This window comes from Klebsiella sp. BIGb0132 (assembly GCF_024810075.1).
Taxonomy (GTDB): domain Bacteria; phylum Pseudomonadota; class Gammaproteobacteria; order Enterobacterales; family Enterobacteriaceae; genus Klebsiella; species Klebsiella terrigena.
In genome coordinates, this window is the sequence record NZ_JANUDW010000004.1 from 171,788 (window position 1) to 228,335 (window position 56,548).

Annotated in this window: 53 protein-coding genes and 3 tRNA genes (2 of these 56 cut by a window edge); 36 read left to right on the forward strand and 20 right to left on the reverse strand. The window is 57.9% G+C overall.

The genetic code is table 11. From position 1 onward, the window contains the following. Together asd and rsgA are read right to left on the reverse strand one after the other, a co-directional pair. On the reverse strand, positions 1-320 hold the start of the coding sequence (gene asd / locus M2416_RS14105) for an archaetidylserine decarboxylase (protein ID WP_259225036.1). The gene continues 607 nt to the left of window position 1, outside the view; 320 of the gene's 927 nt are visible here — the first part of the coding sequence; the start codon lies at positions 318-320; its stop codon lies beyond the left edge, outside the window. A gap of 206 nt (positions 321-526) precedes the next feature. Next, positions 527-1,588: a small ribosomal subunit biogenesis GTPase RsgA gene (gene rsgA / locus M2416_RS14110; protein WP_041143703.1), complete on the reverse strand. Its 1,062-nt coding sequence runs from the start codon at positions 1,586-1,588 to the stop codon at positions 527-529. Between the two features lie 94 nt (positions 1,589-1,682). Here rsgA and orn point away from each other — a divergent pair, with 94 nt between their 5' ends. After that, a complete protein-coding gene (gene orn / locus M2416_RS14115) occupies positions 1,683-2,228 on the forward strand; it encodes an oligoribonuclease (protein WP_041143704.1) in 546 nt (181 codons plus the stop codon). A gap of 53 nt (positions 2,229-2,281) precedes the next feature. Here orn and M2416_RS14120 read toward each other — a convergent pair whose 3' ends face one another. Next, complete coding sequence (locus tag M2416_RS14120) at positions 2,282-3,013, reverse strand: transporter substrate-binding domain-containing protein (protein ID WP_041143705.1); 732 nt, start codon at positions 3,011-3,013, stop codon at positions 2,282-2,284. Positions 3,014-3,300: 287 nt separating this feature from the next. Here M2416_RS14120 and M2416_RS14125 point away from each other — a divergent pair. The 3 genes from M2416_RS14125 (at position 3,301) to M2416_RS14135 (ending at position 3,637) form a co-directional block, all read left to right on the forward strand. Next, positions 3,301-3,376, forward strand: a tRNA-Gly gene (locus M2416_RS14125). A gap of 86 nt (positions 3,377-3,462) precedes the next feature. Then, a tRNA-Gly gene (locus tag M2416_RS14130) sits at positions 3,463-3,538 on the forward strand. A gap of 23 nt (positions 3,539-3,561) precedes the next feature. After that, positions 3,562-3,637: transfer RNA gene (locus tag M2416_RS14135), tRNA-Gly, on the forward strand. A 271-nt stretch (positions 3,638-3,908) separates the two neighbouring features. On the opposite strand, the gene queG is transcribed toward M2416_RS14135, so the two are convergent. Next, positions 3,909-5,048: a tRNA epoxyqueuosine(34) reductase QueG gene (queG, locus tag M2416_RS14140; RefSeq protein WP_041143706.1), complete on the reverse strand. Its 1,140-nt coding sequence runs from the start codon at positions 5,046-5,048 to the stop codon at positions 3,909-3,911. A 13-nt stretch (positions 5,049-5,061) separates the two neighbouring features. Between queG and nnr the strand changes: the two genes are divergently transcribed. The 14 genes from nnr to rlmB all read left to right on the forward strand — a co-directional run bounded on the left by nnr (position 5,062) and on the right by rlmB (position 21,209). Then, on the forward strand, positions 5,062-6,573 hold the full coding sequence (nnr, locus tag M2416_RS14145; protein ID WP_259225051.1) for a bifunctional ADP-dependent NAD(P)H-hydrate dehydratase/NAD(P)H-hydrate epimerase: 1,512 nt from the start codon (positions 5,062-5,064) through the stop codon (positions 6,571-6,573). Beyond that, positions 6,566-7,024 (forward strand): tRNA (adenosine(37)-N6)-threonylcarbamoyltransferase complex ATPase subunit type 1 TsaE, encoded by a 459-nt coding sequence (gene tsaE, locus M2416_RS14150; protein ID WP_076947041.1) that lies wholly within the window; start codon positions 6,566-6,568, stop codon positions 7,022-7,024. Before nnr ends, tsaE begins: the two co-directional genes overlap by 8 nt. An 11-nt stretch (positions 7,025-7,035) precedes the next feature. Continuing rightward, positions 7,036-8,373, forward strand: a complete 1,338-nt coding sequence (amiB, locus tag M2416_RS14155; protein ID WP_259225062.1) for an N-acetylmuramoyl-L-alanine amidase AmiB — start codon at positions 7,036-7,038, stop codon at positions 8,371-8,373. A 10-nt stretch (positions 8,374-8,383) separates the two neighbouring features. Further along, complete coding sequence (gene mutL, locus M2416_RS14160) at positions 8,384-10,249, forward strand: DNA mismatch repair endonuclease MutL (protein ID WP_259225068.1); 1,866 nt, start codon at positions 8,384-8,386, stop codon at positions 10,247-10,249. Continuing rightward, positions 10,242-11,192, forward strand: a complete 951-nt coding sequence (gene miaA / locus M2416_RS14165; RefSeq protein ID WP_045853364.1) for a tRNA (adenosine(37)-N6)-dimethylallyltransferase MiaA — start codon at positions 10,242-10,244, stop codon at positions 11,190-11,192. Before mutL ends, miaA begins: the two co-directional genes overlap by 8 nt. 92 nt (positions 11,193-11,284) lie before the next feature. Continuing rightward, positions 11,285-11,593, forward strand: a complete 309-nt coding sequence (hfq, locus tag M2416_RS14170; protein WP_041143712.1) for an RNA chaperone Hfq — start codon at positions 11,285-11,287, stop codon at positions 11,591-11,593. Positions 11,594-11,789: 196 nt separating this feature from the next. Then, entirely contained in the window at positions 11,790-13,070 is a 1,281-nt protein-coding gene (gene hflX / locus M2416_RS14175; protein ID WP_259225106.1) for a ribosome rescue GTPase HflX, read from the forward strand. Between the two features lie 65 nt (positions 13,071-13,135). Then, positions 13,136-14,392, forward strand: coding sequence for an FtsH protease activity modulator HflK (gene hflK / locus M2416_RS14180; RefSeq protein WP_041143714.1), 1,257 nt, complete (start codon positions 13,136-13,138; stop codon positions 14,390-14,392). A gap of 2 nt (positions 14,393-14,394) precedes the next feature. Further along, positions 14,395-15,399, forward strand: coding sequence for a protease modulator HflC (gene hflC, locus M2416_RS14185; protein WP_041143715.1), 1,005 nt, complete (start codon positions 14,395-14,397; stop codon positions 15,397-15,399). Between the two features lie 220 nt (positions 15,400-15,619). Then, positions 15,620-15,817, forward strand: coding sequence for a DUF2065 domain-containing protein (locus M2416_RS14190; RefSeq protein WP_041143716.1), 198 nt, complete (start codon positions 15,620-15,622; stop codon positions 15,815-15,817). A gap of 102 nt (positions 15,818-15,919) precedes the next feature. Further along, on the forward strand, positions 15,920-17,218 hold the full coding sequence (purA, locus tag M2416_RS14195; protein ID WP_041143717.1) for an adenylosuccinate synthase: 1,299 nt from the start codon (positions 15,920-15,922) through the stop codon (positions 17,216-17,218). Positions 17,219-17,368: 150 nt separating this feature from the next. Beyond that, positions 17,369-17,791, forward strand: a complete 423-nt coding sequence (gene nsrR / locus M2416_RS14200) for a nitric oxide-sensing transcriptional repressor NsrR (RefSeq protein WP_076947037.1) — start codon at positions 17,369-17,371, stop codon at positions 17,789-17,791. Positions 17,792-17,952: 161 nt separating this feature from the next. Beyond that, positions 17,953-20,400 carry a ribonuclease R gene (rnr, locus tag M2416_RS14205; RefSeq protein WP_041143719.1) on the forward strand — a complete coding sequence of 816 codons (2,448 nt, stop codon included), beginning with the start codon at positions 17,953-17,955 and terminating at the stop codon, positions 20,398-20,400. 77 nt (positions 20,401-20,477) lie between these two features. After that, complete coding sequence (rlmB, locus tag M2416_RS14210) at positions 20,478-21,209, forward strand: 23S rRNA (guanosine(2251)-2'-O)-methyltransferase RlmB (protein WP_041143720.1); 732 nt, start codon at positions 20,478-20,480, stop codon at positions 21,207-21,209. A 28-nt stretch (positions 21,210-21,237) separates the two neighbouring features. Here the strand turns inward: rlmB and M2416_RS14215 are convergent, their stop codons facing one another. Then, the gene (locus tag M2416_RS14215) at positions 21,238-22,530 is read right to left on the reverse strand and encodes an MFS transporter (RefSeq protein ID WP_259225125.1); all 1,293 of its coding nucleotides are present in this window, start codon (positions 22,528-22,530) and stop codon (positions 21,238-21,240) included. 195 nt (positions 22,531-22,725) lie between these two features. Here M2416_RS14215 and M2416_RS14220 point away from each other — a divergent pair, with 195 nt between their 5' ends. Then, positions 22,726-24,363 (forward strand): isovaleryl-CoA dehydrogenase, encoded by a 1,638-nt coding sequence (locus tag M2416_RS14220; protein WP_259225130.1) that lies wholly within the window; start codon positions 22,726-22,728, stop codon positions 24,361-24,363. Here M2416_RS14220 and yjfN read toward each other — a convergent pair. Next, positions 24,354-24,629, reverse strand: coding sequence for a DUF1471 family protease activator YjfN (gene yjfN / locus M2416_RS14225; RefSeq protein WP_041147507.1), 276 nt, complete (start codon positions 24,627-24,629; stop codon positions 24,354-24,356). The genes M2416_RS14220 and yjfN overlap by 10 nt on opposite strands. A 138-nt stretch (positions 24,630-24,767) precedes the next feature. Then, positions 24,768-25,076: a biofilm peroxide resistance protein BsmA gene (gene bsmA / locus M2416_RS14230; RefSeq protein WP_041143723.1), complete on the reverse strand. Its 309-nt coding sequence runs from the start codon at positions 25,074-25,076 to the stop codon at positions 24,768-24,770. A gap of 209 nt (positions 25,077-25,285) precedes the next feature. On the opposite strand from bsmA, the gene yjfP reads away from it, so the two are divergent. Beyond that, positions 25,286-26,002 (forward strand): esterase, encoded by a 717-nt coding sequence (yjfP, locus tag M2416_RS14235; protein WP_259225133.1) that lies wholly within the window; start codon positions 25,286-25,288, stop codon positions 26,000-26,002. A 62-nt stretch (positions 26,003-26,064) separates the two neighbouring features. Here yjfP and M2416_RS14240 read toward each other — a convergent pair whose 3' ends face one another. Beyond that, on the reverse strand, positions 26,065-26,340 hold the full coding sequence (locus tag M2416_RS14240; protein ID WP_041143725.1) for a YdgH/BhsA/McbA family protein: 276 nt from the start codon (positions 26,338-26,340) through the stop codon (positions 26,065-26,067). A 340-nt stretch (positions 26,341-26,680) separates the two neighbouring features. On the opposite strand from M2416_RS14240, the gene rpsF reads away from it, so the two are divergent. From rpsF to rplI, 4 genes are read left to right on the forward strand one after another with little or no spacing between them, the layout of a single operon-like run. Beyond that, positions 26,681-27,076, forward strand: coding sequence for a 30S ribosomal protein S6 (gene rpsF / locus M2416_RS14245; RefSeq protein ID WP_004098001.1), 396 nt, complete (start codon positions 26,681-26,683; stop codon positions 27,074-27,076). A gap of 5 nt (positions 27,077-27,081) precedes the next feature. Then, positions 27,082-27,396 carry a primosomal replication protein N gene (priB, locus tag M2416_RS14250; RefSeq protein ID WP_041143726.1) on the forward strand — a complete coding sequence of 105 codons (315 nt, stop codon included), beginning with the start codon at positions 27,082-27,084 and terminating at the stop codon, positions 27,394-27,396. A gap of 4 nt (positions 27,397-27,400) precedes the next feature. Next, a complete protein-coding gene (gene rpsR, locus M2416_RS14255) occupies positions 27,401-27,628 on the forward strand; it encodes a 30S ribosomal protein S18 (protein ID WP_002210155.1) in 228 nt (75 codons plus the stop codon). A 39-nt stretch (positions 27,629-27,667) separates the two neighbouring features. Further along, complete coding sequence (gene rplI / locus M2416_RS14260; RefSeq protein ID WP_041143727.1) at positions 27,668-28,117, forward strand: 50S ribosomal protein L9; 450 nt, start codon at positions 27,668-27,670, stop codon at positions 28,115-28,117. An 86-nt stretch (positions 28,118-28,203) separates the two neighbouring features. On the opposite strand, the gene M2416_RS14265 is transcribed toward rplI, so the two are convergent. Then, positions 28,204-28,872 (reverse strand): LysM-like peptidoglycan-binding domain-containing protein, encoded by a 669-nt coding sequence (locus M2416_RS14265; protein WP_259225155.1) that lies wholly within the window; start codon positions 28,870-28,872, stop codon positions 28,204-28,206. A gap of 347 nt (positions 28,873-29,219) precedes the next feature. On the opposite strand from M2416_RS14265, the gene fklB reads away from it, so the two are divergent. Beyond that, the gene (gene fklB, locus M2416_RS14270) at positions 29,220-29,840 is read left to right on the forward strand and encodes an FKBP-type peptidyl-prolyl cis-trans isomerase (RefSeq protein ID WP_041143729.1); all 621 of its coding nucleotides are present in this window, start codon (positions 29,220-29,222) and stop codon (positions 29,838-29,840) included. A gap of 306 nt (positions 29,841-30,146) precedes the next feature. Further along, positions 30,147-31,550, forward strand: a complete 1,404-nt coding sequence (gene cycA, locus M2416_RS14275) for a D-serine/D-alanine/glycine transporter (protein WP_076947031.1) — start codon at positions 30,147-30,149, stop codon at positions 31,548-31,550. 213 nt (positions 31,551-31,763) lie between these two features. Here the strand turns inward: cycA and ytfE are convergent, their stop codons facing one another. The 4 genes from ytfE to M2416_RS14295 all read right to left on the reverse strand — a co-directional run bounded on the left by ytfE (position 31,764) and on the right by M2416_RS14295 (position 35,312). Continuing rightward, positions 31,764-32,426 (reverse strand): iron-sulfur cluster repair protein YtfE, encoded by a 663-nt coding sequence (ytfE, locus tag M2416_RS14280; RefSeq protein WP_076947030.1) that lies wholly within the window; start codon positions 32,424-32,426, stop codon positions 31,764-31,766. Between the two features lie 82 nt (positions 32,427-32,508). Further along, positions 32,509-33,483 (reverse strand): DMT family transporter, encoded by a 975-nt coding sequence (locus tag M2416_RS14285; RefSeq protein ID WP_259225483.1) that lies wholly within the window; start codon positions 33,481-33,483, stop codon positions 32,509-32,511. A gap of 75 nt (positions 33,484-33,558) precedes the next feature. Then, a complete protein-coding gene (locus M2416_RS14290) occupies positions 33,559-34,383 on the reverse strand; it encodes an AraC family transcriptional regulator (protein ID WP_259225172.1) in 825 nt (274 codons plus the stop codon). 80 nt (positions 34,384-34,463) lie between these two features. Beyond that, a complete protein-coding gene (locus M2416_RS14295; protein ID WP_259225175.1) occupies positions 34,464-35,312 on the reverse strand; it encodes an SDR family oxidoreductase in 849 nt (282 codons plus the stop codon). Between the two features lie 89 nt (positions 35,313-35,401). Here M2416_RS14295 and M2416_RS14300 point away from each other — a divergent pair, with 89 nt between their 5' ends. Next, positions 35,402-35,782 carry a winged helix-turn-helix transcriptional regulator gene (locus tag M2416_RS14300; RefSeq protein WP_041143735.1) on the forward strand — a complete coding sequence of 127 codons (381 nt, stop codon included), beginning with the start codon at positions 35,402-35,404 and terminating at the stop codon, positions 35,780-35,782. Between the two features lie 8 nt (positions 35,783-35,790). Here the strand turns inward: M2416_RS14300 and M2416_RS14305 are convergent, their stop codons facing one another. Continuing rightward, positions 35,791-37,734, reverse strand: coding sequence for a bifunctional 2',3'-cyclic-nucleotide 2'-phosphodiesterase/3'-nucleotidase (locus tag M2416_RS14305; protein WP_259225179.1), 1,944 nt, complete (start codon positions 37,732-37,734; stop codon positions 35,791-35,793). Positions 37,735-37,925: 191 nt separating this feature from the next. Here M2416_RS14305 and cysQ point away from each other — a divergent pair, with 191 nt between their 5' ends. Next, entirely contained in the window at positions 37,926-38,669 is a 744-nt protein-coding gene (gene cysQ / locus M2416_RS14310) for a 3'(2'),5'-bisphosphate nucleotidase CysQ (RefSeq protein ID WP_041143737.1), read from the forward strand. Here the strand turns inward: cysQ and M2416_RS14315 are convergent. Beyond that, the gene (locus M2416_RS14315; protein ID WP_259225180.1) at positions 38,659-39,216 is read right to left on the reverse strand and encodes a YtfJ family protein; all 558 of its coding nucleotides are present in this window, start codon (positions 39,214-39,216) and stop codon (positions 38,659-38,661) included. The genes cysQ and M2416_RS14315 overlap by 11 nt on opposite strands. Positions 39,217-39,534: 318 nt before the next feature. Between M2416_RS14315 and M2416_RS14320 the strand changes: the two genes are divergently transcribed. Further along, positions 39,535-39,741, forward strand: coding sequence for a DUF1107 domain-containing protein (locus M2416_RS14320; RefSeq protein ID WP_041143739.1), 207 nt, complete (start codon positions 39,535-39,537; stop codon positions 39,739-39,741). A gap of 75 nt (positions 39,742-39,816) precedes the next feature. On the opposite strand, the gene paeA is transcribed toward M2416_RS14320, so the two are convergent. Both paeA and msrA read right to left on the reverse strand, forming a co-directional pair. Next, entirely contained in the window at positions 39,817-41,160 is a 1,344-nt protein-coding gene (gene paeA / locus M2416_RS14325; RefSeq protein ID WP_123709884.1) for a polyamine export protein PaeA, read from the reverse strand. Between the two features lie 172 nt (positions 41,161-41,332). Then, positions 41,333-41,971, reverse strand: coding sequence for a peptide-methionine (S)-S-oxide reductase MsrA (msrA, locus tag M2416_RS14330; RefSeq protein WP_259225185.1), 639 nt, complete (start codon positions 41,969-41,971; stop codon positions 41,333-41,335). Between the two features lie 210 nt (positions 41,972-42,181). Here msrA and tamA point away from each other — a divergent pair, with 210 nt between their 5' ends. The 3 genes from tamA to M2416_RS14345 are packed head-to-tail and all read left to right on the forward strand — an operon-like array spanning position 42,182 to position 48,035. Continuing rightward, entirely contained in the window at positions 42,182-43,915 is a 1,734-nt protein-coding gene (gene tamA / locus M2416_RS14335; protein ID WP_259225186.1) for an autotransporter assembly complex protein TamA, read from the forward strand. Next, positions 43,912-47,688: an autotransporter assembly complex protein TamB gene (tamB, locus tag M2416_RS14340; RefSeq protein ID WP_259225189.1), complete on the forward strand. Its 3,777-nt coding sequence runs from the start codon at positions 43,912-43,914 to the stop codon at positions 47,686-47,688. The genes tamA and tamB overlap by 4 nt, the downstream gene beginning before the upstream one ends. 2 nt (positions 47,689-47,690) lie before the next feature. Further along, positions 47,691-48,035 carry a gamma-glutamylcyclotransferase family protein gene (locus M2416_RS14345; protein WP_041143744.1) on the forward strand — a complete coding sequence of 115 codons (345 nt, stop codon included), beginning with the start codon at positions 47,691-47,693 and terminating at the stop codon, positions 48,033-48,035. 47 nt (positions 48,036-48,082) lie between these two features. Here the strand turns inward: M2416_RS14345 and M2416_RS14350 are convergent, their stop codons facing one another. From M2416_RS14350 to ppa, 3 genes are all read right to left on the reverse strand, one after another. Beyond that, entirely contained in the window at positions 48,083-50,092 is a 2,010-nt protein-coding gene (locus M2416_RS14350; RefSeq protein WP_259225195.1) for a TonB-dependent receptor domain-containing protein, read from the reverse strand. 85 nt (positions 50,093-50,177) lie between these two features. Then, a complete protein-coding gene (yncE, locus tag M2416_RS14355; RefSeq protein WP_259237011.1) occupies positions 50,178-51,248 on the reverse strand; it encodes a 7-bladed beta-propeller protein YncE in 1,071 nt (356 codons plus the stop codon). Between the two features lie 236 nt (positions 51,249-51,484). Then, the gene (gene ppa, locus M2416_RS14360) at positions 51,485-52,015 is read right to left on the reverse strand and encodes an inorganic diphosphatase (protein ID WP_041143747.1); all 531 of its coding nucleotides are present in this window, start codon (positions 52,013-52,015) and stop codon (positions 51,485-51,487) included. A 401-nt stretch (positions 52,016-52,416) separates the two neighbouring features. Between ppa and ytfQ the strand changes: the two genes are divergently transcribed. From ytfQ to yjfF, 4 genes are all read left to right on the forward strand, one after another. Beyond that, complete coding sequence (ytfQ, locus tag M2416_RS14365; RefSeq protein ID WP_076947019.1) at positions 52,417-53,373, forward strand: galactofuranose ABC transporter, galactofuranose-binding protein YtfQ; 957 nt, start codon at positions 52,417-52,419, stop codon at positions 53,371-53,373. A 74-nt stretch (positions 53,374-53,447) separates the two neighbouring features. Next, a complete protein-coding gene (ytfR, locus tag M2416_RS14370) occupies positions 53,448-54,950 on the forward strand; it encodes a galactofuranose ABC transporter, ATP-binding protein YtfR (RefSeq protein ID WP_076947018.1) in 1,503 nt (500 codons plus the stop codon). A 9-nt stretch (positions 54,951-54,959) separates the two neighbouring features. Continuing rightward, entirely contained in the window at positions 54,960-55,985 is a 1,026-nt protein-coding gene (gene ytfT, locus M2416_RS14375; RefSeq protein WP_041143750.1) for a galactofuranose ABC transporter, ATP-binding protein YtfT, read from the forward strand. Further along, positions 55,972-56,548, forward strand: the 5' portion of a protein-coding gene (yjfF, locus tag M2416_RS14380; protein WP_041143751.1) for a galactofuranose ABC transporter, permease protein YjfF. 422 nt of this gene lie beyond the right edge of the window; only the first 577 of its 999 coding nucleotides appear in the window; its start codon is at positions 55,972-55,974; its stop codon lies off the right edge, out of view. Before ytfT ends, yjfF begins: the two co-directional genes overlap by 14 nt.

Sequence of the window (56,548 nt, forward strand, 5' to 3'; positions counted from 1 at the left end):
GCCTGCAGGATTTTATCGTCTTCGATAGCGCCCAGCTGGCTAATGGCGCCATCGGCAGGCATAACCAGCACGTTCGGGTCGGTGTTGAGCGGACGCGCTTCATCACGCAGTGGGCGCACAAAGAAATCGTTAAAGGTGCGGTAGCTGGCGGTATCGGGCTTCTGCGCCTCTTTCATATCGACCTTGTAGCACTTCACGAACAGGTCGATGACCAGCTTCGTCAGCCAACCCGCTCGTTTGCTCGCACCCCAGCCTGCGAGGCGGGTAAGCCACAGTTTAGGCAGAATGTATTGCAGCGAAAGTTTCAGATCGTTTAACAAGGTAGCCTCCAGGCCATTATTTATCGTTCCTGACCCCCGCAACGCGTCGGGGATCTGAAAAAAGGGTCGATTCTATACCTAAACTCATCCGGGCTGCATCGCGGCGGCCGGTCTGCGAATCCCCGGCAGCATTGCCGGGGAGACGTGCGTCGCCAGCGCAGAGGCAGGCTGAAGGATGAAGCGTATAGCGATGCTCAGCTTAAATGTCAGTCATCGGATGATGAAAAGCTTTTACGCGTTTTTACCTGCACTTCGTTCATGCTTTCCAGAATACGGTGGTAGTTTTCAAAACGACGCGCGTTGATGCTGCCGTTTTCAACCGCTTCGCGAATCGCGCAGCCCGGATCGGTATCATGCTTGCAGTCGCGGTATTTGCAACGGCCTAAATAATCGTGAAATTCGACAAAACCGTGGGTGATTTGTTCCGCATCAAGATGCCAGAGGCCAAATTCACGCACGCCGGGGGAGTCGATCACGTCGCCGCCGTGCGGGAAATGATAGAGGCGCGCGGCGGTGGTGGTGTGCTGGCCGAGGCCCGAGTTGTCAGAGACGTCGTTGGTCAGGATCAGATCGTCGCCGAGGCCCAGCAGCGCGTTCAGCAGGCTGGATTTCCCCACCCCTGACTGCCCGGCAAAGATGCTGATGCGGCCGGTGAGGGCCTCTTCAAGCGGCTTCAGGCCGTCCTGGGTCCGGCTCGATACCATCAGCACGGGATAGCCAATTTTGCGGTAGATATCCATCTGCTCGTTGACGAACGCTAAGGCGTCCTCGTCCAGCAGGTCAATCTTGTTAAGCACAATCAGCGGCTCGACGTCCAGCGCTTCGCTCGCCACCAGATAGCGGTCAATAATGTTTAACGACAGCTCCGGTAAAATCGCGGAAACGATGACTATCTGATCGATGTTGGCGGCGATGGGCTTCACGCCATCATAGAAATCCGGACGCGTCAGGACCGAGGTCCGCTCGTGCACGGCCTCAACGATACCTTTTACTCTAACGCCGTCAGCGGCGTCTTTGCCCGGGCGCCAGACCACGCGGTCGCCGGTGACCAGCGAACGGATTGTCCGGCGAATGTTGCAGCGGTGAACGCCACCGTCAACGGATTCAACGTCGGCATGCATGCCGAAGCGGCTAATGACGACGCCTTCGGAGGTCTCGCCAAACAGATTGTCATCGTAGTCGGCCTTCTCCGAAGTCGTTTTCAGGCGGCGCTGGTGGTTGGCCTTCACGCGGCGCTGTTGGCCTTTGGAGAGTTTATTTTTACTCAATCGAACTGGCTCCTGGTCGCCCTGTAGGGGCAAAACCTCTATGATACACGCTATTTTAGATGAATATAGTCACGCAAGAAGGGTGGAAAATAGCATGAGTGCAGATGAAAACAACCTGATTTGGATCGATCTTGAAATGACGGGGCTGGATCCGGAGCGCGATCGCATTATCGAAATCGCCACCCTGGTGACCGATGCAAACCTGAACATTCTGGCGGAAGGGCCGACCATTGCGGTACACCAGTCTGACGCACAGCTGGCGCTGATGGACGAGTGGAACGTGCGCACCCATACCGGCAGCGGGCTGGTGGAGCGCGTCAAGGCCAGCACCCAGGGCGATCGCGAGGCCGAACTGGCGACCATCGAATTCCTCAAGCAGTGGGTACCTGCGGGTAAATCACCGATTTGCGGCAACAGCATTGGTCAGGATCGCCGCTTTCTCTTTAAGTACATGCCCGAGCTGGAAGCGTACTTTCACTACCGCTACCTCGACGTCAGCACCCTGAAAGAGCTGGCGCGCCGCTGGAAGCCGGAAATCCTCGATGGCTTTAAAAAGCAGGGCACCCATCAGGCGATGGATGACATTCGCGAATCGGTGGCGGAGCTGTCCTACTACCGCGAGCACTTTATCAAGCTGTAACGTTAAGCTCTCATCGTGCCGCCGGGGTTACAGGGCTCCGGCGGCAGGCCCGGCTATTTAAACCACTTCAGCTCCATTTGCCCGAATTCAGGGGAGGCCTTGACGACCTCCAGCGCGGCATTCAGCGCGTTGAGCAGTTCCGGGTCATCCTGACGCACCGCGATCGCCAGCTGCTTACCATAATATTTGGCGTCGGTTGCCTGCTCGTCGATGATGGCGTAGTCAGGATTCTCCTGCAGCCACGTCTCGGCGCCGGCGCGATCGCTCATTACCCCGTTAACGCTACCCTCTTTCAGCGCGCTGAACGCGGCGGCATCGCTCTCGTAAGCGACGACGTTCACCTGTTTTTGCTTATCGTGCAGGTAGCGCTGATGAATGCTGCCTTTAGCGACGCCAATCTTTTGACCCTTCAGGTCAGCAAAACCCTGGGCGCTATTCTTAGCGCTGACAACCACGCCGGAGAGCTGCTGGCGATAGGGCTGAGTGAAGGCGACCCGCCTTTCGCGCATCGGGACGATCTCAATGCCGGCGATGATGGCGTCGAATTTCTTAAAGCGCAGCGCCGGGATGAGGGTATCGAAGCTTTGCGGCGTAAACGTGCACTCGGCCTGCATCTGTTTACAGAGCGCCCGGGCAAGATCGATATCAAAACCGGCCGGCTGATTTTTCGCGTTGACGGTTTCAAAGGGCGGATTGGCCGTCGTAGTGCCAAAATGCAGCGTCGTTGCCGATGCCGTTCCCATAGCTAGCGCGATCAGCAGCAGGACGGAGAGCGTCTTTTTCATTTTAATTTCCCTGTTTGTCATTGTTGTTGACCGTCTATGGGGTGATCATACCCGCAGAGCGGGGCGATTTTGCGCCTTTAACAAGGTCGGAAAAAGTTATTTTGCCTTATACGCTGCTTATTTATACAATTCAGGGCGCTATCTGGCGATAAAACGTCCATTCAGACAAAAATAGAAAAAAAGTGCTCGCAGGGGGGTTGCAGCTAAATCGAATTCTCGTATAATGCGCCTCCCGTGACGAAGCAGAAATGCAAATCACGACGCCATAGAAATATGGCAAGAAGTACGCGGGAATAGCTCAGTTGGTAGAGCACGACCTTGCCAAGGTCGGGGTCGCGAGTTCGAGTCTCGTTTCCCGCTCCAAAATTTGAAAGGCACTATCCTAATCACAGGATTTCGGCTTGCGGTAAAGCTACTCAGGTAGCGGCAGGTTGAAAGACGAAGATTAAGCGGGAATAGCTCAGTTGGTAGAGCACGACCTTGCCAAGGTCGGGGTCGCGAGTTCGAGTCTCGTTTCCCGCTCCAAATTTGATAGTTACCACACCCAAGCGGGAATAGCTCAGTTGGTAGAGCACGACCTTGCCAAGGTCGGGGTCGCGAGTTCGAGTCTCGTTTCCCGCTCCAAATTTCTTCCTCATACTCAATTTATCCACAGTGCAATAGCGCGCCGGGGATGCCTTCCGTTGAATACCGGAAAATACTGTGAACAGAGTTATCCACAGGTTAAATGCAAACGACGCGTTGCGGAAAAACTTCAACTTTTGAATAGTATCAATTCATCTCATTGAAATTTAACAATAAAATTTCATTTCAAAGTGTTAATACGATCACTTGACGTTCGTGTGCATGTTGAAACGCAATGTGTTTTTGTTTTTATTCACAGCCTGTGAATGAATCAGGCGTCTCGCGGAAGACCTTTTTCGACCACCCTGACCAGCCGCTGTTTCTTCGGCAGCTGCACCTCAACCGCGCCGGCGCTGCGCCGGGCGATTTGCTGATCTATTGCCCACTCGATATGCTCATCGAGAAGCGGATGCTCGCCCCGGCGGCTTTCCAGCGCCTTGAGATGCGCTTCATCCCACGGCGCATTTCCCAGCGCCACGGCAATATTGCGTAACCAGCGCAGATGGCCGATGCGGCGAATTGCCGATCCTTCGGTCACCTTCAGAAAATGACTTTCACTCCAGGCAAACAGCTCCACCAGCGGCGGCGCATGCAGCGCTTTGCGCGGGCTGAAATCCTCTTCATCGGTAAGCTGGGAAAAGCGGTTCCACGGGCAAATCAGCTGGCAGTCGTCGCAGCCGTATATGCGGTTGCCGATCAGCGGGCGGAACTCGATGGGGATCGCGCCTTCCAGCTCAATGGTCAAATAGGAGATACAGCGGCGGGCGTCGACGGTATAGGGCTCGACGATGGCGCCGGTCGGGCAGATCGTCATGCAGGCGACGCAGCGCCCGCACTCTTCGGCGACCGGACGATCGACGGGCAGGGGAATATCCACCAGCAGCTCGCCGAGGAAAAAGAACGACCCGGCATCGCGGTTAATAATCAGCGAGTGCTTGCCCGTCCAGCCAAGACCCGCTTTTTCCGCCAAAGGACGCTCCAGAACAGGCGCGGAATCGACAAACGGTCTAAAATTGAGCGAAGCACACTGTTCCTGAATCATCTCACCGAGTTTTTTCAGGCGGTTACGTAGCAGCTTATGATAATCACGCCCAAGGGCATAACGGCTGACGTAGCCAAGCGCGGGATCTTTCAGGGTGCGGGCAAAAGCGGCATTCGCGGGCAGGTAGTTCATCCGTACGCTGATGACGCGTAACGTACCGGGAAGAAGCTCATGAGGGCGCGCGCGCATCATGCCGTGGCGCGCCATCCACTCCATCTCTCCGTGGTACTGTTTGTCCAGCCATGCCTGCAGTTTGGGTTCGCTGACGCTGAGATCGGTATCGGTAATACCCACCTGCTGGAACCCGAGTTCAGTGCCCCATTGCTTGATTTGTTGCGCTAACTTATTGAGATCGAGGGGCTGTAACATGATGGACCATACAATGACGAAAAACCCTGTCAGTATACCACACTTCATCTGCCCTGCAGAGGCGCTCCGGCGGGCGGAAAAAGAGGCTGCCGATAGCCTCGGGCTGACCCTGTTTGAGCTCATGCGCCGGGCCGGCGAAGCGGCTTTCCAACTGGCGCGCAGCCGCTACCCTGCCAGTCAGAACTGGCTGATTCTTTGCGGCCACGGCAACAACGGCGGCGACGGCTACGTCGTTGCGCGCCTGGCAAAGGCTGAAGGGATTGAGGTGACGCTGCTGGCGCTGGAGAGCGAGAAGCCGCTGCCGGAGGAGGCGCACGCCGCACGCGAAGAGTGGCTCAACGCCGGCGGGACGATCCACGCGGCGGATATCGCCTGGCCGGAAGCGATCTCGCTGATTATTGACGGACTGCTGGGCACCGGCCTGCGCAGCGCTCCGCGCAGGCCTGCCGCCGAGCTTATCGCGCGCGCCAATGCGCATCCGGCGCCGATAGTCGCGCTGGATATCCCCTCCGGGCTCCATGCGCAGACCGGAACCACGCCGGGAGCGGCGATCCATGCGGCGCACACGCTAACCTTTATCGCCCTCAAGCCGGGGCTGCTGACCGGTAAAGCCCGCGACGCGGTGGGTCAGCTGCACTACCACTCCCTGGGCCTCGACGGCTGGCTTGCCGGACAACGGTTCCCGCTGGCGCGCTTTGATGCCTCACAGCTGGCGGGCTGGCTGCCGCCGCGCCGCGCGACCTCCCATAAAGGCGATCACGGCAGGCTGGCGATCGTTGGCGGCGACCGCGGCACCGCTGGCGCCATCAGGATGGCCGGAGAAGCGGCGCTGCGGGCGGGAGCGGGACTCGTGCGGGTGTTGACTCATCCGGAAAATATTGCCCCGATTATTACCGCCAGGCCGGAGCTGATGGTGGATGCGCTCACGCCGCAGAGCCTCGATGACAGTCTGCAGTGGGCTGATGTGGTGGCGATCGGTCCGGGACTCGGCCAGAGCGAATGGGCGACGCGGGCGCTACGCCAGCTGGAGAGCTTTACGAAACCGATGGTGTGGGATGCGGATGCGTTGAACCTGCTGGCAATCAATGCCGATAAACGTCACAATCGCGTGCTGACGCCACACCCCGGCGAAGCCGCCCGCCTGCTTGACTGCAGCGTGGCAGAAATTGAAAGCGATCGCTTACATTCTGCTCAACGTCTGGTAAAACGTTATGGTGGCGTGGTCGTGCTGAAAGGCGCGGGGACGGTGGTGGCCAGTGAAGCAGGCGAGATGGGTATTATCGATGCCGGCAATGCCGGTATGGCCAGCGGCGGAATGGGCGATGTGCTCACCGGCATTATTGCCGCTTTGTTAGGGCAAAAGCTGACGCCGTATGATGCTGCCTGCGCCGGTTGCGTGGCGCACGGCGAAGCCGCAGACCGACTGGCTGCCAGAGATGGCACCCGTGGGATGCTGGCGACCGATCTCTTTTCCACGCTCAGGCGTGTTGTTAACCCGGATGTGATTGACGTAGACCATGATTAACCGAGTGATTCCTTTACCCGACGAGCAGGCAACCCTGGACCTTGGCGACCGCATTGCACGGCTCTGTACGGGGGCCACGGTCATCTATCTGTATGGCGATTTAGGCGCGGGTAAAACGACCTTCAGCCGCGGCTTTTTACACGCACTCGGCCACCGCGGGAATGTCAAAAGCCCTACCTACACGCTGGTGGAGCCGTACACCCTCGAAAACCTGATGGTGTATCACTTTGATCTCTACCGCCTGGCGGACCCCGAAGAGCTCGAGTTTATGGGGATCCGTGACTATTTTACTGACGATGCTATCTGCCTGGTTGAATGGCCGCAGCAGGGCGCGGGCGTGCTGCCCGAGCCGGATGTCGAAATTCATCTTGAGTATCAGGCACAAGGGCGTGAGGCGCGCGTAACGGCAGTCTCCTCATTGGGTGAGTCTTTACTGGCGCGTTTAGCCTGAAGGATCGCGGGATGAAATATCGCATAACCCCCTGGCTGGCCGCTGCGCTGATGCTGTTTAGCATGCAGACCTTTGCGGCAAGTTTATCCGATATCCAGGTCTCTAACGGAGATCGGCAGGCCCGTATTACCATTAGCTTTATCGGCGATCCCGAATACTCCTTTAGCCCGCAGGGCAAACGCACGGTGGCGCTGGATATCAAGCAGACCGGCACCCTGCAGGGATTACCGCTGCTGTTTAGCGGCAGCAACCTGGTGAAAAGCATTCGCGCGGGCGCCGCGCAGGATACCCAGTCTCTGCGCCTGCTGGTGGACCTGACGGAAGACGGTAAAACCCGCGCGGTGAAGCAGCAAAACGGCTCTAATTATACCGTGGTGTTCACGATTAACGCCGACGTTCCGCCGCCGCCTCCACCGCCTCCGGCGGTCGTGAAGCGGGTGGAGACGCCGACGATCGCCCCACGTCCGCTGCCGGTGGCACCGGCGCGCAACCCGTTTAAGTCATCGGGTAACGAACGGCAAACGGTAATGACCGAGAGTCAGCCCGTGACGCGGCCGGCCGCGCGCGCGGTGGCGACGGACGATAAGGTCATTATTGCGATCGACGCCGGCCACGGCGGCCAGGATCCGGGCGCGATCGGCCCGGATGGTACCAAAGAGAAGAACGTGACGATTGCGATTGCCCGCAAGCTGCGTACGCTGCTGAACGCCGATCCGCTGTTCAAGCCGGTGCTGACCCGCGACGGCGACTACTTTATTTCGGTGATGGGTCGTTCTGACGTCGCCCGTAAGCAAAATGCCAACTTCCTGGTGTCGATTCACGCCGATGCGGCGCCGAACCGTGACGCGACCGGCGCGTCGGTATGGGTGCTGTCTAACCGTCGCGCCAATAGCGAAATGGCGGGCTGGCTTGAGCAGCATGAGAAGCAGTCCGAGCTGCTCGGCGGCGCGGGCGACGTGCTGGCGAACAGCCAGTCGGACCCCTACCTGAGTCAGGCGGTGCTGGATTTACAGTTCGGCCATTCCCAGCGCGTCGGGTATGATGTGGCGACTAACGTATTGAGCCAGCTGCAGCGGGTCGGCGATCTCCACAAGCGCCGTCCGGAACACGCCAGCCTTGGCGTGCTGCGTTCGCCGGATATTCCGTCGATCCTCGTCGAAACCGGCTTTATCAGCAACACCGGCGAAGAGCGGCTGCTGGCCAGCGACAACTATCAGCAGCAGCTTGCCGAAGCGATTTATAACGGTCTGCGTAATTACTTTATGCAGCACCCGCTGCAATCAGCCCCGCGCGGCGAGCCCGCACAAACGGCCAGCGCCGCGTCGCCTGGCAGGACGTTGATAAATTAAGGAGTCAGTCATGCCGATTCAGGTTCTGCCGCCGCAGCTCGCCAACCAGATTGCCGCAGGGGAGGTGGTGGAACGTCCGGCGTCGGTGGTTAAGGAGCTGGTCGAAAACAGCCTTGATGCCGGCGCGACCCGAATTGATATTGATATCGAACGCGGCGGCGCGAAGCTTATCCGCATTCGGGACAACGGCTGCGGCATCAAAAAGGACGAGCTGGCGCTGGCGCTGGCTCGCCACGCCACCAGTAAAATTGCCTCCCTTGACGATCTGGAAGCCATTATCAGCCTTGGCTTTCGCGGGGAAGCGCTGGCCAGTATCAGCTCGGTGGCGCGGCTGACCCTGACCTCCCGCACGGCTGAGCAGCAGGAGGCCTGGCAGGCCTACGCCGAAGGGCGCGATCAGGACGTGACCGTCAAGCCGGCGGCGCACCCGGTCGGCACCACGCTGGAAGTGCTGGATCTGTTCTATAACACCCCGGCACGCCGCAAGTTTATGCGTACCGAAAAGACGGAATTCAACCATATCGATGAAATCGTCCGCCGCATCGCGCTGGCGCGTTTCGACGTCACGATTAATCTCAGCCATAACGGCAAGGCGATGCGCCAGTATCGTGCCGTACCCGCGGGCGGACAGCGCGAGCGGCGGCTGGGGGCTATCTGCGGTACGCCGTTCCTTGATCAGGCGCTGGCGATTGAGTGGCAGCACGGCGATCTGACCCTCAGCGGCTGGGTGGCCGATCCGCTGCATACCAATCCGGCGCTGGCGGAGATCCAGTACTGCTACGTCAACGGCCGTATGATGCGCGATCGGCTGATCAACCACGCTATTCGCCAGGCCTGTGAAGATAAGCTCGGGGCCGATCAGCAGCCGGCTTTTGTCCTGTACCTTGAGATTGACCCGCACCAGGTGGATGTCAACGTCCATCCGGCGAAGCATGAAGTGCGTTTTCACCAGTCCCGGCTGGTCCATGATTTTATCTATCAAGGGGTGCTCAGCGTCCTCCAACAGCAGCTCAGCGCGCCGCTGGCGGGAGAGGATGAGGGCCAGCCGCCGCGTCTGCAGATACCGGAGAATCGGATCGCGGCCGGCGCTAACCATTTTGCACAGCCGGTTTCCGCACGAGAGCCAGCCGCCGCGCGCTACGGCCGCGAAACGCCGCGCGAGCCTTCCAGCTCGTCTGGCGGGGCCGGCACCGGCTGGCCACACGCGCAGCCGGGATACCAAAAGCAGCAGGGGGCCCTGTATCGTCAGCTGCTTGAGACGCCGGCCGCCGAGCGTAAAAGTAGCGCCCCGGCTCCCGCGGTGGAAGGTTTATCCGGGCACAGCCAAAGCTTTGGCCGCGTGCTGACCATCGTTGAGGGTGATTGCGCGCTGCTGGAGCGCAACGGCAGGCTGGCGCTTCTGGCGCTGCCGGTGGCCGAACGCTGGCTGCGTCAGGCGCAGCTGACGCCCGCCGGGGAGCCGGTATGCGGACAGCCGCTGCTGATCCCGCTGCGGCTAAAGGTCTCGGGCGCGGAAAAGGACGCGCTGGCGAAAGCGCAGGCGGCGCTGGTGGCTTTGGGGATCGATCTGCAGTCCGATGCGCAGCATTTGACGGTTCGCGCGGTGCCTTTACCCTTAAGACAACAAAATTTACAAATCTTGATTCCTGAACTGATAGGCTACCTGGCGCAGCGAAACGCATTTGACGTCGGTGACATCGCGCAGTGGATCGCGCGCAATCTGGCGAGCGAGCACGCGCAGTGGAATATGGCGCAGGCGATTAGCGTGCTGGCGGACGTAGAGCGTTTATGTCCGCAGCTGGTAAAAGCTCCGCCGGGCGGCCTGTTACAACCCGTTGACCTGAATTCGGCGATGAATGCCCTGAAAGATGAGTGATGTAACTGAGGCGAGCCTGCCTAAGGCAATATTTTTAATGGGCCCAACGGCCTCCGGTAAAACGGCGCTGGCCATTGCTTTGCGTAAAATTTTACCGGTAGAGTTGATTAGTGTCGATTCCGCCCTTATCTATCGAGGAATGGACATTGGTACGGCCAAGCCGGATGCGGCAGAGCTGAGCGCAGCGCCGCATCGACTGCTGGATATTCTCGACCCGGCAGAGGCTTACTCCGCGGCGGACTTTCGTCGCGATGCGCTGGCAGAAATGGCGGATATCGTCGCTGCCGGGCGTATTCCGCTACTTGTTGGCGGAACAATGTTGTATTTCAAAGCGTTGCTGGAAGGGCTTTCGCCGCTACCGTCGGCAGATCCCGAGGTCAGAGCAAAGATTGAGCAACAGGCAGCAGAGCAGGGGTGGCACGCACTGCACCGGCAGCTACAGGAGATCGATCCCGTCGCCGCCGCGCGTATTCATCCAAATGATCCGCAAAGACTTTCCCGAGCACTGGAAGTTTTTTTCATTTCGGGTAAAACTTTAACGGAACTGACGCAAACGTCGGGAGACGCTCTGCCGTACAAGGTGCATCAGTTCGCCATCGCCCCGGCGAGCCGGGAACTGCTCCATCAGCGCATAGAACAGCGTTTTCATCAGATGTTAGCTTCAGGTTTTGAAGCAGAAGTACGGGCGCTATTTGCCCGCGGAGATTTGCATACGGATATGCCTTCCATTCGTTGTGTAGGATATCGCCAGATGTGGTCATACCTTGATGGCGAGATCCCGTATGATGAAATGGTTTATCGAGGTGTTTGCGCCACGAGACAGTTAGCCAAGCGTCAGATAACCTGGTTGCGCGGCTGGGAAGATATTCACTGGTTAGACAGTGAACAACCTGAACAGGCGCTCAACAAAGTATTACAGGTAGTTGGTGCGAGCCAGGACTGAACGTGTACAATTAAACGGTATCGTGCGTAATTTTTTTTAAGAATCGTAAGGTTCTGAGTACAAAACAAGCATACATATAAGGAAAAGAGAGAATGGCTAAGGGGCAATCTTTACAAGATCCGTTCCTGAACGCTTTGCGTCGGGAACGCGTTCCGGTTTCTATTTATTTGGTGAATGGTATTAAGCTGCAAGGGCAAATTGAGTCTTTCGATCAGTTCGTGATCCTGTTGAAGAACACGGTCAGCCAGATGGTCTACAAGCACGCAATTTCTACCGTTGTTCCGTCTCGCCCGGTGTCTCACCACAGCAATAATGCTGGCGGCGGTACAAGCAACTATCACCACGGTGGTAGCGCGCAGGGTTCTTCTGCGCCGCAGCAAGACAGCGAAGACGCCGAATAAGGTTAATGCTGTTTTTCCAGGCGGGGAGCCAGATTTTACTCTATGAGCTTTGGGTTGCAGGAAGGCGGTATGTAGTGAATCCCCAGGCGTTTACAGCCGTAAATGGCTGGGGTAAACGAGTAAGGCCAATACTCACGCAGCCAGAAAGACCACGAGTGACTCTGTTCCCCGCTGGTATTTAAGAAGGGGTTTACGCTTGTTTGACCGTTATGATGCCGGTGAGCAGGCGGTGCTGGTACACATCTATTTTTCGCAAGACAAAGATATGGAAGACCTTCAGGAGTTTGAATCCCTGGTCTCCTCTGCCGGTGTCGAAGCAATGCAGGTGATTACCGGTAGCCGTAAAGCACCGCACCCGAAATATTTTGTTGGTGAAGGTAAGGCTGTCGAAATTGCGGAAGCCGTAAAAGCGACCGGCGCGTCGGTCGTGCTGTTCGATCATGCCCTGAGCCCAGCCCAGGAACGCAACCTGGAGCAGCTGTGCGAATGCCGGGTTATCGATCGTACAGGACTTATTTTAGATATTTTCGCCCAGCGAGCGCGCACCCACGAAGGGAAACTTCAGGTTGAGCTGGCGCAGCTGCGCCATATGGCGACGCGCCTGGTACGCGGCTGGACCCACCTTGAAAGACAGAAGGGCGGGATTGGTTTGCGTGGCCCGGGTGAAACCCAGCTCGAGACTGACCGTCGACTGCTGCGTAACCGCATTATGCAGATCCTCGGGCGGCTGGAAAAAGTATCAAAGCAGCGTGAACAGGGACGGCGGTCACGAGCCAAAGCCGATATTCCCACCGTGTCGCTGGTGGGGTACACCAACGCCGGGAAATCAACGCTGTTTAACCAGATAACCGAAGCTGAGGTTTACGCGGCGGACCAGCTGTTCGCGACTCTGGACCCGACGCTGCGCCGCATCGACGTCACTGACGTAGGTGAAACCGTGCTGGCGGACACCGTAGGCTTTATTCGTCACCTGCCGCACGACTTGGTCGCCGCGTTTAAAGCCACGCTGCAGGAGACGCGTCAGGCGACGCTGCTGCTGCACGTGATTGACGCAGCCGACGTCCGTCTGCAGGAAAACATTGATGCCGTGAATACGGTTCTCGCTGAAATCGAGGCCGATGAGATCCCGGTGCTGCTGGTGATGAACAAAATCGACATGCTTGACGATTTTGAACCGCGTATCGACCGGGATGAAGAGAATAAACCGATTCGGGTCTGGCTCTCTGCGCAGACCGGAATTGGGGTACCGCTGCTTTTTCAGGCTTTGACGGAACGGCTTTCCGGTGAAGTGGCTCAGCACACGCTGCGCTTACCGCCGCAGGAAGGGCGACTGAGAAGTCGGTTCTATCAGCTTCAGGCGATAGAAAAAGAGTGGCTGGAGGATGACGGCAGCGTGAGTCTGCAGGTGCGCATGCCGATCGTTGACTGGCGTCGCCTCTGTAAACAAGAGCCAGCGCTGGTTGATTACGTGATTTGACCTTGCAGCTTGCCTGAAGATATTAACCCCTGTGGGGATATCAAAAACAAATATGGAGCATATACATGGCGTGGAATCAGCCCGGTAATAACGGACAGGACCGCGACCCGTGGGGGAGCAGCAATAACCAAGGCGGCAACTCCGGGGGAAATGGCAATAAAGGTGGTCGCGAGCAGGGGCCGCCCGATCTGGATGATATCTTCCGCAAGTTAAGTAAAAAACTTGGCGGTCTCGGTGGCGGCAAAGGGGGACAGGGAGGCGCTAGCGGCTCTCAGGGACCTCGCGGGCCTATGGGCGGACGCATTGTCGGCATCGTTGCCGCAGCCGCCGTTATTATCTGGGCAGCCAGCGGTTTCTATACCATCAAGGAAGCGGAACGTGGTGTGGTGACTCGCTTTGGTAAATTCAGCCATCTGGTTGAGCCGGGTCTTAACTGGAAGCCAACCTTTATCGATAACGTGCAGGCAGTCAACGTTGAATCGGTACGTGAACTGGCGGCTTCTGGCGTCATGCTGACGTCTGATGAAAACGTCGTGCGCGTTGAGATGAACGTGCAGTATCGGGTAACCGATCCAGAACGCTACCTGTTTAGCGTTGCCAGCGCCGACGATAGCCTGCGTCAGGCAACCGACAGCGCCCTGCGCGGCGTTATCGGCAAGTACACCATGGACCGTATTCTGACTGAAGGCCGTACCGTGATTCGTAGCGATACCCAGCGCGAGCTGGAAGAGACGATTCGCCCGTACGACATGGGTATTACCCTGCTGGACGTCAACTTCCAGACGGCACGTCCGCCGGAAGAGGTGAAGGCCGCGTTTGATGATGCGATTGCCGCGCGTGAGAACGAGCAGCAGTACATCCGTGAAGCCGAAGCTTACACCAACGAAGTGCAGCCGCGCGCTAACGGTGCAGCGCAGCGTATCCTCGAAGAGGCGCGTGCGTACAAGACTCAGACCGTTCTTGAAGCTCAGGGTGAGGTCGCGCGCTTTGCGAAGATCCTGCCTGAGTACAAAGCCGCGCCGGAGATTACCCGTGAGCGTCTGTATATCGAAACCATGGAAAAAGTACTGAGCCATACCCGCAAAGTGCTGGTTAACGATAAGGGCGGCAATCTGATGGTTCTGCCTCTGGACCAGATGCTGAAAGGCGCCGGTACGCCGGCAGCAAAGGGCAATAGCAGCGGTGCGAACGATCTGCTGCGCCTGCCGCCTGCTTCCAGCTCAAGCAGCGCCAGCACCACGTCGACCACTACGGATGGCAACATTATGGACCAACGTCGCGCTAACGCGCAGCGTAACGACTACCAGCGTCAGGGGGAATAACGATGCGTAAACCTGTAATTGCGATTATTGCCATCGTGCTGGTAGTGCTTTACATGTCTATCTTTGTGGTTAAAGAGGGCGAGCGCGGTATTACGCTGCGTTTTGGTAAGGTACTGCGCGATAGCGAAAATAAACCGCTGGTCTATTCGCCGGGTCTGCACTTCAAGATCCCGTTCATTGAGTCCGTGAAAACGCTCGATGCGCGTATTCAGACCATGGATAACCAGGCCGATCGCTTTGTTACCAAAGAGAAGAAAGACCTGATCGTCGACTCCTACATCAAGTGGCGTATCAGCGACTTCAGCCGTTACTATCTGGCTACCGGCGGCGGCGACGTCTCCCAGGCCGAGGTGCTGCTGAAGCGTAAATTCTCTGACCGTCTGCGTTCTGAGATTGGTCGTCTGGACGTGAAGGATATCGTAACCGATTCCCGCGGTCGTCTGACGCTGGAAGTGCGCGATGCGCTGAACTCCGGCTCAGCGGGCACCGAAGATGAAGTCAGCACGCCGGCCGCTGACGATGCTATCGCCAAAGCGGCGGAGCGCGTATCGGCAGAAACTAACGGCAAGGTCCCGGTTGTTAACCCGAACAGTATGGCGGCGCTGGGTATTGAAGTCGTCGACGTACGAATCAAGCAGATCAACCTGCCGGCCGAAGTGTCTGAAGCGATTTATAACCGTATGCGCGCCGAGCGTGAAGCGGTTGCTCGTCGCCACCGTTCACAGGGCCAGGAAGAGGCTGAGAAGCTGCGCGCTACCGCGGACTATGAAGTGACCAAGACGCTGGCAGAAGCCGAGCGCCAGGGCCGCATCATGCGTGGTGAAGGCGATGCAGAGTCGGCCAAGCTGTTTGCCGATGCGTTTAGCCAGGATCCGGGCTTCTATGCCTTTATCCGTAGCCTGCGCGCCTATGAGAACAGCTTCCAGGGTAACCAGGATGTGATGGTTCTAAGCCCGGACAGCGATTTCTTCCGCTACATGAAGTCACCTGACTCCGCTCGCAAATAAGCGATTTAGTCAGCGAAAAGGCGCCTTGAGAAAGGCGCCTTTTTTATATTTTTAATTCCAGAAATAACTCTTAACACAATGGGTTATGCGTTTTTTCTGCAAAAAAAGTGCATAATCAACGCGAAATGCCGGACAATATGCAACACGGGCAAAAAGCGTCATGACTCAGGCCCTGACGCTCTGCGGCGACGCTGGTTTCGTTTCTCTCTAAAGGTTAATCATGAACTCAACAATCTGGCTGGCACTGGCGCTGGTTTTAGTACTTGAAGGGCTGGGGCCGCTGCTTTATCCGCGCGCCTGGCGTCGGATGATCGCCACAATGAGCCAGCTGCCGGATAATTTATTACGCCGTTTTGGCGGCGGTCTTGTGGTTGCCGGGATAGTCATCTACTACATGTTGACGAAATCACTGGGCTGATCAAAAAATGGCCAGACCTGGCTGATATTGAGTGCAAAAAGTGCTGTAACTCTGAAAAAGCGATGGTAGAATCCATTTTTAAGCAAACGGTGATTTTGAAAAATGGGCAACAACGTCGTCGTACTGGGCACCCAATGGGGTGACGAAGGTAAAGGGAAGATCGTCGATCTCCTGACTGAACGGGCTAAATATGTTGTGCGCTACCAGGGTGGTCACAACGCAGGCCATACTCTCGTAATCAACGGTGAAAAAACCGTCCTGCATCTTATTCCATCAGGTATTCTCCGCGAAAATGTCACCAGCATCATCGGTAACGGTGTTGTGCTGTCTCCGGCTGCGCTGATGAAAGAAATGAAAGGACTGGAAGACCGTGGTATCCCTGTCCGTGAGCGTCTGCTGCTGTCCGAAGCCTGTCCGCTTATCCTCGATTATCACGTTGCGCTGGACGTTGCGCGTGAAAAAGCACGCGGTGCGAAAGCTATCGGTACCACCGGTCGCGGCATCGGGCCTGCTTACGAAGATAAAGTCGCTCGCCGCGGTCTGCGCGTGGGTGACCTGTTTGATAAAGCCACCTTCGCTGACAAACTGAAAGAAGTGATGGAATATCACAACTTCCAGCTGGTGAACTTCTACAAAGCGGAAGCGGTTGATTATCAAAAAGTCCTTGATGACGTGATGGCGATTGCCGACATCCTGACGGCGATGGTTGTAGACGTCTCCGATCTGCTGGATCAGGCGCGTCAGCGCGGCGACTTCGTGATGTTCGAAGGCGCGCAGGGCACTCTGCTGGATATCGACCACGGTACCTATCCGTACGTAACCTCCTCCAACACCACCGCAGGTGGCGTGGCAACCGGCTCCGGCCTGGGTCCGCGTTATGTGGATTACGTTCTGGGTATCATCAAAGCTTACTCTACTCGCGTAGGGGCAGGTCCGTTCCCGACCGAGCTGTTTGATGACATCGGCGAGTTCCTGTGCAAGCAGGGTAACGAATTCGGCGCCACTACCGGCCGTCGTCGTCGTACCGGCTGGCTGGATATCGTGGCGATCCGTCGCGCGGTGCAGATCAACTCCCTGTCCGGCTTCTGCCTGACCAAGCTGGACGTGCTGGACGGCCTGAAAGAAGTTAAAATCTGCGTAGCTTACCGTCTGCCGGACGGCCGCGAAGTGACCACCACTCCGCTGGCAGCCGACAACTGGGAAGGCATTGAGCCGATCTATGAAGTCATGCCGGGCTGGTCCGAAACCACCTTCGGCGTGAAAGAGCGTAGCGGCCTGCCGCAGGCGGCGCTGAACTACATCGCGCGTATTGAAGAGCTGACCGGCGTACCGGTTGATATTATCTCTACCGGTCCTGACCGTACCGAGACGATGATTCTGCGCGACCCGTTCGACGCATAATTATCTCCAGGGGCGCCGATTGGGCGCCCCTTGTTTTTGCTGCCTACCCGCCCCATTTCAAATAAATTAGCGGCCTGTGCGTCGGCTGGTTTATCATCAATATAGTCATACCCTGCGGATTCACCGCTTTTCCCTTACCCTGAGGTTGCTGTGCAGTTAACGAGTTTCACTGATTACGGATTACGAGCGCTTATCTATATGGCGTCGCTACCGGATGGCCGAATGACGAGTATCTCCGAAGTGACGGAGGTCTACGGCGTGTCGCGTAATCATATGGTAAAAATCATCAATCAGCTGAGTCGCTCTGGTTACGTTATGGCAGTGCGGGGAAAGAACGGGGGGATCCGCCTCGGTAAGCCGGCAAAAACGATTCGTGTAGGTGACGTGGTTCGCGATCTTGAGCCGCTATCGCTGGTCAACTGCAGCAGCGAATTTTGCCACATTACTCCCGCGTGTCGCCTGAAACAGGCGCTTGCAGAAGCGGCGCAAAGTTTTCTTAAGGAACTTGATAACTACACGCTGGCTGATTTGGTTGAAGAGAATCAACCGCTTTATAAATTATTGCTGGTGTAAAGAGTTAAAGGCCGAGTATTTCAGGTCGCATCGCGGCGGCAACTGAACGAATCTCCGGGAGCTTACTCAGGTAAGTGACAGGAGTGAGTGAAGGCAGCTAACAAAGAGGCGGCGTGAAAGACGAAGGAACTTTCACCAGAGATGACAACGGAGGAACCGAGATGTCACAAGATCCTTTCCAGGACCGCGAAGCTGAAAAGTATGCGAATCCAATCCCTAGCCGGGAATTTATCCTCGATCATTTAGCAAAACGTGAAAAACCGGCCAGCCGAGACGAGCTGGCGATAGAGCTGAATATCGAAGGCGATGAGCAGTTAGAAGGGCTACGCCGTCGCCTGCGCGCCATGGAGCGCGACGGGCAGCTGGTGTTTACCCGCCGTCAGTGCTACGCCCTGCCGGAGCGTCTTGACCTGCTCAAAGGCGTGGTTATCGGCCATCGCGATGGCTTTGGCTTCCTGCGCGTCGAGGGGCGTAAAGACGACCTGTACCTGTCGTCTGAGCAGATGAAAACCTGTATTCATGGCGATCAGGTGCTGGCGCAGCCGCTGGGCGCGGACCGTAAAGGCCGCCGCGAAGCGCGTATTGTGCGGGTGCTGGTGCCAAAAACCAGCCAGATCGTCGGCCGCTACTTCACCGACGCCGGCGTGGGCTTCGTGGTCCCTGACGACAGCCGCCTGAGCTTTGATATCCTGATCCCGCCTGAAGAAGTGATGGGCGCGCGGATGGGCTTTGTGGTGGTCGTTGAACTGACCCAGCGCCCGACCCGTCGCACGAAAGCGGTGGGCAAAATCGTTGAGGTGCTGGGCGATAACATGGGCACCAGCATGGCGGTCGATATGGCGCTGCGCACCCATGAAATCCCGTACACCTGGCCACCAGAGGTGGAAAAACAGGTCTCCGTGCTCAAAGAGCAGGTGCCGGAAGAGGCGAAAATCGGCCGCGTTGATTTACGCGATCTGCCGCTGGTCACCATCGATGGTGAGGACGCCCGCGACTTTGATGACGCGGTTTACTGCGAGAAGAAACGCGGCGGCGGCTGGCGCCTGTGGGTCGCCATTGCCGACGTAAGCTACTACGTGCGTCCCGGTACGCCGCTGGACGGCGAAGCGCGCAGCCGCGGCACCTCGGTCTACTTCCCTTCGCAGGTGGTACCGATGCTGCCGGAAGTGCTCTCTAACGGCCTGTGCTCGCTGAACCCGCAGGTCGATCGCCTGTGCATGGTTTGCGAAATGACGATTTCGTCAAAAGGCCGCCTGACCGGCTACAAATTCTATGAAGCGGTAATGAGCTCGCACGCGCGCCTGACCTATACCAAGGTATGGCATATGCTGCAGGGCGACGGCGAGCTGCGTGAGCAGTATGCGCCGCTGGTGAAGCATATCGAAGAACTGCATACCCTTTACAAAGTCCTCGATAGCGCTCGCGAAGAGCGCGGCGGCATCTCCTTTGAAAGTGAAGAAGCGAAGTTCATCTTTAACGCTGAACGCCGCATCGAGCGTATTGAGCAGACCCAGCGTAACGACGCCCATAAGCTGATCGAAGAGTGCATGATTCTGGCGAACATCTCCGCCGCTCGCTTCGTTGAGAAGGCGCTGGAGCCGGCCCTGTTCCGTATCCACGATAAGCCGACCACTGAAGCGATCACCGCTTTCCGCACGGTGCTGGCGGAGCTTGGTCTGGAGCTGCCCGGTGGCAACAAGCCGGAGCCGCGCGACTACGCCGAGCTGCTGACCTCCATCGCCGATCGTCCTGACCACGAGATGCTGCAAACCATGCTGCTGCGCTCGATGAAGCAGGCGGTCTACGATCCGGAAAACCGCGGCCACTTTGGCCTGGCGCTGCAGTCCTACGCGCACTTCACCTCGCCTATCCGCCGCTATCCTGACCTGTCGCTGCACCGCGCCATTAAGTATCTGCTGGCGAAAGAGCAGGGGCACAAAGGCAACAGCACTGAAACCGGCGGCTGGCACTACAGCATGGAAGAGATGCTGCAGCTGGGCGCGCACTGTTCGATGGCCGAACGCCGCGCCGACGAAGCGACCCGCGAGGTCTCTGACTGGCTGAAGTGTGACTTTATGCTGGATCAGGTGGGCAACGTCTTTAAGGGCGTGATTGCCAGCGTCACCGGCTTTGGCTTCTTCGTCCGCCTGGACGAGCTGTTTATCGACGGCCTGGTGCACGTGTCATCCCTGGATAACGACTACTACCGCTTTGACCAGGTCGGGCAGCGTCTGATCGGCGAGTCCGGCGGTCAGACCTATCGACTGGGCGATCGCGTGGAAGTCCGCGTGGAAGCGGTCAATATGGACGAGCGCAAAATCGACTTCTCGCTGATCTCCAGCGAACGCGCCCCGCGCAACGTCGGCAAGACCGAGCGTGAGAAGGCGAAAAAGTCGAACGCTGGCAAACCTTCCGGGCGTCGTCGTCAGGCCGGTAAGCAGGTCAACTTCGAGCCGGATAGCGCCTTCCGTAAAGAGAAAGGCAAGTCTCAGCCCCAGGCTGCCCAGCCTAAAGGCGAGAAAAAAGCGAAGAAGCCGTCGACCAAAACGCAGAAAATAGCTGCCGCAACCAAAGCGAAGCGCGCGGCGAAAAAGAAAACCGCTGAGTAAGCGGGCATCAATCTTACAGGCCGGGATATCCGGCCTGTAAAGCCGAACGGCAATATTAACAAGCAACGAGTACATCAATGAGTGAAATGATTTACGGCATCCACGCGGTGCAGGCCCTGCTGGAGCGCGCTCCTGAGCGTTTTCAGGAAGTCTATATTCTCAAAGGCCGCGAGGATAAACGCCTGCTGCCGCTGATCCATGCGCTGGAAGCCCAGGGCGTGGTGATTCAGGTCGCTAACCGCCAGTTTCTCGATGAGAAAAGCGAAGGCGCCGTGCATCAGGGGATTATTGCCCGCGTGAAGCCGGGACGTCAGTACCAGGAGAACGACCTGCCTGAACTGCTCGCCTCTCTCGATCAGCCGCTGCTGCTGATTCTCGACGGCGTTACCGATCCGCATAACCTTGGCGCCTGCCTGCGCAGCGCCGATGCCGCTGGCGTACACGCGGTGATCGTGCCGCGCGACCGTTCGGCGCAGCTGAACGCGACGGCGAAAAAAGTCGCCTGCGGCGCGGCGGAAAACGTACCGCTGATCCGCGTGACTAACCTCGCGCGCACCATGCGTCTGCTGCAGGAAGAGAACGTCTGGATCGTCGGCACCGCCGGTGAAGCGGACCATACCCTCTTCCAGAGCAAGATGACCGGCCCGATGGCGCTGGTGATGGGTGCCGAGGGGGAAGGGATGCGCCGCCTGACGCGCGAACACTGCGATGAGCTGATCAGCATTCCGATGGCCGGCAGCGTCTCCTCGCTGAACGTCTCCGTCGCGACCGGCATTTGCCTGTTTGAAGCCGTGCGCCAGCGCAGCTGATTAACGCCGGGCGCACGCTGCCCGGCGGCTACTCGTCCAGCGAGCGCAGGTGATCGTTCTTATTGAGCGTCATCAGCGCGATGATGCTGACTACCGCCGTCGCCATGACGTAGTAAGCCGGAATATCAAGATTACCGGTCTGTTTAATCAGGCCGGTAATAATCAGCCCGGCGCAGCCGGAAAACACCGCATTAGAGAGCGAATAGGCCAGCCCAAGGCCGGTATAGCGCACCCTTGTCGGGAACATCTCTGCCAGCATCGCCGGTCCCGGCCCTGCCAGTACCCCCACCAGACCGCCGGCAACGAGCACCACCGCGCCTTTTATCAGCAGCGTGCTGGATTCCGCCTGAAGAATTTTCAGCAGCGGCAGCGCCAGGATCAGCAGCAGCACCGCGGCCATCACCATCACGTTACGCCGGCCCCACCTATCGCTGAGGATCCCGGCAGGAAGAATGGTCAGCGCAAAGCCAATATTGGAGATCACCGCGATCAGCAGCGCCTGGTTAAAGCCGGTATGCAGCGCCGACTGCAGGTAGGCGGGCATAATCACCAGGTAGGTGTAGCCTGCGGCGGACCAGACCATCAGGCGGCCGATGCCGGTGATAATTGCTTTAAGAGTATGGCTCAGGTCGGCGCTGGCCTGCGGACGCTGCTGCTGCTGTTGGCGGAGAAAGCCCGGCGTCTCTTCCATTTTCACCCGCAGCCAGAGCGCGACTACCCCCATCGGGATGGCGAGGAAGAACGGAATTCGCCAGCCCCAGGCATGGAGCTCTTCCGGGCTCAGCACCGCGGATATCAGGGCGACGACCCCGGCGCCGGCCAGCAGGCCGAGGGCGACGGTGAAGGATTGCCATGCGCCATACAGGCCGCGCTTGCCGCGAGGCGCAAACTCGGTCATCAGCGAGACGGCACCGCCATACTCCCCGCCGGCAAACAGCCCCTGCAGAATGCGCAGCCCGGTCAAAATCAGCGGGGCCGCCAACCCGATGCTGGCATACGTCGGTACCAGGCCAATTGCCGTGGTGGCGAGCGTCATCATCACCAGGACGACGATCAGCGTCGGCTTGCGGCCGATTCGATCGCCGATGCGGCCAAAAATAATGGCGCCTAGCGGGCGGAAGAAAAAGGCGATGGCGAAGGAGGCGTAGGTCAGGATCAGACCCGTCAGCGGCGCCTCGCCGGCCAGCTGAAAGAAGTTCCGGGCGATAACCGTCGCCAGAAAGCCGTAGACCGCAAACTCATACCATTCAATAAAGTTGCCGATAGATCCGGCGATCAGCGCGCGCTTGTGCGCGCCCGTAGGGCGTGTCGCGGTCTGCATAGGCCATCCTGATTTCAACAAAAAAATAACAAGTGAATAAATTATTCCACAACTTTAGCCTTGTGAAATTTTAAATTCTTATGCCTGTGATGCGCTTCACGAAGGGACGAATGGTTTTTTTGTGACCCGGCTCGCGGGCGCTCCCGGCCCAGGCTGACCATACTGAGTACAACGCCATTGACGGAGGGAAGCACTATGCACTGGCCAACTCATACCGTGTTTAATCAGCCTACGCCGCTGCTGAACAGCAACTTATTCTTGTCCGATACCGCGCTGCGCGAAGCCGTAGCCCGCGAGGGCGCCGCCTGGGATGGCGATCTGCTGGCCAGCATCGGCCAGCAGCTGGGAACGGCAGAGTCGCTGGAACTGGGGAGGCTGGCTAACGTTAATCCGCCGGAGCTGCTGCGCTATGACGCCACCGGCACGCGGCTTGACGATGTGCGCTTTCATCCCGCCTGGCACCTGCTGATGCAGGGTCTGTGCGCTAACCGGGTGCATAATCTCGCCTGGCAGGACGACGCGCGCGCCGGCGCTTTCGTGGCCCGGGCGGCGCGCTTTATGCTGCATGCGCAGGTGGAGGCCGGAACGCTATGCCCGATAACCATGACCTTCGCCGCCACGCCTCTGCTGCAGCAGTCGCTCCCCGGGCCGTTTAGCGACTGGCTGACGCCGCTGCTGAGCGATCGCTACGATCCGCACCTGGTGCCGGGCAGCCAGAAGCGCGGGCTGCTGATCGGCATGGGAATGACGGAAAAGCAGGGGGGATCGGATGTGCTGAGCAATACCACCCGCGCCGAAAAGAGCGCCGACGGGTTTTATCGTCTGGTGGGCCACAAGTGGTTTTTCTCGGTACCGCAAAGCGATGCGCACCTGGTGCTGGCGCAGGCGCCCGGCGGGCTCTCCTGTTTCTTTGTCCCGCGTCTTCTGCCGGACGGCCAGCGCAATGCGCTGCACCTCGAAAGGCTCAAAGATAAGCTCGGCAACCGCTCTAACGCCAGCAGCGAGGTGGAGTTCTATGACGCCTGCGGCTGGCTGGTGGGCGAAGAGGGGGACGGCGTACGGCAAATCCTCAAAATGGGCGGCCTGACCCGCTTCGACTGCGCGCTGGGCAGCCATGCCTTAATGCGTCGGGCCTGGTCGGTCGCCTTCTATCACGCTTTTCAGCGCCAGGCGTTCGGTAAAAGCCTGGTCGAGCAGCCGATGATGCGCCAGGTGCTGGGCCAGATGGCGCTGCAGCTTGAGGGTCAAACCGCCTTTTTATTCCGCCTGGCGCGCGCGTGGGACAAGCGCGACGACGGGCAGGAGGCGCTGTGGGCCCGCCTGTTTACCCCGGCGGCGAAGTTTGCTATCTGCAAATCCGCGATCCCCTTTGTTGGCGAAGCGATAGAGGTGCTGGGCGGTATCGGCTACTGCGAGGAGAGCGAGCTGCCGCGCCTGTACCGGGAGACGCCGGTGAACAGCATCTGGGAAGGCTCCGGGAATATTATGTGTCTCGACGTGATGCGGGTGCTGAGCAAGCAGCCGGCGGCGCTGGAGCTGCTGGCGACAGAGTGTGCGGAAGTTAAAGGGCAGAATCGCCATTTCGATCGCGGATGGCGTCAGCTGCAGCAGCTGCTGAGGCGGCCAGCGGAAGAGCAGGGCCGGGAGATAACCCGGCTGGTGTACCGGCTAGGCGCGGGAGCGCAGATGCTGCGCTACGCTTCACCGCCGCTGGCTCAGGCCTGGTGTCGAATGATGCTCGACCCGCGCGGCGGCGTGCGGCTGGACGCGCAAACGCTCGATGACCTGCTGCTGCGCGGCACCGGGCGCGGGCGCCAGGCGCCTCAGGCGTAGAGAATGGCCTGTACCCGCCAGCTGTCCGGCTGCTGTTCCTCGTACATCTGGACGATGCGATACCAGGAGGCGCCCTGCTCATCGGCCTTCACGGCGATGGCATGCTCGACGTCCTGCTGGCTGCCGGCAATATTGTTGACGGAAATCAGGCCGATTTCATTCAGGCCAGTGACGCAGTCCGCGCTGGCAAATTCTGCGGACTGTGCTGCAGTATGTGCCGTTGTAGCGTTAAACAGCAGGCTGGGTAAGGTAAATGATCGTTTCATCGTCAGCTCCATTTCGCGTGGCCCGAGGGCAGTCCGTTGCTAACGTCCTGCCAGGTTTGACTGGCTGAACGTTATTATGCACAGGAGAACGTGAACGGATGCAAAGCAATGTAAAGCGGGGTTAAAGGCGTCGCACCGTTATTTACGGTACAGAATTGCCTGCGAATACCACTGGCCGGGAACCAGGGTGTCATCAATCATTATGATGACGTAGTAATCCGCTTTAGCCGCTTCTGCTTTGACCTTCAGCGCAGCTTCAACATCCATCGGCGAACCATACATCAGCACGCTCACCGTCCCCATTTTTTGTAGCCCGCTGGTCTGGTTACGGTGAATCTCTTGCGGATGGCTGGTCGCAGGCGGCGGGGCTTCAGGCGTTCCCTGCAGGGCGCTACAGCCGCTCAGAACAATCGCCAGTAACCACGGTGTAAACCTACGCATAACCATATCTCGTTTCCTGTTAATCACAGTGTAGTGGTAGCCTGAATGACATTTCCGGGGAATGTTCCCGAATTGTTATCTCTGACGCGATTTTCGAATGAAAATGTTGTGAAAGCGTAACCCAGTTCTCAACATTATAAATCGCGGCTGAACCCACGCCTTTGGCTATATGTTAGCCCATGGCACATCGCTACTCTAGAGACGGGAGACGATAAATGATTGTACTGGAAGTGCGTAATCTTGCGGGCGGCGAGGTGCTTCATGCCTGTCCGCAAAATGCGTCAGACCGGCCTCTGCCGTGTATCGTTTTTTATCACGGATTCACCTCTTCTAAGCTGGTCTATAGCTACTTCGCCGTGGCGCTGGCGGAGGCGGGATTTCGCGTCATTATGCCCGATGCGCCGGAGCATGGCGCGCGCTACTTCGGCGATGAAAAAGGACGAATGCAGCGCTTTTGGCCCATCTTGCTACAGAACTTCGCCGAATTCACCGCGCTGCGCGCTGCGATCGCCGCGCAGGGGTGGATTGCGGACGACAGGCTGGCGGTCGCCGGCGCCTCGATGGGCGGAATGACGGCGCTGGGCATTATGACCCATCATCCGCAGCTGAAAAGCGTCGCCTGCCTGATGGGATCCGGCTATTTCAGCAGCCTCGCGCAAAGCCTGTTTCCTTCACCCTCCCTGGACGCCGAGCAGCTGACGGAGTGGGACGTCAGCCATCAGCTGGCGACGCTCGCCAGCAGGCCGCTGCTGCTTTGGCACGGCGATGAGGACGACGTGGTACCGCCTGGCGAAACCTTCCGCCTCCAGCAGGCCCTGCAGCAAAGCGGCCTGGCCGAAAACCTGACCTGCGTCTGGCAGCAGGGCGTGCGCCATCGCATTACGCCAGAGGCGCTGGCCGAAACGGTTGAGTTCTTTAAGCGCACGCTTTAGGCGCGGCGGCGGGCTGGACCCTTCGTCCCCGTGGCGGAGACGAAGGGGTTAGATAAGAGGGGTTAGCGATAGAGCGCGGCGCTGGCGTGGATCGCGCCGTTGCTTTCCGGTTCGTGGATCAGGATCGGCTGGAAGTATTTTGCCCCCTGTTCGTCGCTCAGCTGGTTAAGGGCCTTATCGGCCTCTTGCTCAGTGGCCATATTGTGGTTGATATAGATAACGCCCAGGCTCTGTACATCGTCCATGTTACGTGCCTGACGTCCATCGATTTTGATGGCTGCCAGCGCGTTGGCGCTCAGTAAAAGCGCAGCCATTACGGCAATGAGGATGTATTTCATAATCTACGCTCCTTATAACTGTCCTGACGTTAACCCGGGCTCCCTTGGGCTACAGATTGCTCTTGATGTAAGTGTAATCACTCCCTGCCGGGTGCATCGCGACCATTTCTGATGAAGTTGTTCAAAAAAGTGTCGCTGCTGCCGTTGATTAATTTTAAATCACTGACTTAGCGCGGCTTTGCCGTTAGTGCGAATTATTTGCGCAATCAGCTTGAGTTTATGGTGGTTCGCAATTAGAATGACGCGTCAATTTTTCAGCCGCCCTTTAACCACGTTCCTTGCCTCCATGGGCCGCGGCTGACCCAGACAGGAGGCTGAATAATCCGTAAGGAGCAATTCGATGCGTCATTACGAAATCGTTTTTATGGTCCATCCTGACCAGAGCGAACAGGTTCCGGGTATGATCGAACGTTACACTGGTGCAATCACTGCAGCAGAAGGTACGATCCACCGTCTGGAAGACTGGGGCCGCCGTCAGCTGGCTTACCCGATCAACAAACTGCACAAAGCTCACTACGTTCTGCTGAACGTTGAAGCCCCGCAGGAAGCGATCGATGAGCTGGAAACAAACTTCCGCTTCAACGACGCCGTTATCCGCAGCATGGTAATGCGTACTAAGCACGCTGTTACCGAAGCATCTCCGATGGTTAAAGCGAAAGACGAGCGCCGTGAGCGTCGCGAAGATTTCGCAAACGAAACCGCAGATGATTCCGAAGCTGGGGATTCTGAAGAGTAATCCTGATGACCAACCGTCTGGAGCTGTCCGGCATTATCTGCAGGACGCCAATTCGTAAGGTCAGCCCGTCAGGAATTCCACACTGCCAGTTCGTGCTTGAGCATCGTTCAGTGCAGGAGGAAGCCGGTTTTCACCGGCAGGCATGGTGTCAAATGCCCGTTATCATTAGCGGACACCAAAACCAGGCCATTACTCACAGTATAACGGTCGGTAGTGCAGTAATCGTTCGGGGGTTCATTTCTTGCCACAAGGCAAAGAACGGCCTGAGCAAAATGGTTCTGCATGCCGAGCAGATTGAATTGATAGATTCTGGAGACTAGCCAAATGGCACGTTATTTCCGTCGTCGCAAGTTCTGCCGTTTCACCGCGGAAGGCGTTGTAGAGATTGATTACAAAGACATCGCTACGCTGAAAAACTACATTACCGAAAGCGGTAAAATTGTCCCGAGCCGTATTACCGGTACTCGCGCAAAATACCAGCGTCAGCTGGCTCGCTGCATCAAGCGCGCTCGCTACCTGTCCCTGCTGCCATATACCGATCGTCATCAGTAATCGGCCGCTGTCTATTAACGACTTTAAGAGGATAAGGTAATGCAAGTTATTCTGCTTGATAAAGTAGCAAACCTGGGCAGCCTGGGTGATCAGGTTAATGTTAAAGCGGGCTACGCTCGTAACTTCCTGGTTCCACAGGGTAAAGCTGTTCCAGCTACCAAGAAAAACGTTGAATTCTTCGAAGCGCGTCGCGCTGAACTGGAAGCCAAACTGGCTGACGTTCTGGCAGCTGCTAACGCACGTGCTGAAGCAATCAATGCACTGGGCAACGTTACCATCGCGTCTAAATCAGGCGACGAAGGTAAACTGTTCGGTTCCATCGGTACCCGCGACATCGCTGACGCTGTAACTGCAGCTGGCGTTGCCGTCGCTAAGAGCGAAGTTCGTCTGCCGAACGGCGTTCTGCGCACCACCGGTGAGCACGAAGTGGACTTCCAGGTTCACAGCGAAGTCTTCGCGAAACTGGTTGTTAACGTTGTAGCTGAGTAATTTTTACTCTGCTCGCGTCGAGACGCCGGCCTTGTGCCGGCGTTTTGCTTTTCTGCCTTCCCCCACGCTAATTTATTCGCGATAGACTATCGCGCACGAATAAAGCTGCCGTTTGCCTGACGGGTAAACAGCACCTGCTGCCCACCGCCGATATCGATAGTCAGGCCGGTTACCACCCCATTTGCATTCTGCCTAATCTGTACCGTTTGCCCGGTTTGCAGCGAGCTGAGCGGTTTTCCCGAACCTTCGACCTGGGCCATCGCGTACACGTCGGTTGGCGGCAGATTATGGTCGCGGAACAGCTGGGCCAGGGTTTTCCCTGATTCGATGCGATAGGTGCGCCACTGCTGCTCGATGCCCGGGGCAGATTGCTGCTGTTGCTGTTGCTGCTGAGGCGGAGAGTAGGTCTGATTCTGCTGCTCGGCCGGCTGCTCGTCCTGAACCGGCTCTGGCGCCACCGGCGCCATCTGATCGGCGTCGCTTACCGTGGGCGTTGAGGTAATCGGCGGCAGCGGCATCGCCTGCGATGACGATTGCGGCTGGGACTGCGACTGCATATCGAGGCTGGCGTCGCGGCTGACCTGGGCGGACGTGCTGCTGTCCTCGGAGGGGAGCAGTATGCCGATAACCACCAGCAGGGCTCCGGCGATAATGCCCCGACGGTGCATTGGCGGCAGCGGATCCATAATGCGAATATGATCCGGGGCGTGCCAGATCTTCGCCAGGGTAGGTGTCATTTCAAAGCGCCCGGGCATGGCTTTCCTCCTGCTCCGCATATTTTTATGCTGCTCCGTAGAGTATAGATGGCTAACTTCCTGATGGACGAGACAAAGATATGTTTCGTGAGGTTAGCCTGATATTGCCTATTGTTTCTGTTTCCCTCAGATTTGTCATCATCCAGCGACAAAGTTTTACCCATCGTGCTGTGGCTGATATGCTGCCCACCACTTTATACTCGTCGTCTTTCGGGTTGCCGGTGCGCTGGCAGTGCCGCTCGCTTCGCTTATGGCGTTATTGATACCGCTAAGGCTCAGGAGCCTGCCGCCTTCCCGCAGGCCGAAGTTTATAGAGTATGAATTTTCCCCCCAAAAAAGGAACAAAGATGGCAACCCCGACTTTTGACACTATCGAAGCGCAGGCAAGTTACGGTATCGGCTTGCAGGTTGGACAACAGCTGAGCGAATCTGGCCTGCAGGGGCTGCTGCCTGAGGCGCTGGTAGCCGGTATTGCTGATGCGCTGGAAGGCAATCAGCCGCAGGTGCCGGTAGAAGCCGTTCACCGCGCGCTGCGTGAAATTCACGAACGTGCCGATGCGGTACGCCGCGAACGTTTCCAGGAGCTGGCGGCAGATGGCCAGAAATACCTCGATGAAAACCGCGAGCGCGAAGGCGTGAACAGCACCGAATCCGGCCTGCAGTTCCGCGTCCTGACCCAGGGCGAAGGCGCTATCCCGGCGCGTACCGACCACGTTCGCGTGCACTACACCGGTAAGCTTATCGACGGTACCGTTTTTGACAGCTCCGTTGCGCGCGGCGAGCCGGCTGAATTCCCGGTAACCGGCGTGATCGGCGGCTGGATTGAAGCGCTGACCCTGATGCCGGTTGGCTCAAAATGGGAGCTGACCATTCCGCACAACCTGGCCTACGGCGAGCGCGGCGCGGGCGCATCGATTCCTCCGTTCAGCACCCTGATTTTTGAAGTAGAGCTGCTGGATATTATCTAAGCAGTAGTGGCTTCCTCTCCCCAAGGGGCGGGGAAGCAAATAAAAATAGCGTAAAACGCTTAAGTTTGAATTTAGTTAGAGTTTAATATTGCTTAAATGATTTTTTGGCGTAGTTTTGTGAGCTGTTTCGCGTGACCGGAGTGATATAACACTCACTTTAAACATAAAATTAACATTATATCTAAATCATAGTATTCATCCTTCCGATTCTTACCTAATATCGATAAGCCCTTTTTCAGGGGTGATGACCAATGACGGGCCAGTAGAGCCTGAACAACACAGACAGGTACAACAGGAAAATATCACATGGTAGATCAGGTTAAAGTCGCTGCTGAAGAGCAGGCTCCGACGGAACAAACGCTGCGGCGAAATCTCACAAACCGGCATATTCAGCTTATTGCCATCGGCGGTGCTATCGGTACCGGCTTATTTATGGGGTCCGGTAAAACCATCAGTCTCGCCGGGCCATCCATCATTTTTGTTTATATGATCATTGGCTTCATGCTGTTTTTCGTCATGCGTGCGATGGGCGAACTGCTGCTGTCGAATCTGGAATATAAATCGTTCAGCGATTTCGCCGCCGATCTTCTGGGGCCGTGGGCCGGCTACTTTACCGGCTGGACCTACTGGTTCTGCTGGGTGGTGACCGGGATGGCGGACGTCGTGGCGATTACCGCCTACGCCCAGTTCTGGTTCCCGGGCCTCTCCGACTGGGTGGCCTCGCTGGCGGTTATCCTGCTGCTGCTGAGCCTGAACCTTGCCACCGTGAAAATGTTCGGGGAAATGGAGTTCTGGTTTGCGATGGTCAAGATCGTCGCTATCGTGGCGCTGATTGTCGTCGGCCTGGTGATGGTGATGATGCATTTCAAATCGCCGACCGGCGTAGAAGCCTCTTTTGCTCATCTGTGGAATGACGGCGGCTGGTTCCCGAAAGGGATCAGCGGATTCTTTGCCGGCTTCCAGATTGCGGTCTTCGCCTTCGTTGGGATTGAGCTGGTGGGCACCACCGCTGCGGAAACCAAAGATCCGGAGAAATCCCTGCCGCGCGCGATTAACTCTATCCCGCTGCGCATCATTATGTTCTACGTCTTCGCGCTGATCGTGATTATGTCGGTGACGCCGTGGAGCTCGGTGGTTCCGACCAAGAGCCCGTTCGTCGAACTCTTTGTGCTGGTGGGCCTGCCGGCTGCGGCCAGCCTGATTAACTTCGTGGTGCTGACCTCCGCGGCCTCTTCGGCCAACAGCGGCGTATTCTCCACCAGCCGTATGCTGTTTGGCCTGGCGCAGGATGGCCAGGCGCCGTCGATGTTCGCCAAACTGTCGAAACGTGCGGTGCCGGCGAAAGGCCTGACCTTCTCCTGCATGTGCCTGCTGGGCGGCGTGGTGATGCTGATGGTGAATCCGAGCGTGATTTCCGCGTTCACCATGATCACCACGGTTTCGGCGATCCTGTTTATGTTCGTCTGGACCATTATCCTGTGCTCGTATCTGGTCTATCGCAAAAAGCGCCCGCAGCTGCACGAGCAGTCGAAATATAAGATGCCGCTGGGCAAGCTGATGTGCTGGGTTTGTATGGCGTTCTTCGTCTTCGTGGTGGTGCTGCTGACGCTAGAAACCGACACGCGCCAGGCGCTGATCGTCACGCCGCTGTGGTTTGTGCTGCTGGCGGTGGGCTGGTTCTTTGCCGGTAAGAAACGTCTGGCGAAATAAAAAAATCGCCGGGAGCGATTTTTAACGTTGCCTGCAACGGCCCGTAGGGGGGCGGGCAGGACGCCCGCCATAAAAAATCGCCGGGAGCGATTTTTAACGTTGCTTGCAACGGCCCGTAGGGGGGCGGGCAGGACGCCCGCCATAAAAAAAGGCCACCCGGAGTGGCCAATAAGACTGACAGTATCGAGGGCGCCCGCGGGCGCCTTTTTTTATTTAGTTTCCGGCAAGGGCGCGCGGGAACAGGACGTTATTTTCCAGGCTGATGTGCTCCATCAGATCGTCGATCAGCTCATTGATGCCGTTGTACATCGCTTTCCAGGTGGTGCAGGCTTCCGGCGGCGGCGTCACGTTATGGGTGATGTGCTTGATCACTTCCAGCAGCTCGCCCGCTTCGTCGTGCTCGCTTTCCATCACGCTGATGGGGCCAGCGGCCTGGGTCCCCATGCCCTGCTTAATCATCGGGAACAGGATCTGCTCCTCTTTCATCATGTGGCTGGAGAGCTCCTGGTGGAGCATCGTCAGGTACCTGGTTAAGCCGTTCGGCACGTTGGGCTTATCGGCATGCACGCGCTCAACTTTGGTGGCCTGCAGAATAAGCTCCGGCAGCTGCTCGCGATGGCGGTCATGATAGCGCACGATAATGTGGTCGATGATCTCGGCGTAGGGCGCGACGCGCCAGTCGCGCTCTGCCGGCTCTTGCGCAAGCTTCATCAGCTCCGCTTCGATGACCGCAACGTCCAGCTCTTTACGCGATGCTGCGCGATCCAGCGTTTGTTTCCCGCCGCAGCAGTAGTCCATGTCGTATTTACGGAACAGCGCGGAGGCGCGCGGGATCGTCAGCGCCAGCTCGCCTAAAGGTTGGTCACGGAAAGCCATAGCAATTACCTCGTCATCAAGAATATAAGATGTATTTTAAATGCATCTTATCGACAAGTGAATACCCCTTTCGGATACCAGGCTATTTTTTATTCGCGCTGACCTGCGCCACCAGCCGCGGTTTTTCCGGTCGGGCGCGCACGGCGGAGATAACGCCTAATACCAGCAGCAGGATACCGCTGAGCGTCAGCAGCGGCGGCAGGCTTTGGCGCAGCAGGAAGGTATACAGCAGGCCGGCAAGCGTTTCGAAGACGATAAGCGGCCCGAGGATCACCGTCGGCAGCTTCTGGCTGGCGATGTTCCAGCATAACGCCCCGACCCACGAGCAGAGCACGGCGATGGCCAGCATCAGCGTCACGAAAACCAGCGGACGCGGGCCAAAGGGAAGGGGGAAGCTGACCTGCTGGCCGTGCAGCCACCAGCAGGCGACGACGTAGCCCACCAGCGACAGCGGCAGCGTCACCAGCGCCTGTGCCGTTGCCCACATCATCGGATGCTTATCCGGATTTTCACGTAGCCAGCGGGCGTTGCGCAGCGCGTACCACGCCCAGCAGGCAACGGAGATCAGCGCCAGCGCGATCCCGGAGCCGTAGCGCCAGAAGCTAAACGCCTCCATGCCCTGGTGCAGTTCGGCGATATTCACGCACGCCAGGCCGAGCGCAATGCACGCCAGCGCCGGGAACAAGCGCCGCCACGGCAGCTTGCCGTCGCGCTGGCTGTAGAGCAGGTTAGCAAACACCGGCAGCACCACTGGCAGGGTGCCGATAATCATGGTGGCGACCGGGGCGCCGGTACGCTGGATGGCGCTGGCGAGGCAAACATAATAGATAAGGTTGCCCATCATGGTCAGCCCGCAGGCAACCCACCAGTCCTGTGCCGAAAGCTGGCGCAGCCTCACGCGGCCGAGCCACGCCAGCGGCAGGGCGATGAGCCCCAGCGCCAGATAGCGCCCCATTGACTGCAATACCGCCGGGTACTCCGGCACCACCTGAGGGCCGACAAAAATCAGTCCCCACATCAACCCTGCCAGCAGGGCATACAGCACGCCGCTAATCATCTTGCCATCCATCATCGTTATCGTTGGCCAAAGTGTAGGGGAGGCCGGCGCGGGAATATTGTATGAGATTGCGCATTAGCGCCGGATGACCTGCTTTTGATAGCGCACCGGGGTAATCCCGTAGCGGCGGGTAAAGGCGCGGGTGAGATGCGACTGGTCGGTAAGGCCGGCGGCGGCGGCAACCTCGGCGGCGGGCATCCCGTGCGTCAGGAAGGCCTTGGCGCGCCACAGGCGAATAGCCATCAGCATTTGATGGGGCGTGACGTGGAAATGGGCTTTAAACTGGCGCTGAAAGTGCCACGGGCTGAGGGCGGCAACCTGCGCCAGCTCATCAAGGGTGACCGCGCGCATATAGTTATCGTGCAGATATTCGCGCACGCGCTCGAAGCGATGGGCCGCTTCCGTCAGTAGCGGCGCGTGATGGGCAAACGGGCGAAAGGTGTCGATAAGGTTGAGCAGCAGGCCCTGCTGGGCCAGCGGATCGTCGGTGTGCCACAGGCCGTATATGAGATGGCAGAGCTGTCGCGAGCGCTTTGGGTCCTGGCGCACGACTTCGCTGAACCACCAGTGGCGCGTGCCGGTTACCTCTTCCAGCAGCGCGGGATCGAGGTAGACCATTCGATAGCGCCAGCCGTCGGCGGTTTCCGCTTCGCCGGTGTGCAGCTCGTCGGGATTCATGGTGACGATGGAGTTTACCGCGGCGACGTACTGGCTGCCGCGATAGCGGAAGCGCTCGGCGCCCAGCTCAATCGCGCCAATGCCGAAGGCTTCGTGGGTATGCGGTTCGAAGGCGTAGCGGGAGATATGGGCATGGTACAGCTCCACGCCCGGCACCTGCGCCAGATGGCGAAAGCGCGCGCTGTCTCTCTCATCGCTGAACTGTTCCGGTACACCCTGCATCTGCTTTCTCCCCGTAGGCCATCCCTGATTATCGGAGATGACCTGCGGGGATGCTACAAAAATTAACCAGTTTGCAACAGTTACAGAATGCCTTTGACGCTCTCCGCCAGGGAGGTGGTCGGACGGCCAATCAGGCTGCTCAGGGTATGGCTATCGTCAAACAGGCCGCCCTGAGAGGCGGCGACATCGGAGTCCGCCAGCATATCCGCCAGCCCTGCCGGCAGGCCCACGCTCTTCAGCGCCGCGGCGAAGTCGGCTTCGCTAAGGTTCTGATAAGCTACGTTCTTACCGCTCTGCTTGCTCAGCTCGGCGGCCAGCTCGCTGAGGGTCCAGGCCTCGTCGCCCGCCAGCTCGTAAACCTTCCCGGCGTGGCCCTCTTCGGCGATGACGCGGGCGGCAGCGGCGGCATAGTCGGCACGGGTCGCTGAGGCAATTTTACCGTCGCCGGCAGCGCCGATAAAGACGCCGTGTTCCAGAGCCGGCGGTGCGCTGGCGAGATAGTTTTCGGTGTACCAGCCGTTGCGCAGAAGGGTATAGTCGATACCGGATTCGGCCAGCATCTTCTCGGTTTCCACGTGCTCAACGTGCAGGCCAAGCGGAGATTGATCCGCGTGCAGCAGGCTGGTGTAGGCGATAAATTTGACCCCGGTGGCCCTGGCCGCCTGGATGACGTTGCGATGCTGGGACGCACGCTGGCCCACTTCGCTGGATGAGATCAGCAGCAGCTTATCCACGCCCTGCAGCGCGGCGGTGAACGCCGCCTGGTCGGTATAATCCGCCTGACGGACGACGAGGCCCTGCTGGCTGAGGGATTCGGCCTTCGCCGGGTTACGGACAATCGCCACAATCTGGCTGGCGGGAACGGTTTTTAACAGCTCTTGCAGAACGTGATGGCCTAGCTGGCCGGTGGCGCCGGTAATTGCGATCATGGGTCTTCTCCTTCGTGTTTATTGACTGTTGTGGTAAGCTAACACCTTAGCTAACTTTTAGTAAGTACGTACAAAAAGGTAAGTATGAAATGGCGAATCCGACGCTGAGTGAGCAGCTGCGCGACGGCAATCTGTTTGCCGAGCAGTGCCCGTCCCGTGATGTATTGAAGCACGTCACCAGCCGCTGGGGCGTGCTGATCCTCGTGGCGCTGCGCGCGGGAACCCACCGCTTCAGCGACCTGCGTCGCAAGATGGGCGGGGTGAGTGAAAAGATGCTGGCCCAGTCGCTGCAGGCGCTGGAGCAGGATGGCTTTATCGACCGGGTGTCGTATCCGGTGGTCCCGCCGCACGTTGAATATAGCCTGACTCCGCTGGGTGAGCAGGTGAGCGAGAAGGTGGCGGCGCTGGCCGACTGGATTGAGCTGAATCTGCCCGCGGTTCTGGCGAACCACGAGCAGACCGTTGCCTGAGCAGAGAGCTACTTACTCAGGTCCAGCTGATAAATGGCAAAGCCGATATCGTCGGTAGCAACCTGACGCATCGGGTACTGCGCCTGCTCTTTAATAAATGCCGCCGCTTTTTCGGTTGGCGCGGTTTCAAAGCGGATGTCCAGCGGCACCTTGCCGTGGATCGGCGCCAGGCGCCAGTTGTTATCCGCCGCCGGGTGGATGGCCCCCGCCTTTTTCGACTCAGCGCTAATCCACGCCGCCAGCACCGAACGGTTTTCATCCGGGGAAGCAAAAGCAATGTGGCTATCGCCGGTACCGGCGAACTTGCCGCCGTAGGCGCGGTAGTTGTTCGTTGCGACAAGGAAGGTGGCCGCCGGGTCGATGGCCTTGCCGTTAAAGGTCAGATCCTTAACGCGCTGCGCCTGCGGGTTAATCATCTGGCACTCGCCGTCGTAGCGCGCCGGTTGGCTGACGTCAATCTGGTAATTGACCCCGTCAATCACGTCGAAGTTATAGGTGCGAAAACCGTCCCAGTTGATTAATGACTGCGGCCTGCTGCTGCTCGGGTCTATCTGATTGAACTGTCCGGCAGAGCACTCCAGCCACTCTTTCACCTCCTTGCCGCTCACCTTCATCACCACCAGGGTGTTCGGATAGAGATACAGATCGGCGGCGTTGCGGAAGGTGAGCTGGCCTTTCTCCACTTCGACGAAGCTGGCGGGATCGTTCTTGCGTCCGCCGACCTTAAACGGCGCGGCGGCGGAGAGCACCGGCAGCTTCGCCAGGTCAGGATCGCCCTGAATAAAGTGCTCGACGTAGGCTTTCTGCGCCATATTGACCACCTGCACGGTCGGGTCGTCCTGCACCAGCGCAAGGAAGCTGTACATATTGTCGGAGGCGCGGCCGATAGGCTTGCTGACAAATTCGCGCGTCGCGTCGTGGTCGGCTTTAAGCACCGTCACCATGTTGCCATCTTCCGCGGCCAGCGACTTCTTCGCCAGCGGATCGTAGATTGGCCGGGCTTCGGCCTTCGCCTGGGTGACCTGCCACCTGCCGTCGCTGTGGCTGAGGGCCAGATCGACGATGCCTAAATGATCGCCCCACATGCCGGGCATCACGGCCGGAACGCCGTTAAGCGTGCCCTGGCTGATATCGGCGCCCTTGATGCTGGCGAAATCTTTCCCCGGGAATACCGCGTGCGCGTGGCCGAACATAATGGCATCAACGCCCGGAACCTGGCTGAGGTAGTAGACCGAGTTTTCCGCCATGGCCTGATACGGATCGGCGGAGAGCCCCGAGTGGGCGATAACCACCACCAGGTCCGCGCCTTTCTCGCGCATTTGTGGAACGAATTTGCGCGCGGTTTCGGTGATGTCGTTGACGGTCACTTTGCCGGCGAGATTGGCTTTATCCCAGGTCATGATTTGCGGCGGCACGAAGCCGATATAGCCGATGCGCAGGGTCTGCGTTTTGCCGTCGCTATCCTCGACTTTGGTATCCTGAATCAGATACGGGGTGAACATCGGCTGGCCGGTTTTTACGTCGATAATGTTGGCGTTGACGTAGGGGAACTTCGCGCCGGAGAGGGCCTTGTGCAGAAAATCGAGGCCGTAGTTAAACTCGTGGTTGCCGAGGTTGCCGACGGCGTAATCCAGCGTGTTCATGGCCTTATAAACCGGGTGAATATCGCCGCTTTTGAGACCTTTTGCCGCCATATAATCGCCCAGTGGACTACCCTGAATAACGTCGCCGTTATCGACCAGCACGCTGTTTTTCACCTCCTGGCGGGATTTTTCAATCAGCGTGGCGGTGCGCACGAGGCCAAATTTTTCCGTAGCGGCGTCTTTGTAATAATCAAAATCCATCATATTACCGTGCAGATCGGTGGTTTCCATGATCCGCAAATCGACCGTCGCCGCGTTTACGCTGGCAGCGACCAGCGTGGCCAGGAGCGTTGCGCTAAACTTAATCATCAGAGGCGTCCTTTTTTATGAGCAATGGCACAGAAGAAAATGTATTTACATTCTGTTGCTTACAGAATTGTGAATCATGCCAGAAAAACGACAATTGAAACCGCCATCGCTATCACAGATAGCGGAACTCGCAGCGATGCGATATAAATAAAACAACGAGTTAACGCCACTGCAACCAGATGAGGTGGAGAATGTTAGAACAAGTATGTCAGCTTGCACGGATCGCCGGCGATGCCATTATGGAAGTCTACGATGGAAATCAGCCGATGGACGTCGCCAGCAAGAAGGATGATTCTCCGGTCACCGCGGCGGATATTGCTGCGCATAAAGTCATTATGAGCGGCCTGCTGGCGCTGACCCCCGATATCCCGATCCTGTCTGAAGAAGACCCCCAGGAGTGGCAGGTGCGTCAGCACTGGCAGCGCTACTGGCTGGTGGATCCGCTGGACGGCACCAAAGAGTTTATCAAGCGCAACGGCGAGTTCACGGTCAATATCGCCTTGATTGAGAAGGGTAAACCGGTGCTTGGCGTGGTCTATGCGCCGGTGATGAAGGTGCTGTACTGCGCGGAAAACGGCAAGGCCTGGAAAGATGAGTGCGGCAGGCGTAAGCAAATTCAGGTTCGCGACGCGCGGCCTCCGCTGGTGGTCATCAGCCGCTCCCACGGCAACGATCCGGAGCTGGAGGAGTACCTGGAGCAGATCGGTGAACATCAAACCACTTCGATCGGCTCATCGCTGAAGTTCTGCCTGGTGGCGGAAGGTCAGGCCCAGCTCTATCCGCGCTTCGGGCCGACCAATAGCTGGGATACCGCCGCCGGCCATGCGGTCGCGGTTGCCGCCGGGGCACACGTTCACGACTGGCAGGGAAGAACGCTCGACTACACGCCGCGTGAATCCTTCCTCAACCCCGGCTTCCGGGTATCTATTTACTGAGCAGCTTGTGCAGCAGGGCGACAACCTGCTGCACTTCATCCTGGGTTAGCGCACCGTCTTTAGCCCACTGAACGCGGCCGTCCTTATCCAGCACCACGATGGCCGAGCTCTCCTCCTGCAGCTGCCACGCCTTACGCGCCAGACCGTTACCGTCGACAATAAACTGCGACCACGGGTAGAGCTGCTTGTTGCTCTCAATGCTGCTGCGCACGAACACTCCTGAGCCCGGGATCGCGTCATCGGTATTGACGATAGTGGTGGTCTGATAGCGATCGTGCGGCAGCTTCGCGGCCTTGATAGCCTCTATCAGCGTGGCGTTTTTCTCTTTTGCCGCGGTGCGCCCGGCGATGTGCTGCAGTACGCGAATTTTTCCTGCCAGCTGCGAGCTATTCCAGTTTTTATAGCTAAACTTATCATTATCCAGAATTAATTCTCCCCGGTCGGCGATGCCAACCGGCGCGACGCGCTGACCATCGACAAAATTATGCGCCGAGGCGATCAGCGGAAGCAGAAGGAGTGACGCCGCCAGAATTTTACGTAGGGCCATGATGTTTCCTTATTATGTACAGGTGATCCGACCACTTGGTCTGGCTTAAGCATAAGTGCGATTTATCGGCATGACACGCAATCAGAGTGCCAGATTGCGTGTTAACGCACATATTCGAATAAAATCGGTGACTTATACTCACTTCTACGTATGTATGAAAAGAAAATTCTTAATTAGTGTCATCAAAAGGTAAATAAACTTATGCATGCTGGGTATTACAGAAGTTCTGGACTATAGTTTCAGGGCATTAAAATTTGCGTTCTGGACTCGTGGGCTAAGTGTGGCACCACAGGAGCGTAACCCTGGCAGGAGACAACAATGAAAATTTTCCAACGCTACAATCCGCTGCAAGTGGCGAAGTACGTGAAGATCCTGTTCCGTGGACGGTTATATATCAAGGATGTTGGCGCTTTTGAGTTTGATAAGGGCAAAATCCTTATCCCGAAGGTAAAGGACAAGCAGCATTTTTCTGTGATGTCCGAGGTCAATCGTCAGGTTCTGCGTCTGCAAACAGAGATGGCTTAATCTGAAAAGTGGTATAGCTGTACGGTAAGAAAAACGGCTCCTGATGGGAGCCGTTAGTGTTTCTGAAGGCGGCGATTATGCCGACTCTTTTTCGCCTGTCATCGTTTCCGACTGCTTCGGTACCAGCACCGTCGGCTTGTTATCGATGCGGGTGACCAGCAGCTGATCGATGCGGTAGTTATCGATGTCCACCACCTCAAACTTGTAGCCTGAGAATTTCACCGCGTCGGTGCGCTTGGGGATTTTGCGCAGCATAAACATCATAAAGCCGCCGATGGTTTCATAGTTGCCGGACTGCGGGAAATCGTCGATATCGAGCACGCGCATCACGTCATCAATCGGCGTACCGCCGTCAATCAGCCACGAGTTCTCATCGCGGGCGACGATCTGCTCCTCCAGCCCCTGGCCAACCAGATCGCCCATCAGGGTGGTCATGACGTCGTTAAGGGTAATAATCCCCACCACCAGCGCATATTCATTCATGATGACCGCAAAGTCTTCGCCGGCGGTTTTGAAGCTTTCCAGCGCTTCGGAGAGCGTCAGGGTATCGGGGACAATCAGCGTATTGCGGATCTGCACGCCGCCGGTCAGCACCAGGCTTTGATTCGCCAGTACGCGATTCAGCAGATCCTTGGAGTCCACGTAGCCGATGATATGGTCGATATCTTCGTTACAGACCAGGAACTTGGAGTGCGGATGCTCCGCAACCTTGTTCTTCAGGCTCTGCTCGTCTTCGTGGAGATCGAACCAGATAACATTTTCACGCGAGGTCATCGACGACGGAACGGTACGCGATTCCAGCTCGAACACGTTCTCAATCAGCTCATGCTCCTGCTTACGCAGCACGCCGGCCAGCGCGCCGGCCTCAACGACCGCGTAAATATCGTCGGAGGTGATGTCGTCTTTACGCACCATCGGTATTTTGAACAGGCGGAAAATATTGTTGGCCATGCCGTTGAATAGCCACACCAGCGGGCGGAACACCGTCAGGCAGAAGCGCATCGGGTTGATGATGCGCAAAGCCACTGCTTCTGGCGCAATCATACCGATGCGTTTCGGGGTCAGGTCAGCAAACAGGATGAACAGGCTGGTGACCAGAGTAAAAGAGATAATAAAGCTGAGCTGCTCGGAGAGTTCCGGCGACATATAGCGGCTTAGCAGGCTGTTGAAGGCCGGTGAGAATGCCGCATCGCCGACGATACCGCCGAGAATCGCCACCGCGTTCAGACCGATTTGCACAACGGTGAAGAACATCCCGGGGTTTTCCTGCATTTTGAGAACGCGCTGAGCGTTCAGGTTGCCATCATCGGCCAGCAGTTTGAGTTTGATTTTACGTGAGGCGGCCAGCGAGATTTCGGATATCGAAAAAAATGCGCTGACGGCAATCAGACAAAGTATTACTAAAATACTGTTTAACATAGTTTATCTAGCCGTTGAGGCCAGATCCTCGGAAGGGAAGTTGATAACTCTAATGTGGAATACATAAAAAACCGGTCCGAAGGCACTGGACCGGCTACAACACAGGCTAGTATAGCGTAAGGTACTGTAAAGCCGCCAGAGCGTTAATTGCGCGCCCCGGTAATATTCACTATCAGGCCTGTGGCGGCAGGCATACGCCGATCCCGCCGATCCCGCAGTATCCGTACGGATTTTTATGCAGATACTGCTGGTGGTCGTCTTCAGCATAGTAGAACGGCTTCGCCGTGGCTATCTCAGTAGTGATCTGCCGCGGGTCGTTGGCGTCGCGCATCGCCGCCTGAAAGCGCGCCAGGCTGGCTTTGGCGGCCGCATCCTGCTCCGGCGTCAGCGGATAGATGGCCGAATGATACTGGGTACCGCGATCGTTGCCCTGCTGCATTCCCTGAGCCGGGTCGTGGTTTTCCCAGAATACCTGCAGCAGCTGCTCATAGCTGACGACCTGCGGGTCATACACGATGCGTACGGCCTCGGCGTGGCCGGTGTCGCCGGAACAAACTTCGCGGTAGGTGGGGTTAGGGGTGTAGCCGCCGGTGTAGCCTGCGGCGGTGCTGTAAACGCCAGGCAGCTGCCAGAACAGGCGCTCAACTCCCCAAAAGCAGCCCATCGCCAGCAGCGCAACTTCCATTCCCGCAGGAACGTTAGTCATGGAGTGGCCATTGACGGCGTGAAGCGTTGCCACCGGCATGGGGGTGTTGCGTCCGGGTAGCGCATCCGCCTGGGCGACAAGATGCGTTTTATCAAATAGACTCACGGTTGGCCTCTCTGAAACATAAGTCGTAGTTAAGGTTGTAACGATGCGTGTCTTTTTACACAATAAACACGATCGGTACGTCTGTATTTAAACATAAGAATTATTTGGGTTATCGTCACTTTTTCAACCCTTAGTTGTTAGGGTTTTGTTAAGCCGTGGAACGGCGCTTTCGTTTCCTTCGGGGGGAAACAAGGATATTCAGGAGAAAACGTGCTACAAATCCGCCAGTTATGTGTCACCAGCCTTTTGCTGGTCAGCGGGGTCGCTAGCGCCGCGAGCGTGCGTTTGCAGGTTGAGGGGCTATCCGGGGAGCTGCAAAAAAACGTCCGTGCCCGGCTGTCGACGATCCAAAGCGATGAAGTCACGCCGGATCGCCGCTTTCGCGCGCGCGTTGATGATGCCATCCGTGAAGGCCTAAAAGCGCTAGGTTACTACGAACCGACGATCGATTTTGATTTACGTCCGCCGCCAGCAAAAGGGCGGCAGGTGCTGATCGCCAAAGTGACGCCCGGCGAACCGGTGCGTATTGGCGGCACCGACGTGATCCTGCGCGGCGGCGCGCGAACCGACCGTGACTATCTGGATTTGTTAAAAACGCGTCCGGCCATCGGCACCGTGTTGAACCACGGCGATTACGACGGTTTTAAAAGCTCATTGACCCGCGTTGCGCTGCGCAAAGGCTACTTTGATAGTGAATTCAATAAAAGCCAGCTCGGGGTCTCTCTCGATCGTCATCAGGCCTTCTGGGATATCGATTACAACAGCGGCGAGCGCTATCGCTTCGGCGCCGTGACCTTCAGCGGATCGCAGATCCGCGACGAATATCTGCAAAATCTGGTGCCGTTTAAGCAGGGAGATGAGTACACCTCCGAGGATCTGGCGGAGCTAAACCGCCGCCTGGCGGCCACCGGCTGGTTCAGCTCGGTGGTGGTCGCGCCGGAGTTTGAAAAATCCAGAAAAACGAAAGTTCTGCCCCTGAAGGGCGTCGTCGCACCGCGCAAAGAGAATACCGTCGAAACCGGTGTCGGCTATTCGACCGACGTCGGGCCGCGGGTGAAGGCGACGTGGAGAAAGCCGTGGATGAACTCCTACGGCCACAGCCTGACCTCCAGCCTCAGCCTCTCCGCGCCGGAGCAGCAGGTTGATTTCAGCTATAAGGTCCCGCTGCTGAAAAGCCCGCTGGAGCAGTATTACCTGATGCAGGGCGGCTTTAAGCGCACGGATCTCAACGATACCAAAGCCGACTCCACCACCCTCGGGGCGTCGCGTTTCTGGGAGATGTCGAGCGGCTGGCAGCGCGCGATCAACCTGCGCTGGAGCCTCGATCACTTTACCCAGGCTAACGTCACCAATACCACCATGCTGATTTATCCCGGGGTATCGGTTAACCGCACCCGCTCGCGGGGCGGCCTGATGCCGACCTGGGGCGATTCCCAGCGCTATTCGGTGGACTACTCCAACACCATGTGGGGCTCGGACATTAACTTTGTCGTCGCCCAGGCGCAGGAAGTGTGGATCCGCACCCTCTACGATCGCCACCGTTTTGTGGTGCGCGGTAACCTCGGCTGGATTGAGGCCGATAATTTCGACAAGGTCCCGCCGGATCTGCGCTTCTTCGCCGGGGGTGACCGCAGCATTCGCGGCTACAAATACAAATCTATCTCGCCAAAAGACGATGATGGCAAGCTGATTGGTGCATCGAAGCTGGCCACCGGCTCGCTGGAGTACCAGTACAACGTCAGCGGAAAATGGTGGGGCGCGATGTTTGTCGACGGCGGTGAAGCGGTCAGCGATATCCGCAGAAGCGACTTCAAAACCGGCGCCGGCGTTGGCGTGCGCTGGCAGTCGCCGGTCGGCCCGATCAAGCTGGATATCGCCGCCCCGGTCGGCGATAAAGACGAACACGGTTTACAGTTTTACATCGGTCTGGGGCCTGAATTATGAGTTTATGGAAGAAGATAAGCCTCGGGATCATGCTCTTTCTGGTCCTGCTGCTGGGCACGGTTGGCTTCCTGGTCGGCACCACCAGCGGCCTGCACCTGGTGCTGAAGGCGGCGGACCGCTGGGTACCTGGCCTGGAGATCGGCAAGGTCACCGGCGGCTGGCGTGACCTGACGCTGGAGAACGTGCGCTTTGCCCAGCCGGGCGTAGCGGTGACCGCCGGTCAGTTCCACCTTGCGGTCAAATTACGCTGCCTGTGGGACAGCAGCCTGTGCGTTAACGATATTTCGCTGCGCGATATCTACGTCGCTATCGATACCGCAAAAATGCCGCCTTCCGCGCCGGCAGAAGAGGAAGATACGGGGCCGCTGAATCTCTCCACGCCGTATCCCATCACCCTGAGCCGCGTCGCGCTGCAAAACGTTAACGTCAAAATTGATGATACCGCCGTCTCGGTGCGCGACTTCTCCACCGGCCTGCGCTGGCAGGAGAAAAACCTGACCCTGACGCCGACGTCGCTGCAGGGGCTGCTTATCGCGCTGCCGAAAGTCGCGAAGGTGGCGCAGGAGCAGATCGTTGAGCCGAAGATAGAGAATCCGCAGCCGGAAGAGAAACCGCTCGGCGAGACGATGAAGGCGCTGTTTGAGAAGCCGGTGCTCCCGGAAATGGCCGACGTCCACCTGCCGCTCAACCTCAATATCGAGGAGTTCCGCGGCGAGCAGCTGCGGATCACCGGCGATACCGATATGACCATCTACAGCCTGCTGCTGAAGGTCAGCAGCATTGACGGGCAGATGAAGCTCGATACGCTGGATGTCGATTCCGATCAGGGCAAAGTCACCGCCTCGGGCAGCGCGCAGCTGCAGGACAGCTGGCCGGTGGATATCACCCTCAACGGCGCGCTGAATATTGACCCGCTCAAGGGCGAGAAGGTCCAGCTGAAGGTCGGCGGCGAGATGCGTAAAAAGCTGACGGTTGGCGTTGATTTAGCCGGCCCGGTGGCGATGACGCTGCGCGCTGAAACGCAGCTGGCGGAAGCCGGGCTGCCGCTCAATATGGAACTGAAAAGTAAACAGCTCTATTGGCCGTTTAGCGGGGAAAAGCAGTTCCAGGCCGACGATCTGCAGCTGACGTTCAGCGGCAAGATGACCGACTACGCCCTGGCGATGAGTACCGCGGTGAAGGGGCAATCCCTGCCGCCGGCGAAAATCAGCCTCAATGCGAAGGGCAACGAACAGCAGGTGAATATTGATAAGCTGACCGTCGCCGCGCTGGAAGGGAAAACCGAGCTAAAGGCGCTGCTCGACTGGCAGCAGGCGATTAGCTGGCGCGGCGAGCTGACCCTCGACGGCATTAACACCGCCAAAGAGGTTCCGGACTGGCCTTCGAAGCTCAACGGTCTGATCAAAACCCAGGGCAGCCTCTACGGCGGCAGCTGGCAGATGTCGGTGCCGGAGCTGAAAATCACCGGTAACGTGAAGCAGAATAAGGTTGATGTCAGCGGTTCCCTGCAGGGCAATAGCTATATGCAGTGGAAAATTCCCGGCCTGCACCTGGCGTTAGGTCCCAACAGCGCCGATGTGAAAGGCGAGCTGGGGGTTAAAGATCTCGATCTCGACGCCACCATTGATGCCCCGCATCTCGACAACGCCCTGCCGGGCCTTGGCGGAACGGCGAAAGGGCTGGTGAAGGTGCGCGGCACCGTGGAGGCGCCGCAGCTGCTGGCGGATATCACCGCCCGCGCCCTGCGCTGGCAGGAGCTGTCGATCGCCCAGGTTAACGTCAAAGGCGACGTGAAATCCAGCGATCAGATCGGCGGCAACCTCGACGTGCGTATCGATCGTATCAGCCAGCCGGGCGTCAATATCAGCCTGGTGCAGCTCAATGCGAAGGGGAATGAGAAGCAGCATGACCTGCAGCTTAGGGTGCAGGGCGACCCGGTATCCGGCCAGCTGTCGCTGGCGGGGAGCTTTGACCGCAAAGAGGAGCGCTGGAGAGGAACGCTGAGCAATACCCGCTTCCAGACGCCGGTGGGCCCGGTTTCGCTGACGCGTAATATCGCGCTGGACTACCGTAACCGCGAGCAGAAAATCAGCATTGGGCCGCACTGCTGGGCCAACCCGAACGCCGAGCTTTGCGTGCCGCAGACGATCGATGCGGGTGCGAGCGGACGGGCGGTCGTCAACCTCAACCGTTTCGACCTCGCGATGCTCAAGCCGTTTATGCCGCAAGCCACCCAGGCCAGCGGCGTATTTAGCGGTAATGCCGACGTGAGCTGGGACACCACCAAAGAGGGGCTGCCGCAGGGCAAGGTGACGCTGAGCGGGCGCAACGTGAAGGTGACCCAGACGGTCAACGATGCGCCGCTGCCGGTGGCTTTCGATACCCTGAACCTCACCGCCGATCTGCACAACAACCGCGCGCAGCTCGGCTGGCTGATCCGCCTGACCAATAACGGTCAGCTTGACGGGCAGGTTCAGGTCACCGACCCGCAGGGCCGACGCAATCTCGGCGGCAATATCAACATCAATAACTTCTCGCTGGCGATGATTAATCCGATCTTCTCGCGCGGGGAAAAGGCGGAAGGGCGGCTTAACGCCAACCTGCGCCTCGGCGGCGATGTGAAAAACCCGCAGCTGTTTGGTCAGATGCAGCTCAACGGCGTGGATATTGACGGTAACTTTATGCCGTTCGATATGCAGCCGAGCCAGCTGGCGATGAACTTTAACGGCACCCGCTCGACGCTGCAGGGAACGGTGAATACGCGTCAGGGGCAGATTAGCCTGAACGGGAACGCCGACTGGACCCAGATAGACAACTGGCGCGCGCAGATTGCGGCGAAGGGCAACCGGGTGCGCATTACGGTACCGCCGATGGTGCGGCTGGACGTTTCGCCGGACGTGGTCTTTACCGCGACGCCGAGCTTGTTTAATCTTGACGGTAGCGTCGATATTCCGTGGGCGCGTATTGTGGTTAACGACGTGCCGGAGAGCGCGGTCGGCGTCTCTTCCGATGAGGTGATGCTGAACGACTCCCTGCAGCCGATTAAGCCGCAGAGCGCCGGTATCCCGATCAACAGCAACCTGACTATCCACGTCGGTAACAACGTTCGCCTCAGCGCGTTTGGCCTGAAGGCGCGCCTGACCGGCGATTTAAAAGTTGCTCAGGATAAACAGGGTCTGGGCCTCAACGGGCAGATCAATATTCCTGAAGGGCGCTTCCACGCCTACGGTCAGGATCTGATCGTCCGCAAAGGCGAGCTGCTGTTCTCCGGTCCGCCGGATCAGCCTTCGCTGAATATCGAAGCCATTCGCAACCCGGATGCCACAGAAGACGACGTAATTGCCGGCGTTCGCGTCACCGGCTCGGCCGACCAGCCGCGGGCGGAGATCTTCTCCGACCCGGTCATGTCGCAGCAGGAAGCGCTTTCTTATCTGCTGCGCGGCCAGGGATTGAGCAGCGGGCAGAGCGATAGCGCGGCAATGACGTCAATGCTTATTGGCCTGGGGGTTGCACAAAGTGGTCAGGTTGTGGGTAAAATCGGCGAGACGTTTGGCGTAAGCAATCTGGCGCTGGATACCGAGGGGGTAGGCGACTCTTCCCAGGTGGTAGTCAGCGGCTACGTGCTGCCGGGTCTGCAGGTAAAATACGGAGTCGGTATCTTCGACTCCCTGGCGACGCTGACATTACGCTATCGCCTGATGCCGAAGCTATATATGGAAGCGGTGTCTGGCGTAGACCAGGCTCTCGATTTGCTCTATCAGTTTGAGTTTTAGCAATGCGAATATTTGTTTACGGCAGTTTACGACGCAAACAAGGCAACAGCCACTGGATGACCAACGCTCAGTGGCTGGGCGCTCATAGTGTCAACGATTATCAGCTGTACAGCCTGGGCCACTATCCAGGCGCGGTGCCCGGTGAAGGCACGGTACATGGTGAAGTCTATCGTATTGACGCATCGACGCTGGCCGAACTGGATGCTCTGCGTACCAAAGGCGGCGAATACGCGCGCCATCTTATCCAGACGCCGTATGGCGGCGCATGGATGTATGTCTATCAGCGCCCGGTTGAGGGATTTACGCGGATAGAGAGCGGTAACTGGTTAGACAGAGACCAGTATTAAAAACGACAACGCCACCCTCGGGTGGCGCTGTTTTTTGTGGCCGCTAATCAGAACTCGACGCGCGCGCCGAGGTTATAGCGTCGACCCTCTATCTGACCGTACTCGCCCCACGAGGTGGTGCGTTTAGGGTCGGCATCAAACAGGTTATAGATCCCCGCCAGCAGCTGCGCGTTTTTGTTGACACGATAGCGCAGGCCGACATCCACCATCGTATAGGCCTCATACTCGTTGTGGCTGCCGCTATCGCGGTTGCTGCTGCGATAGTTCACCGTACTCCAGGCGTCCAGACTCTGCGTTGCCGCCCAACTGAGCGACAGATTGGCCATATGGCGCGGGTAGTCGTTCAGGGCATAGCCTTTTTCCGCCCCGCTTTTCTGCTCGCTGTGGTTGTAGGTGTAGTTGGCGTTAGCCTTGATATCGGCGCTAATCTGCCAGTCAGCGTTGAGCTCGACGCCGTAGACGTCCGCTTTGCTGACGTTAAAGTACTTGTCGATTGAGTCTGCTTTGTAGCCGTTAACGGAGCACTGGTTGGTGGCCGTGGTTTCGCAGATGTTCTGCTCGGTAATTTTATCTTTGAACTGGGTATAGAAGACCGTGCCGTCAAGCGCCAGGGCGCTGCCCGTCCAGTACAGGCCGAGCTCGGAGTTAACGCTTTTCTCCGGCTTCAGGTCGTCGTTCCCGACCGTCAGGAAGGGATAGGGTACGGTTGAGCCGTGCGGCGTAATAAAATCGCTGGAGGTGGCGCGCAGCTCCGGTTTTTTATAGCCTGCAGAGACCCCGCCCTTCAGCGCCCATGCGTCGCTAAACGCCCAGTTGCCGTACAGCTTAGGCGTGACGTGGGTACCAAAGTTATCATCGCGATCGAGGCGCCCTGAGGTGGTCAGGATGAAATCGCCGAGGGTCCAGCCGTCTTCGGCAAACAGCGCCCAGCCGTTGCGGCTCACTTTGGTGACCGGCGTGGAGCCCGGCAGGGTTTTGTTGGCGACATCAAAGCGGTCATTCAGCTCTTCGCGGGTAAAGTTCGCGCCCACGGTCAGCTTGTGGCTATCCAGGCTCAGGGTTGTCTGGCTGTTGGCAACGTAGTTTTCCGTCTGCACGTATTGCGGCGTTTGCCCGTCATAGACGTACTTTGAGCGGCCCTTTTCATAATTAATGTAGTTGGTGGTGGCGACGGTATCGTCGGCATACCAGCCGGAGTGCGTCAGGGTTAAGGCGTCGCGGTCGAAGCGCCACGTCCAGGGCGTGCCGCGCTGCCAGGTCCGATTTTTCTCCTGCTCGCCGGTGACCACGTTCAGGTCAAAGAGGTTGTTCTCGCTGGCGGCCAGGCCGAGCGTCATATCGAGGGACTTGCGGTTGTGCTTGCCGAAGTAGTTTTCGCGTTCGTCATCGCGACGATCCAGCCAGTCGGCCGCGAGGCTCAGGCCGAGGACGTCGGGGATCAGCGGACCCATGGTGAACAGATTCATCTGGCTGGTATTGCCAAAATCACGGTGCTCCTGGAGCCAGGTGTTGGCGGCCAGGGCGCCGGTCCACTCCTTCACGCCGTAAGGCTTTTTGGTGATGACGTTCACCACCCCGCCGATGGCGTCTGAGCCGTAGAGGGAGGACATCGGGCCGCGAATTACCTCAATACGCTCAATCGCCTCCATTGGCGGCAGGAAGCTGGCTTCGGTGCCGAGGTCCTGGCCATAGGGGCGAGATTCGCCGGTATTCTGCTTGACGCTGTTCACCATGAAGGCGGTGTAGGAAGGGTCCATGCCGCGCATCATGATGCTGCCCGAAGATATTTCGCTGCCGCTCGACACCGACACGCCGGGGAGATTTTTTATCGCCTCGCCGACGTTGCGATCGGGCTGAACATCCAGCGTTTTACGATCGATCGTCGAGATGGTCGCCGGCGCTTCACGCTTTTCCTGCGCAAAGCCGGTGGCGGTCACCACCATTTGATCTTCGCCGCTGCGCGAGGTTTCGCTGAGTTCTTCCGCCTGAGAGGGCAAAATAACCCCGCCGGATAGGGCGACGATCCCCGTAAGGGTAATCAGTTGACGCGTTTTCATAATATAGACACCTGCAAAGAGAAAATAACGACATCACCTCGTGACGGTGCGCCGCCACAAGGTGAAAAATAATGCGTGATGAGGATTAGTATTGAGTCAGGTCGATTTTCATCACGTAGTCAGGCTTTTTACCCATCAGCTCTTCGGGCTGTTTAATGCTGACGTACAGCGTGTTGGCATCGGCGGAAAGCGCAAGACTATTGGGCAGGGCGGTAGTTTGAATGCTTTGTTTTACCTTGCCGGTTTCGCTGTCGGCGATGGTTATCAGTTTGGCGTTGCGGTGGGTAATATAAACCTCCTGACGCTTCTCGTTATAAATAACGGCCAGGGAGTTAATCACGTCAATTTTAGAAAGGACGTTACCGTTACCAATATCGACCACTAATACATTGGGTAAATCCGGGTCGGTAATAAAGGCGCGGCTATTTTTGGCATCCACGGCGATATTAAGGAAAAAGCGCTTTTTATCCGCGGCGACGGTAAAGCGGTCGATAATTTTATTGCTGGTGGTATCGATGACGATCAGGCCATTTCTGCCGTTCACCACGTAGAGCCGGTTTTTTAGCGGATCGACCGCCATGCCGGTTGGGTATTCGCCCATCTCGCTGATGGTCGCAATCTTCGCCCGCTTAGCGGTATCGACCACCCAGACAACGCCCTTCTCCGCGACGCCGGAGACGTACAGGCGGTGGTTCTGCTTATCGAGGACCATTTCGCGCGTATGGATAATCGCTTTCGGGTCGCTCGCCTCGCTGAGCTGCAGCACCGCCAGCTCCTTGCCGCTGCGGGTATCGACCAGCGTGACCGAGCCTTCGAGGGTATTGCCGACGTACAGGACATGGTTCACCTCATCCAGCGCGGTGGCAAACGCCCGCCGGCTGGTTTTGATGACTTCAACGGTGGTGAGGCTTTCCAGGTCCAGCTTGTAAATCTGCCCCGTCGTTTTGTCTTTATCAAACGAGGGGGCGGAGGCAGCGAACAGCGCATGCTGCTGCGCGTCTACCGCCAGCTCATAGACGCCATGACCCACATCACGAGTCAGGAAATCTTTCTCAGGAAGCGCGGCGGCCGTTGCGGTCAGGCCGGTCAGTAGCAGGGCCGCGGTCAGCGCCATGCCGGAACAGAGCTTTAGGATCTTCACATTGTGGAGGTTCATTGACGTTTATTCACATTTATTTACGAATTGAAAATGATAATGATTTTTAATTCCATTCGCAATTGCAAATGTGACCGGCCGACTTCCTATTCTGGTAGGCGTAAGTCTGGCAGCAGGTTTGTCCGCCGGGCGGGAGAAAGGGGGGAAATAAACGGGCAGGGGTGAACAGCGGACATAAAAAAACCCTTACTAGCCGGCAGCCGGCGTTCAGGGTCTGGCTTCACGCAGAGGCGAACTTAGTTCTTCGCAGCGCGCTCGAAGGAAGCAATGATTTCAGCTTTCGCTGCAGCAGCATTGTCCCAACCGTCAACTTTAACCCACTTGCCTTTTTCCAGATCTTTGTAGTGCTCGAAGAAGTGGGTGATCTGCGCTTTCAGCAGTTCCGGCAGGTCGTTCACGTCGTTGATGTGATCGTACTCTTTGCTCAGCTTGGTGTGCGGTACCGCAACCAGTTTGGCATCTTCACCGGATTCGTCGGTCATCTTCAGCACGCCAACCGGACGGCAGCGGATCACTGAGCCTGGCTCCAGCGGATACGGAGTCGGGACCAGCACGTCTACCGGGTCACCGTCCAGAGACAGGGTGTGGTTGATGTAGCCGTAGTTGCACGGATAGAACATCGCGGTGGACATGAAGCGGTCAACGAACAGTGCACCGCTCTCTTTGTCGACTTCGTATTTGATTGGGTCTGCGTTCGCCGGGATCTCGATAACGACGTAGATATCTTCCGGCAGATCTTTACCCGCAGGTACGTTGAGTAAGCTCATGTCTGTTCCTTTAAAATGTATAGCAAACAAGTGCCCGGTATTATAGCCAACTCACATCGAATGTCTTCGCTTCTTTTGTTTCCGGTGGCGGAAAGATGGCGTCATTTTTCATCGCAAAACAACCTGAAAATCCATAAACATAGCCACATCCTGAATAAATTTATGTAACCGTTTACATTGCATATGATTGATTTATCAAAGTGCTAAAAATTTCGCCATCCGCGGCGATGGAGGCATCGCTGCGAAAGCCTTATCCGCTCTAAGCTGCCTTAAACGGCATGAATTAACATTTAGTTTACTTTTTCGAAGTGTGATGTAACGCATTCAGTTACATCTCTGATTGTCTATAGTTTGTCCGCAGATAACAATCTTACTAACAATAACCCTACGAGGATCGCCTTATGTGGAAGCGCTTACTTCTTGTCACAGCAGTTTCCGCAGCTATGTCATCTATGGCCATAGCTGCCCCTCTGACCGTAGGATTTTCGCAGGTCGGGTCTGAATCCGGCTGGCGTGCGGCCGAAACCAGCGTTGCGAAGGAGGAGGCCGCTAAGCGCGGTATTACTCTGAAGATTGCCGACGGCCAGCAAAAGCAGGAGAACCAGATTAAAGCCGTGCGCTCCTTCATTGCGCAGGGCGTCGACGCCATCTTTATCGCCCCGGTGGTGGCGACGGGCTGGGAGCCGGTGCTGAAAGAGGCCAAAGAGGCCAAAATTCCGGTATTCCTGCTCGACCGCTCTATTGATGTAAAAGACAAAGATCTCTACATGACCACCGTCACCGCCAATAACGTGCTGGAAGGCCAGCTGATTGGCGACTGGCTGGTGAAAACCGTCGACGGCAAGCCGTGCAACGTCGTTGAGCTGCAGGGCACCGTCGGGGCCAGCGTCGCCATTGACCGCAAAAAAGGCTTCGCTGAGGCCATCGCTAAAGCATCGAACATCAAGATTATCCGCTCTCAGTCCGGCGACTTTACCCGCAGTAAGGGGAAAGAGGTTATGGAGAGCTTTATCAAAGCGGAAAACAACGGCAAGAACATCTGCATGGTTTACGCCCATAACGACGACATGGTCATCGGCGCCATCCAGGCAATTAAAGAGGCCGGGCTGAAGCCGGGCAAAGATATTCTGACCGGCTCGATTGACGGCGTACCGGATATCTACAAAGCGATGATCGCCGGCGAAGCTAACGCCAGCGTCGAGCTGACGCCAAACATGGCCGGGCCGGCGTTTGATGCGCTGGAGAAATTCAAGAAAGACGGCACCCTGCCTGAGAAGCTGACCATTACCAAATCGACGCTCTACCTGCCGGATACAGCGAAAGAAGAGTTAGAGAAGAAGAAAAACATGGGCTATTGAGTGAGCGTAGGCCATCAGGACGCTCGGTTTAGTCCCCTCTCCCCGGTGGGGAGAGGGTTAGGGGAGGGGAAACCATGAACGGCGATGTACACCAGGAGATCCTTCGTACCGAGGGACTGAGCAAATTTTTCCCCGGCGTTAAGGCGCTGGATAACGTCGATTTCAGCCTGCGGCGCGGTGAGATAATGGCCCTGCTGGGTGAAAACGGCGCGGGGAAATCGACCCTGATCAAAGCGCTCACCGGCGTTTATCACGCCGATCGCGGCACTATCTGGCTTGAGGGCCAGACCATTGCGCCGAAAAATACCGCCCACGCGCAGCAGCTGGGCATCGGTACCGTCTACCAGGAAGTGAACCTGCTGCCGAATATGTCGGTGGCGGACAATCTGTTTATCGGCCGCGAGCCCCGCCGCTTTGGCCTGCTGCGGCGCAAAGAGATGGAAAAGCGCGCCACCGATCTGATGGCCTCCTACGGCTTCTCCCTCGACGTGCGTGAACCGCTTAACCGCTTTTCCGTGGCGATGCAGCAGATTGTCGCTATCTGCCGCGCCATCGACCTGTCGGCCAAAGTGCTGATCCTCGATGAGCCTACCGCCAGCCTGGATACCCAGGAGGTGGAGATGCTCTTCACCCTGATGCGCCAGCTGCGCGATAGCGGCGTCAGCCTGATTTTTGTTACCCACTTTCTCGATCAGGTGTATGCCGTGAGCGATCGGATCACCGTCCTGCGCAACGGCGGTTTCGTCGGCTGCCGGGAAACCCGCGAACTGCCGCAGATTGAGCTGGTGAAAATGATGCTGGGCCGCGAGCTGGAGCATAACGCGCTGCAGCGTGCGGGCCGCACCCTGCTGAGCGATAAGCCGATCGCCGCCTTTGAAGGATTTGGTAAAAAGGGCACCATCGCGCCGTTCGACCTCGAGGTCCGCCCCGGCGAAATCGTCGGCCTGGCGGGGCTGTTGGGCTCCGGACGCACCGAAACGGCGGAGGTGATTTTTGGCATCAAGCCGGCCGATAGCGGCAACGCGTGGATTAAAGGCAAGCCGCAGACGCTGCGCTCGCCGCATCAGGCCTCCAGCCTCGGGATCGGCTTTTGTCCGGAAGACCGAAAAACCGACGGCATTATCGCCGCGGCGTCGGTGCGGGAGAACATCGTGCTGGCCCTGCAGGCCCAGCGCGGCTGGCTGCGTCCGATTTCCCGGCGTGAGCAAAATGAGATTGCCGAACGCTTTATCCGCCAGCTGGGTATCCGCACCCCCAGCGCCGAGCAGCCGATCGAATTTCTTTCCGGCGGCAATCAGCAGAAGGTGCTGCTTTCCCGCTGGCTGCTGACCAAACCCCAATTTTTGATCCTCGATGAGCCGACCCGCGGGATAGACGTCGGCGCCCACGCCGAGATCATCCGCCTGATTGAAACCCTGTGCGCCGATGGCCTGGCGCTGCTGGTCATTTCGTCAGAGCTGGAAGAGCTGGTGGGCTATGCCGATCGGGTCATTATTATGCGCGATCGCAAGCAGGTGGCGGAGATCCCGCTCGGGGAGCTCTCCGTTCCGGCGATCATGAACGCAATTGCGGCATAGGAGTAAATCATGATGCCAGGATCTCTTCCGCAAACCGGCCAAACGAAGCGTCGCTTCAGCTGGCCGAAGGGTATGCCGCAAATCATTGCGCTACTGCTGGTGCTGGCCGTCGACAGCCTGGTGGCGCCGCACTTTTTCCAGATTGTCCTCCAGGAGGGGCGCCTGTTCGGTAGCCCCATCGATATTCTTAACCGCGCGGCGCCGGTCGCGCTGCTGGCGATTGGCATGACGCTGGTTATCGCTACCGGCGGTATTGACCTGTCGGTCGGCGCGGTGATGGCGATTGCCGGCGCGACCGCCGCCTCGATGACCGTTGCCGGGCATAGCCTGCCGGTGGTGCTGCTGGCCTCGCTGGGGGCGGGCGCGCTGGCCGGGCTATGGAACGGCATTCTGGTGGCGGTGCTGAAGATTCAGCCGTTCGTGGCCACGCTGATCCTGATGGTGGCCGGGCGCGGCGTCGCGCAGCTGATTACCTCCGGGCAGATTGTCACCTTTGACTCGCCGCCTCTGGCGTGGCTCGGCAGCGGCTCGCTGCTGCTGCTGCCGACGCCGGTGCTTATCGCCGCCGCCACGCTGCTGCTGTTCTGGCTGTTCACCCGCAAAACCGCGCTGGGGATGTTTATTGAAGCGGTCGGGATCAACATTCGGGCGGCGAAAAATGCCGGGGTCAACACCCGCATCGTCGTGATGCTGGCCTACGTGCTCAGCGGCGTGTGCGCGGGGATAGCCGGGATCATCGTGGCGGCGGATATTCGCGGCGCCGATGCCAACAACGCCGGGCTGTGGCTGGAGCTGGACGCCATCCTCGCGGTGGTGATCGGCGGCGCGTCGCTGATGGGCGGGCGCTTTAACCTGCTGCTCTCGGTCATCGGCGCGCTGATTATCCAGGGGATGAACACCGGGATCCTGCTGTCGGGCTTCCCGCCGGAGTTAAACCAGGTAGTGAAAGCGGTGGTGGTGCTGTGCGTACTGATCGTGCAGTCGCCGCGCTTTATCAGCTTACTGAAAGGAGTGCGCGGCCGTGATAAAACGTAACCTGCCGTTGATGATTACCCTTGCCGTATTCGTGCTGGGCTACCTCTATTGCCTGACCCAGTTTCCCGGCTTCGCCTCGACGCGGGTGATCTGCAATATCCTCACCGATAACGCCTTTCTTGGCATTATTGCCGTGGGGATGACCTTCGTGATCCTCTCCGGCGGCATCGACCTGTCGGTCGGGTCGGTCATCGCCTTCACCGGCGTGTTCCTCGCAAAAGCGATTGGCGTCTGGGGGATCACGCCGCTGCTGGCGTTCCCGCTGGTGCTGGTAATGGGCTGTGCGTTTGGCGCGCTGATGGGCTGGCTTATCGATACGCTGAAGATCCCGGCGTTTATCATTACCCTCGCCGGGATGTTCTTCCTGCGCGGCGTGAGCTACCTGGTCTCTGAAGAGTCCATCCCTATCGATCATCCGGTGTATGACACGCTCTCCGGGCTGGCGTGGACCATTCCCGGCGGCGGTCGCCTGAGCGCGATGGGGCTGCTGATGCTGCTGGTGGTGGTGGCGGGCATTTTTATGGCTCACCGCACCCGCTTTGGCAATCAGGTGTACGCCATTG

Excerpts from the sequence above, each read along its gene's own strand:
- orn (WP_041143704.1), top strand. The coding sequence starts at position 1,683 with ATGAGTGCAGATGAAAACAACCTGATTTGGATCGATCTTGAAATGACG.
- M2416_RS14120 (WP_041143705.1), bottom strand. The coding sequence starts at position 3,013 with ATGAAAAAGACGCTCTCCGTCCTGCTGCTGATCGCGCTAGCTATGGGA.
- queG (WP_041143706.1), bottom strand. The coding sequence starts at position 5,048 with ATGTTACAGCCCCTCGATCTCAATAAGTTAGCGCAACAAATCAAGCAA.
- nnr (WP_259225051.1), top strand. The coding sequence starts at position 5,062 with ATGACGAAAAACCCTGTCAGTATACCACACTTCATCTGCCCTGCAGAG.
- tsaE (WP_076947041.1), top strand. The coding sequence starts at position 6,566 with ATGATTAACCGAGTGATTCCTTTACCCGACGAGCAGGCAACCCTGGAC.
- amiB (WP_259225062.1), top strand. The coding sequence starts at position 7,036 with ATGAAATATCGCATAACCCCCTGGCTGGCCGCTGCGCTGATGCTGTTT.
- mutL (WP_259225068.1), top strand. The coding sequence starts at position 8,384 with ATGCCGATTCAGGTTCTGCCGCCGCAGCTCGCCAACCAGATTGCCGCA.
- miaA (WP_045853364.1), top strand. The coding sequence starts at position 10,242 with ATGAGTGATGTAACTGAGGCGAGCCTGCCTAAGGCAATATTTTTAATG.
- hfq (WP_041143712.1), top strand. The coding sequence starts at position 11,285 with ATGGCTAAGGGGCAATCTTTACAAGATCCGTTCCTGAACGCTTTGCGT.
- hflK (WP_041143714.1), top strand. The coding sequence starts at position 13,136 with ATGGCGTGGAATCAGCCCGGTAATAACGGACAGGACCGCGACCCGTGG.
- hflC (WP_041143715.1), top strand. The coding sequence starts at position 14,395 with ATGCGTAAACCTGTAATTGCGATTATTGCCATCGTGCTGGTAGTGCTT.
- M2416_RS14190 (WP_041143716.1), top strand. The coding sequence starts at position 15,620 with ATGAACTCAACAATCTGGCTGGCACTGGCGCTGGTTTTAGTACTTGAA.
- purA (WP_041143717.1), top strand. The coding sequence starts at position 15,920 with ATGGGCAACAACGTCGTCGTACTGGGCACCCAATGGGGTGACGAAGGT.
- rnr (WP_041143719.1), top strand. The coding sequence starts at position 17,953 with ATGTCACAAGATCCTTTCCAGGACCGCGAAGCTGAAAAGTATGCGAAT.
- rlmB (WP_041143720.1), top strand. The coding sequence starts at position 20,478 with ATGAGTGAAATGATTTACGGCATCCACGCGGTGCAGGCCCTGCTGGAG.
- M2416_RS14215 (WP_259225125.1), bottom strand. The coding sequence starts at position 22,530 with ATGCAGACCGCGACACGCCCTACGGGCGCGCACAAGCGCGCGCTGATC.
- M2416_RS14220 (WP_259225130.1), top strand. The coding sequence starts at position 22,726 with ATGCACTGGCCAACTCATACCGTGTTTAATCAGCCTACGCCGCTGCTG.
- yjfN (WP_041147507.1), bottom strand. The coding sequence starts at position 24,629 with ATGAAACGATCATTTACCTTACCCAGCCTGCTGTTTAACGCTACAACG.
- bsmA (WP_041143723.1), bottom strand. The coding sequence starts at position 25,076 with ATGGTTATGCGTAGGTTTACACCGTGGTTACTGGCGATTGTTCTGAGC.
- yjfP (WP_259225133.1), top strand. The coding sequence starts at position 25,286 with ATGATTGTACTGGAAGTGCGTAATCTTGCGGGCGGCGAGGTGCTTCAT.
- M2416_RS14240 (WP_041143725.1), bottom strand. The coding sequence starts at position 26,340 with ATGAAATACATCCTCATTGCCGTAATGGCTGCGCTTTTACTGAGCGCC.
- rpsF (WP_004098001.1), top strand. The coding sequence starts at position 26,681 with ATGCGTCATTACGAAATCGTTTTTATGGTCCATCCTGACCAGAGCGAA.
- priB (WP_041143726.1), top strand. The coding sequence starts at position 27,082 with ATGACCAACCGTCTGGAGCTGTCCGGCATTATCTGCAGGACGCCAATT.
- rpsR (WP_002210155.1), top strand. The coding sequence starts at position 27,401 with ATGGCACGTTATTTCCGTCGTCGCAAGTTCTGCCGTTTCACCGCGGAA.
- rplI (WP_041143727.1), top strand. The coding sequence starts at position 27,668 with ATGCAAGTTATTCTGCTTGATAAAGTAGCAAACCTGGGCAGCCTGGGT.
- M2416_RS14265 (WP_259225155.1), bottom strand. The coding sequence starts at position 28,872 with ATGCCCGGGCGCTTTGAAATGACACCTACCCTGGCGAAGATCTGGCAC.
- fklB (WP_041143729.1), top strand. The coding sequence starts at position 29,220 with ATGGCAACCCCGACTTTTGACACTATCGAAGCGCAGGCAAGTTACGGT.
- cycA (WP_076947031.1), top strand. The coding sequence starts at position 30,147 with ATGGTAGATCAGGTTAAAGTCGCTGCTGAAGAGCAGGCTCCGACGGAA.
- ytfE (WP_076947030.1), bottom strand. The coding sequence starts at position 32,426 with ATGGCTTTCCGTGACCAACCTTTAGGCGAGCTGGCGCTGACGATCCCG.
- M2416_RS14285 (WP_259225483.1), bottom strand. The coding sequence starts at position 33,483 with ATGATTAGCGGCGTGCTGTATGCCCTGCTGGCAGGGTTGATGTGGGGA.
- M2416_RS14290 (WP_259225172.1), bottom strand. The coding sequence starts at position 34,383 with ATGCAGGGTGTACCGGAACAGTTCAGCGATGAGAGAGACAGCGCGCGC.
- M2416_RS14295 (WP_259225175.1), bottom strand. The coding sequence starts at position 35,312 with ATGATCGCAATTACCGGCGCCACCGGCCAGCTAGGCCATCACGTTCTG.
- M2416_RS14300 (WP_041143735.1), top strand. The coding sequence starts at position 35,402 with ATGGCGAATCCGACGCTGAGTGAGCAGCTGCGCGACGGCAATCTGTTT.
- M2416_RS14305 (WP_259225179.1), bottom strand. The coding sequence starts at position 37,734 with ATGATTAAGTTTAGCGCAACGCTCCTGGCCACGCTGGTCGCTGCCAGC.
- cysQ (WP_041143737.1), top strand. The coding sequence starts at position 37,926 with ATGTTAGAACAAGTATGTCAGCTTGCACGGATCGCCGGCGATGCCATT.
- M2416_RS14315 (WP_259225180.1), bottom strand. The coding sequence starts at position 39,216 with ATGGCCCTACGTAAAATTCTGGCGGCGTCACTCCTTCTGCTTCCGCTG.
- M2416_RS14320 (WP_041143739.1), top strand. The coding sequence starts at position 39,535 with ATGAAAATTTTCCAACGCTACAATCCGCTGCAAGTGGCGAAGTACGTG.
- paeA (WP_123709884.1), bottom strand. The coding sequence starts at position 41,160 with ATGTTAAACAGTATTTTAGTAATACTTTGTCTGATTGCCGTCAGCGCA.
- tamB (WP_259225189.1), top strand. The coding sequence starts at position 43,912 with ATGAGTTTATGGAAGAAGATAAGCCTCGGGATCATGCTCTTTCTGGTC.
- M2416_RS14345 (WP_041143744.1), top strand. The coding sequence starts at position 47,691 with ATGCGAATATTTGTTTACGGCAGTTTACGACGCAAACAAGGCAACAGC.
- M2416_RS14350 (WP_259225195.1), bottom strand. The coding sequence starts at position 50,092 with ATGAAAACGCGTCAACTGATTACCCTTACGGGGATCGTCGCCCTATCC.
- yncE (WP_259237011.1), bottom strand. The coding sequence starts at position 51,248 with ATGAACCTCCACAATGTGAAGATCCTAAAGCTCTGTTCCGGCATGGCG.
- ppa (WP_041143747.1), bottom strand. The coding sequence starts at position 52,015 with ATGAGCTTACTCAACGTACCTGCGGGTAAAGATCTGCCGGAAGATATC.
- ytfQ (WP_076947019.1), top strand. The coding sequence starts at position 52,417 with ATGTGGAAGCGCTTACTTCTTGTCACAGCAGTTTCCGCAGCTATGTCA.
- ytfR (WP_076947018.1), top strand. The coding sequence starts at position 53,448 with ATGAACGGCGATGTACACCAGGAGATCCTTCGTACCGAGGGACTGAGC.
- ytfT (WP_041143750.1), top strand. The coding sequence starts at position 54,960 with ATGATGCCAGGATCTCTTCCGCAAACCGGCCAAACGAAGCGTCGCTTC.